58 protein-coding genes (2 of these 58 only partly in view) are annotated in these 56,378 nt (G+C 59.9%); 34 read left to right on the top strand and 24 right to left on the bottom strand.

Features of this window, described 5'->3' with window-relative positions:
* The 7 genes from K5E80_RS16005 to K5E80_RS15975 form a co-directional block, all read left to right on the top strand.
* A protein-coding gene (locus tag K5E80_RS16005; protein WP_220637094.1) for an FTR1 family iron permease crosses the window boundary here: on the top strand, window positions 1-739 show its 3' portion. The gene continues 71 nt to the left of window position 1, outside the view; only the last 739 of its 810 coding nucleotides appear in the window; its start codon lies beyond the left edge, outside the window; the stop codon is at window positions 737-739.
* A gap of 16 nt (window positions 740-755) precedes the next feature.
* Window positions 756-2,246: a 4Fe-4S binding protein gene (locus K5E80_RS16000; protein WP_246591020.1), complete on the top strand. Its 1,491-nt coding sequence runs from the start codon at window positions 756-758 to the stop codon at window positions 2,244-2,246.
* Between the two features lie 265 nt (window positions 2,247-2,511).
* On the top strand, window positions 2,512-2,904 hold the full coding sequence (locus K5E80_RS16865; RefSeq protein ID WP_246591019.1) for an energy transducer TonB: 393 nt from the start codon (window positions 2,512-2,514) through the stop codon (window positions 2,902-2,904).
* Window position 2,905: 1 nt separating this feature from the next.
* On the top strand, window positions 2,906-3,706 hold the full coding sequence (locus K5E80_RS15990; protein WP_220637092.1) for a MotA/TolQ/ExbB proton channel family protein: 801 nt from the start codon (window positions 2,906-2,908) through the stop codon (window positions 3,704-3,706).
* Window positions 3,707-3,717: 11 nt separating this feature from the next.
* A complete protein-coding gene (locus K5E80_RS15985) occupies window positions 3,718-4,137 on the top strand; it encodes an ExbD/TolR family protein (protein ID WP_220637091.1) in 420 nt (139 codons plus the stop codon).
* A 99-nt stretch (window positions 4,138-4,236) separates the two neighbouring features.
* Entirely contained in the window at window positions 4,237-6,345 is a 2,109-nt protein-coding gene (locus tag K5E80_RS15980; protein WP_220637090.1) for a TonB-dependent receptor family protein, read from the top strand.
* Between the two features lie 296 nt (window positions 6,346-6,641).
* Window positions 6,642-7,106, top strand: a complete 465-nt coding sequence (locus K5E80_RS15975; protein WP_281420354.1) for a Dps family protein — start codon at window positions 6,642-6,644, stop codon at window positions 7,104-7,106.
* Between the two features lie 30 nt (window positions 7,107-7,136).
* On the opposite strand, the gene K5E80_RS15970 is transcribed toward K5E80_RS15975, so the two are convergent.
* Complete coding sequence (locus K5E80_RS15970; RefSeq protein WP_246591018.1) at window positions 7,137-7,934, bottom strand: pseudouridine synthase; 798 nt, start codon at window positions 7,932-7,934, stop codon at window positions 7,137-7,139.
* 41 nt (window positions 7,935-7,975) lie between these two features.
* Between K5E80_RS15970 and K5E80_RS15965 the strand changes: the two genes are divergently transcribed.
* Window positions 7,976-8,824 (top strand): 23S rRNA (adenine(2030)-N(6))-methyltransferase RlmJ, encoded by an 849-nt coding sequence (locus tag K5E80_RS15965; protein ID WP_220637087.1) that lies wholly within the window; start codon window positions 7,976-7,978, stop codon window positions 8,822-8,824.
* A 94-nt stretch (window positions 8,825-8,918) separates the two neighbouring features.
* Here the strand turns inward: K5E80_RS15965 and dnaQ are convergent, their stop codons facing one another.
* From dnaQ to K5E80_RS15950, 3 genes are all read right to left on the bottom strand, one after another.
* Entirely contained in the window at window positions 8,919-9,626 is a 708-nt protein-coding gene (dnaQ, locus tag K5E80_RS15960) for a DNA polymerase III subunit epsilon (protein ID WP_220637086.1), read from the bottom strand.
* Complete coding sequence (gene rnhA / locus K5E80_RS15955) at window positions 9,623-10,084, bottom strand: ribonuclease HI (RefSeq protein WP_220637085.1); 462 nt, start codon at window positions 10,082-10,084, stop codon at window positions 9,623-9,625. The genes dnaQ and rnhA overlap by 4 nt, the downstream gene beginning before the upstream one ends.
* A gap of 124 nt (window positions 10,085-10,208) precedes the next feature.
* A complete protein-coding gene (locus tag K5E80_RS15950) occupies window positions 10,209-10,976 on the bottom strand; it encodes a class I SAM-dependent methyltransferase (protein ID WP_220637084.1) in 768 nt (255 codons plus the stop codon).
* A gap of 20 nt (window positions 10,977-10,996) precedes the next feature.
* On the opposite strand from K5E80_RS15950, the gene gloB reads away from it, so the two are divergent.
* Both gloB and K5E80_RS15940 read left to right on the top strand, forming a co-directional pair.
* A complete protein-coding gene (gene gloB / locus K5E80_RS15945) occupies window positions 10,997-11,770 on the top strand; it encodes a hydroxyacylglutathione hydrolase (RefSeq protein ID WP_220637083.1) in 774 nt (257 codons plus the stop codon).
* A gap of 7 nt (window positions 11,771-11,777) precedes the next feature.
* A complete protein-coding gene (locus tag K5E80_RS15940; protein ID WP_246591017.1) occupies window positions 11,778-13,184 on the top strand; it encodes a transglycosylase SLT domain-containing protein in 1,407 nt (468 codons plus the stop codon).
* A gap of 150 nt (window positions 13,185-13,334) precedes the next feature.
* On the opposite strand, the gene K5E80_RS15935 is transcribed toward K5E80_RS15940, so the two are convergent.
* The 6 genes from K5E80_RS15935 to K5E80_RS15910 form a co-directional block, all read right to left on the bottom strand.
* Window positions 13,335-15,317, bottom strand: a complete 1,983-nt coding sequence (locus K5E80_RS15935) for a dipeptide ABC transporter ATP-binding protein (RefSeq protein WP_220637082.1) — start codon at window positions 15,315-15,317, stop codon at window positions 13,335-13,337.
* 100 nt (window positions 15,318-15,417) lie between these two features.
* Entirely contained in the window at window positions 15,418-16,842 is a 1,425-nt protein-coding gene (locus K5E80_RS15930; RefSeq protein ID WP_246591016.1) for an ABC transporter permease, read from the bottom strand.
* A 148-nt stretch (window positions 16,843-16,990) separates the two neighbouring features.
* Window positions 16,991-17,968 carry an ABC transporter permease gene (locus K5E80_RS15925; RefSeq protein ID WP_220637081.1) on the bottom strand — a complete coding sequence of 326 codons (978 nt, stop codon included), beginning with the start codon at window positions 17,966-17,968 and terminating at the stop codon, window positions 16,991-16,993.
* 183 nt (window positions 17,969-18,151) lie between these two features.
* Window positions 18,152-18,358: a hypothetical protein gene (locus tag K5E80_RS15920; protein ID WP_220637080.1), complete on the bottom strand. Its 207-nt coding sequence runs from the start codon at window positions 18,356-18,358 to the stop codon at window positions 18,152-18,154.
* 228 nt (window positions 18,359-18,586) lie between these two features.
* Window positions 18,587-19,585 carry an integron integrase gene (locus tag K5E80_RS15915; protein WP_220637079.1) on the bottom strand — a complete coding sequence of 333 codons (999 nt, stop codon included), beginning with the start codon at window positions 19,583-19,585 and terminating at the stop codon, window positions 18,587-18,589.
* A 321-nt stretch (window positions 19,586-19,906) separates the two neighbouring features.
* The gene (locus tag K5E80_RS15910) at window positions 19,907-20,332 is read right to left on the bottom strand and encodes a hypothetical protein (RefSeq protein WP_220637078.1); all 426 of its coding nucleotides are present in this window, start codon (window positions 20,330-20,332) and stop codon (window positions 19,907-19,909) included.
* Window positions 20,333-20,432: 100 nt separating this feature from the next.
* Between K5E80_RS15910 and K5E80_RS15905 the strand changes: the two genes are divergently transcribed.
* The 7 genes from K5E80_RS15905 (at window position 20,433) to K5E80_RS15875 (ending at window position 25,307) form a co-directional block, all read left to right on the top strand.
* Entirely contained in the window at window positions 20,433-21,218 is a 786-nt protein-coding gene (locus tag K5E80_RS15905; protein WP_220637077.1) for a hypothetical protein, read from the top strand.
* 247 nt (window positions 21,219-21,465) lie between these two features.
* Window positions 21,466-21,810: a hypothetical protein gene (locus tag K5E80_RS15900; protein WP_246591015.1), complete on the top strand. Its 345-nt coding sequence runs from the start codon at window positions 21,466-21,468 to the stop codon at window positions 21,808-21,810.
* 284 nt (window positions 21,811-22,094) lie between these two features.
* Window positions 22,095-22,577, top strand: coding sequence for a GAF domain-containing protein (locus K5E80_RS15895; RefSeq protein WP_220637076.1), 483 nt, complete (start codon window positions 22,095-22,097; stop codon window positions 22,575-22,577).
* Between the two features lie 270 nt (window positions 22,578-22,847).
* Window positions 22,848-23,192: a hypothetical protein gene (locus K5E80_RS15890; RefSeq protein WP_246591014.1), complete on the top strand. Its 345-nt coding sequence runs from the start codon at window positions 22,848-22,850 to the stop codon at window positions 23,190-23,192.
* Window positions 23,193-23,293: 101 nt separating this feature from the next.
* Window positions 23,294-24,169 (top strand): substrate-binding domain-containing protein, encoded by an 876-nt coding sequence (locus K5E80_RS15885; protein ID WP_220637075.1) that lies wholly within the window; start codon window positions 23,294-23,296, stop codon window positions 24,167-24,169.
* 168 nt (window positions 24,170-24,337) lie between these two features.
* Window positions 24,338-24,889 (top strand): pyridoxamine 5'-phosphate oxidase family protein, encoded by a 552-nt coding sequence (locus K5E80_RS15880; RefSeq protein WP_220637074.1) that lies wholly within the window; start codon window positions 24,338-24,340, stop codon window positions 24,887-24,889.
* Between the two features lie 70 nt (window positions 24,890-24,959).
* Window positions 24,960-25,307 (top strand): DUF488 domain-containing protein, encoded by a 348-nt coding sequence (locus tag K5E80_RS15875; RefSeq protein WP_220637073.1) that lies wholly within the window; start codon window positions 24,960-24,962, stop codon window positions 25,305-25,307.
* A gap of 133 nt (window positions 25,308-25,440) precedes the next feature.
* Here K5E80_RS15875 and K5E80_RS16995 read toward each other — a convergent pair whose 3' ends face one another.
* On the bottom strand, window positions 25,441-25,569 hold the full coding sequence (locus K5E80_RS16995; RefSeq protein WP_281420322.1) for a hypothetical protein: 129 nt from the start codon (window positions 25,567-25,569) through the stop codon (window positions 25,441-25,443).
* 50 nt (window positions 25,570-25,619) lie between these two features.
* On the opposite strand from K5E80_RS16995, the gene K5E80_RS15870 reads away from it, so the two are divergent.
* From K5E80_RS15870 to K5E80_RS15860, 3 genes are all read left to right on the top strand, one after another.
* Window positions 25,620-25,772, top strand: coding sequence for a hypothetical protein (locus tag K5E80_RS15870; protein ID WP_246591013.1), 153 nt, complete (start codon window positions 25,620-25,622; stop codon window positions 25,770-25,772).
* A gap of 21 nt (window positions 25,773-25,793) precedes the next feature.
* The gene (locus K5E80_RS15865; protein ID WP_220637071.1) at window positions 25,794-26,180 is read left to right on the top strand and encodes a hypothetical protein; all 387 of its coding nucleotides are present in this window, start codon (window positions 25,794-25,796) and stop codon (window positions 26,178-26,180) included.
* Between the two features lie 142 nt (window positions 26,181-26,322).
* Window positions 26,323-27,012, top strand: a complete 690-nt coding sequence (locus K5E80_RS15860; RefSeq protein WP_220637070.1) for a VIT1/CCC1 transporter family protein — start codon at window positions 26,323-26,325, stop codon at window positions 27,010-27,012.
* A gap of 176 nt (window positions 27,013-27,188) precedes the next feature.
* Here the strand turns inward: K5E80_RS15860 and K5E80_RS15855 are convergent, their stop codons facing one another.
* The 6 genes from K5E80_RS15855 to K5E80_RS15830 form a co-directional block, all read right to left on the bottom strand.
* On the bottom strand, window positions 27,189-28,727 hold the full coding sequence (locus K5E80_RS15855; RefSeq protein ID WP_220637069.1) for a 2-isopropylmalate synthase: 1,539 nt from the start codon (window positions 28,725-28,727) through the stop codon (window positions 27,189-27,191).
* Between the two features lie 331 nt (window positions 28,728-29,058).
* Window positions 29,059-29,826 (bottom strand): CDP-diacylglycerol--serine O-phosphatidyltransferase, encoded by a 768-nt coding sequence (gene pssA / locus K5E80_RS15850; protein ID WP_220637068.1) that lies wholly within the window; start codon window positions 29,824-29,826, stop codon window positions 29,059-29,061.
* A 208-nt stretch (window positions 29,827-30,034) separates the two neighbouring features.
* Window positions 30,035-30,682 carry a phosphatidylserine decarboxylase gene (locus K5E80_RS15845; RefSeq protein WP_220637067.1) on the bottom strand — a complete coding sequence of 216 codons (648 nt, stop codon included), beginning with the start codon at window positions 30,680-30,682 and terminating at the stop codon, window positions 30,035-30,037.
* 212 nt (window positions 30,683-30,894) lie between these two features.
* Entirely contained in the window at window positions 30,895-31,911 is a 1,017-nt protein-coding gene (ilvC, locus tag K5E80_RS15840) for a ketol-acid reductoisomerase (RefSeq protein WP_220637066.1), read from the bottom strand.
* Window positions 31,912-31,928: 17 nt separating this feature from the next.
* On the bottom strand, window positions 31,929-32,420 hold the full coding sequence (gene ilvN, locus K5E80_RS15835; RefSeq protein ID WP_220637370.1) for an acetolactate synthase small subunit: 492 nt from the start codon (window positions 32,418-32,420) through the stop codon (window positions 31,929-31,931).
* Between the two features lie 3 nt (window positions 32,421-32,423).
* A complete protein-coding gene (locus K5E80_RS15830) occupies window positions 32,424-34,145 on the bottom strand; it encodes an acetolactate synthase 3 catalytic subunit (protein ID WP_220637065.1) in 1,722 nt (573 codons plus the stop codon).
* Between the two features lie 101 nt (window positions 34,146-34,246).
* On the opposite strand from K5E80_RS15830, the gene K5E80_RS15825 reads away from it, so the two are divergent.
* Genes K5E80_RS15825 through K5E80_RS15815 form a run of 4 tightly spaced genes read left to right on the top strand, consistent with a single transcriptional unit; the run spans window position 34,247 to window position 36,112 of the window.
* Entirely contained in the window at window positions 34,247-34,828 is a 582-nt protein-coding gene (locus tag K5E80_RS15825) for an RNA polymerase sigma factor (protein ID WP_246591012.1), read from the top strand.
* Window positions 34,825-35,217, top strand: a complete 393-nt coding sequence (locus tag K5E80_RS15820) for a DUF3619 family protein (RefSeq protein WP_220637064.1) — start codon at window positions 34,825-34,827, stop codon at window positions 35,215-35,217. Before K5E80_RS15825 ends, K5E80_RS15820 begins: the two co-directional genes overlap by 4 nt.
* Entirely contained in the window at window positions 35,181-35,708 is a 528-nt protein-coding gene (locus tag K5E80_RS16860; protein ID WP_246591011.1) for a DUF3106 domain-containing protein, read from the top strand. The genes K5E80_RS15820 and K5E80_RS16860 overlap by 37 nt, the downstream gene beginning before the upstream one ends.
* On the top strand, window positions 35,705-36,112 hold the full coding sequence (locus tag K5E80_RS15815; protein ID WP_246591010.1) for an RDD family protein: 408 nt from the start codon (window positions 35,705-35,707) through the stop codon (window positions 36,110-36,112). Before K5E80_RS16860 ends, K5E80_RS15815 begins: the two co-directional genes overlap by 4 nt.
* A 161-nt stretch (window positions 36,113-36,273) precedes the next feature.
* Here K5E80_RS15815 and lptG read toward each other — a convergent pair whose 3' ends face one another.
* Both lptG and lptF read right to left on the bottom strand, forming a co-directional pair.
* Window positions 36,274-37,359, bottom strand: coding sequence for an LPS export ABC transporter permease LptG (gene lptG, locus K5E80_RS15810; protein WP_343213255.1), 1,086 nt, complete (start codon window positions 37,357-37,359; stop codon window positions 36,274-36,276).
* Window positions 37,350-38,429: an LPS export ABC transporter permease LptF gene (lptF, locus tag K5E80_RS15805; protein ID WP_220637062.1), complete on the bottom strand. Its 1,080-nt coding sequence runs from the start codon at window positions 38,427-38,429 to the stop codon at window positions 37,350-37,352. Before lptF ends, lptG begins: the two co-directional genes overlap by 10 nt.
* Before the next feature lie 99 nt (window positions 38,430-38,528).
* Here lptF and K5E80_RS15800 point away from each other — a divergent pair, with 99 nt between their 5' ends.
* The 5 genes from K5E80_RS15800 to K5E80_RS15780 all read left to right on the top strand — a co-directional run bounded on the left by K5E80_RS15800 (window position 38,529) and on the right by K5E80_RS15780 (window position 44,400).
* Window positions 38,529-40,046: a leucyl aminopeptidase gene (locus K5E80_RS15800; RefSeq protein ID WP_220637061.1), complete on the top strand. Its 1,518-nt coding sequence runs from the start codon at window positions 38,529-38,531 to the stop codon at window positions 40,044-40,046.
* Window positions 40,043-40,486 (top strand): DNA polymerase III subunit chi, encoded by a 444-nt coding sequence (locus tag K5E80_RS15795; protein WP_220637060.1) that lies wholly within the window; start codon window positions 40,043-40,045, stop codon window positions 40,484-40,486. Before K5E80_RS15800 ends, K5E80_RS15795 begins: the two co-directional genes overlap by 4 nt.
* Window positions 40,483-40,884: a hypothetical protein gene (locus tag K5E80_RS15790; protein ID WP_220637059.1), complete on the top strand. Its 402-nt coding sequence runs from the start codon at window positions 40,483-40,485 to the stop codon at window positions 40,882-40,884. The genes K5E80_RS15795 and K5E80_RS15790 overlap by 4 nt, the downstream gene beginning before the upstream one ends.
* Before the next feature lie 48 nt (window positions 40,885-40,932).
* Window positions 40,933-43,761 (top strand): valine--tRNA ligase, encoded by a 2,829-nt coding sequence (locus K5E80_RS15785; protein ID WP_220637058.1) that lies wholly within the window; start codon window positions 40,933-40,935, stop codon window positions 43,759-43,761.
* A 96-nt stretch (window positions 43,762-43,857) separates the two neighbouring features.
* The gene (locus K5E80_RS15780; RefSeq protein ID WP_220637057.1) at window positions 43,858-44,400 is read left to right on the top strand and encodes a DUF924 family protein; all 543 of its coding nucleotides are present in this window, start codon (window positions 43,858-43,860) and stop codon (window positions 44,398-44,400) included.
* A gap of 26 nt (window positions 44,401-44,426) precedes the next feature.
* Here the strand turns inward: K5E80_RS15780 and K5E80_RS15775 are convergent, their stop codons facing one another.
* The 4 genes from K5E80_RS15775 to K5E80_RS15760 form a co-directional block, all read right to left on the bottom strand.
* Entirely contained in the window at window positions 44,427-46,214 is a 1,788-nt protein-coding gene (locus tag K5E80_RS15775) for a glycoside hydrolase family 15 protein (RefSeq protein WP_220637056.1), read from the bottom strand.
* Entirely contained in the window at window positions 46,201-46,971 is a 771-nt protein-coding gene (gene otsB / locus K5E80_RS15770; protein WP_220637055.1) for a trehalose-phosphatase, read from the bottom strand. The genes K5E80_RS15775 and otsB overlap by 14 nt, the downstream gene beginning before the upstream one ends.
* Window positions 46,968-49,229, bottom strand: a complete 2,262-nt coding sequence (locus tag K5E80_RS15765) for an alpha,alpha-trehalose-phosphate synthase (UDP-forming) (RefSeq protein ID WP_220637054.1) — start codon at window positions 49,227-49,229, stop codon at window positions 46,968-46,970. Before K5E80_RS15765 ends, otsB begins: the two co-directional genes overlap by 4 nt.
* Before the next feature lie 290 nt (window positions 49,230-49,519).
* Window positions 49,520-50,791 (bottom strand): EAL domain-containing protein, encoded by a 1,272-nt coding sequence (locus tag K5E80_RS15760; protein WP_220637053.1) that lies wholly within the window; start codon window positions 50,789-50,791, stop codon window positions 49,520-49,522.
* 150 nt (window positions 50,792-50,941) lie between these two features.
* Between K5E80_RS15760 and K5E80_RS15755 the strand changes: the two genes are divergently transcribed.
* The gene (locus K5E80_RS15755; RefSeq protein WP_220637052.1) at window positions 50,942-51,562 is read left to right on the top strand and encodes a DUF4202 domain-containing protein; all 621 of its coding nucleotides are present in this window, start codon (window positions 50,942-50,944) and stop codon (window positions 51,560-51,562) included.
* A 9-nt stretch (window positions 51,563-51,571) separates the two neighbouring features.
* On the opposite strand, the gene K5E80_RS15750 is transcribed toward K5E80_RS15755, so the two are convergent.
* Window positions 51,572-51,904 (bottom strand): hypothetical protein, encoded by a 333-nt coding sequence (locus K5E80_RS15750; RefSeq protein WP_220637051.1) that lies wholly within the window; start codon window positions 51,902-51,904, stop codon window positions 51,572-51,574.
* Between the two features lie 344 nt (window positions 51,905-52,248).
* Between K5E80_RS15750 and K5E80_RS15745 the strand changes: the two genes are divergently transcribed.
* The 4 genes from K5E80_RS15745 to K5E80_RS15730 form a co-directional block, all read left to right on the top strand.
* The gene (locus tag K5E80_RS15745; RefSeq protein WP_220637050.1) at window positions 52,249-53,841 is read left to right on the top strand and encodes a Re/Si-specific NAD(P)(+) transhydrogenase subunit alpha; all 1,593 of its coding nucleotides are present in this window, start codon (window positions 52,249-52,251) and stop codon (window positions 53,839-53,841) included.
* A gap of 18 nt (window positions 53,842-53,859) precedes the next feature.
* On the top strand, window positions 53,860-55,272 hold the full coding sequence (pntB, locus tag K5E80_RS15740; protein ID WP_220637049.1) for a Re/Si-specific NAD(P)(+) transhydrogenase subunit beta: 1,413 nt from the start codon (window positions 53,860-53,862) through the stop codon (window positions 55,270-55,272).
* A 115-nt stretch (window positions 55,273-55,387) separates the two neighbouring features.
* A complete protein-coding gene (locus K5E80_RS15735; RefSeq protein ID WP_220637048.1) occupies window positions 55,388-56,299 on the top strand; it encodes a hypothetical protein in 912 nt (303 codons plus the stop codon).
* Between the two features lie 71 nt (window positions 56,300-56,370).
* Window positions 56,371-56,378 carry the start of a sialidase family protein gene (locus K5E80_RS15730; RefSeq protein ID WP_220637047.1) on the top strand. Its footprint extends 1,168 nt past the window's final position, so the window shows 8 of its 1,176 coding nt (coding positions 1-8); the start codon lies at window positions 56,371-56,373; its stop codon lies off the right edge, out of view.

Genomic DNA, 56,378 nt, shown 5'->3' with positions numbered 1-56,378 from the left:
CTGGATTGCACGGCAGCCGGAACCCGTTCTCCTGAGACGCGGGCTGTGGGCAGGCGCGACCTGCGGCGTGGCGCTGGCGCTCGGCCTCGGCTTCGCCACCTTCGCCGTCCAGAGCCAGTTCGCCGGCGAGGCGCTGGAGCGTTTCCAACTGGCGATGGTGCTGGTCGCCGCCGGCCTGATCCTGCAGATGGTGCTGTGGATGCACCGTCACGGCCGCCACATGAAGCGCGAACTTGAAGAACAGGCCGCCGTCAGTTCCGGGGCCGTCGGCATCGCCGCCATCACCTCGCTGGCCGTGGCACGCGAGGGCGCCGAAACCGTGGTGTTCCTCTACGGCCTCGGCCTGGAAAACGCCGGCGGCACGCTGGCCGGATTGCTTGGCGCGGCCCTCGCCGGCTTCCTGCTGGCAGCGGCCACGAGTTGGCTGGTCGCCCGCGGCGCACGCTATCTCAACTTCCGCACCGTGTTCCGCGTCAGCGAAATCCTGCTGCTGCTGATCGCCAATGCGCTGCTCGCCAACGGCATCGACCGCATGATCGCCATGGAATGGCTGCCGCCGCTGCTCGATCCGGTCTGGGATGCCTCGTCCCTGCTCGGCGACGGCCAGGGCCTGGGTCGCTTCCTCGCCGATTTCGTCGGCTACCGGGCACGACCGGCCGGCATGCTGCTGCTGGCCAGCCTGGCATTCTGGAGCTTTGCCCTGTGGCGCCTCGGCCGCAGTTCAACCGAGGCCCGCTGATTCAATGGAAAATGCCGTGGAAAATACACACAGTCTCAAATTCGTTCCCCCGATTCGTCACCATGGCCGCAATCGCCTGGCCCGGCTGGGTGACTGGATGGGGCACAATCGACGCATCCTCCTCGCCATCCAATGGGTGATCGTGATTTTCTACGTGGTGCTGGTGGCGCTGCCGGCTTCTCTACCGCTGCCCCAGCCGGAATCGCGACTGTTCTCAGGCGAGGTCGGCACCGCCGCTTCCATCGATCCGAGCCAGTCTCCGACTTCGGGCGCGCCGGTCCTGCAAGAGAAGGCGCCGACCCTGGTTCCATGGCACGACAAGCTCGTGCTCTTCGCCCAATTCGCCTTCTGGGGCATCTGGTGGCCCTTCGTCATCGCGTCGATGCTGCTCATGGGCCGCGTCTGGTGCGGCGTGCTATGCCCCGAGGGTGCGCTGACCGAGTTTGCCAGCAGGCATGGTCGCGGCGGACGTATTCCGCGCTGGGTGCGCTGGAGCGGCTGGCCCGTGGCCGCTTTCGCGATGACGACGGTCTATGGCCAGCTCGTCAGCGTCTATGAATATCCCAAAGCGGTACTGGTGATTCTCGGCGGCTCCACCGTGGCGGCGGTGGCCGTGGGCTATCTATATGGCCGCGGCAAGCGGGTCTGGTGCCGCTACCTGTGCCCCGTCTCCGGCGTCTTCGCGCTGCTGGCGCGTCTGGCACCCGTTCATTTTCGCGTCGATCGCGAGCGCTGGAACGCCCACCCGGCGCGTACTGCCGCCGTCGATTGCGCACCGCTGCTCGACGTCAAGCATCTCCAGGGCGCCTCCCAATGTCACGCCTGCGGCCGTTGCAGCGGCCATCACGACGCGGTTGCGCTGGAAGCACGCTCCCCCAACGCCGAAATTCTCGCCGCCAAGCCGGCCACGCCCGAGGCACTGTTGCTGATCTTCGGCACCCTTGGCGTGGCCATCGGCGCTTTCCAATGGACCGTCAGCCCCTGGTTCGTGCAACTCAAGCAGGCTGCCGCCGCGTGGCTGATCGAACGGGACATGCTCTGGCCCCTCGACGACAGCGCTCCGTGGTGGCTGTTGACTCATTACCCCGAGGCTGGCGATGTGTTTACCTGGCTCGACGGCACCGCCATCCTCGCTTACATCGGCGCGGTCACCCTGGCGCTGGGCGGTGGCATCTGGCTTCTGGTCGTGCTCGCAGCGTGGCTGGCGCGCCGCGACTGGCGCTCCCTTGCACTGGGCCTGACGCCGTTGGCTGGCATCGGCCTTTTCCTCGGCCTGTCGATGATGACCGTCACCCACCTGCGGGCAGAAGGTGTGCCGCTGGGCTGGGTGGGCATGACGCGGGACATGCTGCTGCTGGCGGGTGTCGCCTGGAGCGCGTGGCTCGGTGTTCGCCTCGCCGCTGCCGGCAAGACCGGCGCCACGCGTCGGGCGCTGGGGGCAGCAGTCTATCTAGCCGCCGTGGCCGCCATCGCCGCTACATGGATCCTGATTTTCCACGTCTGGTAAGGATGTGGCGATGCTGGCAACGCCTTCCCATTGGCATTCCCATTCCAACGCCGGACTCTTCTCCGTCGTCGCCCTGCATCTTTGCGCGCTCTGGCTGCTGGCACGCTCTGGCGTATTAGTGCCGTCGCAGCCGCACACCGTGCTCACCGTCAGCCTGCTCGCGAAATCGGCGGCAGTCGAGCCCGAATCCGAAAGGACGCCACCCCCGCCCCGGCCGGCTCAAAGACGCTCCCCGCCTGCACCGCAATCGGCTCCGCTGTCCTTCGTGACGGAAGTCCCCGCCGAGTCGGCACCAGTACCGGCAGCGACGGCACCTGCCCCAGCAGCGGCCTCTACAGCTACGGCCATGGCTCCTGACTCCGCACCGCCCGCGCCCAGCGCGCCGCGCTTCGACGCCGACTATCTGCAAAACCCGGCTCCTGCTTATCCATCCCTGTCGCGGCGCTTGGGCGAGGAGGGCAAGGTCGTACTGCGGGTGTTCGTCGATCCGAGCGGCCGCCCAAGCCAGGTCGAGATCAAGACCAGCAGCGCTTCAGAGCGCCTCGACCAGGCGGCGCAGGACGCCGTCCGGCGTTGGAAGTTCACCCCCGCCCGGCGCGGCGACGAAGCCGTCGCCGCCTGGGTATTGGTCCCCATTGTTTTTAATTTGCGAGGTTGATATGGATAACCCGATGGGCTTTGCCCACTTTTTGAGCAACGCCGACGGCGTCGCCCGCCTTGTCCTCGGACTGCTGCTGATCGCCTCGATCGGCACCTGGTACCTGATCGTCACGAAGGGAATCCAGGTCGTTCGCATGCATCGGAAGAGCGATGCCTTCCTCACCGCGTTCTGGGACGCGTCCGACCTCGAAGCGGTGGCCACGCGCATCCGCGAAAGCGGCACCACCGAACCTTTCTCGCACCTCCTGCACCACGGCTTCACCGCCATCGAGCAGCACAACCGGCAGAAGGACGGCACGGCGCGCCTGATCCATGCCGGCGCACCGGACGATCTGTTGACCCGCGCCCTCAAGCGCGCCATCGACGAAGATCGCAGCCATCTCGAATTCGGCCAGACCTTCCTCGCCACCGTCGCGTCGGCCGCGCCGTTCGTCGGCCTGTTCGGCACCGTGTGGGGCATCTACCACGCGCTGCTGGCCATTGGCCTGTCCGGCCAAGGCACACTCGACAAGGTCGCCGGTCCGGTCGGCGAAGCGCTGATCATGACCGCGATCGGCCTGGCCGTGGCCATCCCGGCCGCCGTCGCCTACAACGCCTTCGCCCGCGCCAACCGCAACACGCTGTCGCGGCTCAATTCGTTCGCCTACGACGTGCTCGTCTTCCTCGCCACCGGCATCAAGAGCTCACCGATGCTCACCGACGCGCGCGCCACCAGCGAACGGGTGATCGCCCTGGCGCGCGCGCAAGGGCTGGCCGCCGATGTTCCCGCGGGCGCCCACCCCGGCCTCACGCTGCGCTAAGGAGCACGAACATGGCCTTCGCCAGTCTCGACGCCGCGGACGACAACGAGCCGCTGGCCGATATCAACATGGTGCCGCTGATCGACGTGATGCTGGTGCTGCTCATCATCTTCATGGTCACGGCGCCGCTGCTGACGCATGCCGTGAAGATAGACCTGCCACAGGCCAGCAGCCAGCCCAACCAGACCAAACCCGACAAAATAGAACTGGCGATTGATGCGGCCGGCGTGCTGTTCTGGAATGGCGGCCCCCTCCCGCGCGCCGAGCTCAACGCCCGCCTGGCACAGGCTGCGCAACAACAGCCGAAGCCCGAACTGCATCTGCGTGCCGACAGGACCACGCAATACCAGACCATCGCCGAAGTCATGTCCGCCGCCGCACGAGTAGGCGTCACCAAGATCGGATTCGTCACCGAACCGGATACGCGATGACATTTCACCCATAGGACGCAGTTTGTCCATTCGCAACCCGCCAGCCAGTCGCACGCCTTGCGTCAAGCCAGCCAATTCATTCAACGCAAGGAGCATTTAATGAAACGCACCACCGGCAGCTTCCAGCAACATGGCAACACCAAGCGCATGACAAAAACAAAACTGGCCCTGGCTTTGGCGCTGGCGCTGGGTGCTTCGACTCAGGCAATCGCCACCGAGATCGAGTTACCCCGCATCGACGTGATCGGCGAAGGCGAGCAGTCCGTCGCCAGGCAACCTGGATCGGTCGCAATCATCGACAAGGAAGCGTTGGCGCTTGCGCAGCCGGTGTCGACCCAGGATGCGCTCAAATCGGTTCCCGGCATCGTGATCCGCGAGGAAGAGGGCTACGGCTTCATCCCCAACATCGGAATGCGCGGCTTGAATCCCAACCGCAGTCAAAAGGTGTTGGTGCTTGAAGACGGAGTGCCAATCGCGCCAGGGCTTTTCCTCGCCAACGAATCCTATTACAGCCCGCGCATCGAACGCATGCAGAGCATCGAGGTGCTCAAAGGCGCGGCCGGCTTGCGCTACGGACCGACGACGATCGGCGGCGTGATTAACTACAAGACCAAGAATCCCGAAGAAGGCGTCAAAGTGACCGCCAGGGCCGGCTCCCACGGCTATCAGTTGCTGGGCCTCGATGCGGGCGGCACCGCATTGTCGGGCGAGGCGATCGGCGGCATCAGCCTGGTGACCGCGCAGGGCGACGGCTTCCGCCACAACGGCTTCGACATGACCGATGCGGTAGTCAAAGGCGGCATGGCGCTGGGTGACAAGCAATGGCTCAGCGCCAAGTTCACCTACTACGACAACGAGGTCAATACTTCCTATGTCGGCTTGCGTCCCAATGAATTCCAGAACGACCCGACCAAGAACCCGGCCCCGAACGATTGGTTCCTGACCGACCGCACCTCGTTCGATCTCAACCATGAGCTCGAAATCGGCGACTCGATGAAACTCAATACCTTGCTGTACTGGAGCGAGTTGACGCGCGATTACTGGCGTCGGGAGGTGCAGTCTCGCAGCGCCGATGGCACGACCTTCGTTCCCTGTGACGGTGGCGCCTACTGCATGAACGGCAACAATCGCACCTTCGAGATGATGGGCCTGGACAGCCGCCTGCACATCGCCTACGACGGCTTTGGCATCAAGAACGAAGCGGAAATTGGTATTCGCCTGCACAGCGACAAGCTGGACAACACCAAGATTCGCTCGAAGACAGATCCCAACGCGCGCTCCGGCGACCTGACCAGCGACGATACCCAGAAGGCGAACGGCATCGCCTTTTACGGTCAAAACCGCTTCCTCGTCAACGAGCGCATCGCGATCACGCCCGGCCTGCGCATCGAAACCTACGACCAGGAGCGCAAGAGTGAGTTGACCGGACTAGACGGCAAATCGGACAACACGGAAGTGATGCCGGGCATCGGCGCGACCTGGCAGGTTGCACCGCAGGCGCAACTCTTCGCCGGTATGTTCAAGGGCTTCTCGCCGGCGATGGTCGCCACCGCGATCAGCGCTGCCGGCGTCGACGAGAATCTGGATGCCGAGCGCTCGACCAACTTCGAAATCGGGGTGCGCGGCGCGGTTGATCGCCTGAGCTACGAGGCCACCGCCTTCCACATGGATTTCGACAATCAGATCATTCCGCAATCCGAATCGGGCGGCGTCGGCGCAACCGTCACCAACGCCGGCAAAACCCTGAACCAGGGCCTCGAAGGCGCGATCGGCTACGACCTCGGCGCGGGCTGGGGGGTGGATACCAATGCCACCTGGGTGCCGACCGCCAAATTCAACAGCACCAAAATGGTCGCCGGCATCGACCGCAATGGCAATCGCCTGCCCTACGCGCCGAAACTCACCTCGAATCTGGCGCTGAAGCATACGGCCGGCGGACTCAAGAGCAGTCTGGGCATCTATCACGTCTCCAGCCAGTTCGTCGACCCGGAAAACACCGAAGCCGAAAGCGCCGACGGACGTCGCGGCAAAATTCCGGCTTACACGACCGTGAACCTGAACGCGCATTACGCAGTGAACAAGCAGTTAAGCGTTTTCGGCACCGTGCGCAATCTGCTGGACAAGAAATGCATCGCCAGCCGCAACCCGGATGGCATTTTCCCCGGCGCCGAGCGCAACTTCGAGGCGGGCATGAGCTACAAGTTCTGACTTTTGTATCGCCATTGGCGCGAGCAGGACGTTTGCCGGCATGTTGTGCTTGCCTGCGATCACCTGATCCGCGGTTCGGCGCCTGAATAATGTGCGGCGTTGGCGAAAAATATGGAAATGGTGTAAGCAGGCACAACCCGCCGGCAGTCGTCCGACTTTGACATTTGTCATGGAAGGCGTAGCCGGCGGGAGTATCCTTGAAACGCAAATCCGCACCGCAACGCATTCGCGATCGAAAACACTTCACTCGCCAGGAGCTCACCATGACAAGCAAGAAGCAAAACAAAGTCGCAAAAATCGACATCGGCCTATCCGAAAATGACCGCCTGAAAATCGCGCAAGGGCTATCGGGACTGTTGGCCGACAGCTATACGCTGTATCTGATGACCCACAATTTTCATTGGAATGTTACGGGACCCATGTTCAACACCCTGCACCTGATGTTCATGGATCAATACACCGAGCAGTGGAATGCACTCGACCTGATCGCCGAGCGTATCCGCGCGCTAGGCCACCCGGCCCCGGGTACTTACAAGGAATTCGTCAAGCTGGCGAGCGTCAAGGAAATCGAGGGCGTACCCAGCGCGCTGGACATGGTGCGCCTCCTTGTCGCCGCGCAGGAGGCCACGGCACGCACGGCGCGCAAACTTTTCCCGCTGGTGGACAAGGCAAGCGACCAGCCCACTGCCGACCTGCTGACGCAACGCATCGAGGTGCATGAAAAGACCGCCTGGATGTTGCGCAGCCTGCTGGAAGACTGATCTTGCTGACAAGGGAATGACAGTGACGGGCTAGAACTTCTCGTTCTCGCGCAATAGCCGCCACTGCCCCACCGGCAGATCCCCGAGCGGAATGCGGCCGATGCGCACGCGCTTCAAGCCATTCACGCGCAGGCCAACCAGTTCGCACATGCGGCGGATCTGGCGCTTCTTGCCTTCGCGCAGCACGAAACGCAATTGATCCTCGTTGGCCCAGGACACCTTGGCCGGGCGCAATGGCTTGCCGTCAAGACTGAGGCCGTGGTTGAGCAGCTTCAGGCCCTGCGCGCTGAGCGTCCCTGCAACGCGCACCAGATATTCCTTTTCGATCTCCGATTCGTCGCCGATCAACAGGCGCGCGATGCGCCCGTCCTGCGTCAGCACCAGCAGGCCGGTGGAGTCGATATCCAAACGTCCTGCAGGCGCCAGGCCGCGCATGAAGGCAGGATGAAAGCGCTGCTTGTCATCCGGCACCTGCGAGGTAGCCGAAATCAGGGCCGCAGCCGGTGTGTAGCCGTCCTCCGCCTGTCCCGACACGTAGCCCATCGGCTTGTGCAGCAAAATGGTCACCCGCTTCGCCTGCTGCGCGCGCGCTCCAGTGTCCAGCGTGATCACCGCATCCGGTGCGGCACGCGTACCGAGCGTGGTGATCCGTTCGCCATCGACGAAGACCAGACCTTGCTCGATATAGCCGTCGGCTTCGCGCCGCGAGCACAGGCCGCGCTCGGCCATGAGCTTGGAAACTCGTACGCCCTCAGGTGGGGCGGCGGCTGTTGTGCCTGCGGCGGCCGGTTTTCCTGCGGCGGCAGGAACGCGTCGAAATTTGCTCATGTGGCATTTTACGGCAGCGTGGGGCATGTTACTGTTGTCGCATGCTCAGCTACCGCCACTCCTTTCACGCCGGCAACCACGCCGACCTGCTCAAGCACTTCGTACTGGTCCAGCTTCTGCGTTACTTCAACCAGAAGGACAAGCCCTACTGGTACATCGATACGCATGCCGGCGCCGGCTGCTATCAACTCGATTCGGTGCACGCCAAAAAGAACGCCGAGTTCGAGACGGGCATCACGCGGCTCTGGCCGAACAACGATCAGCAGTGCAATCTGTCGCCAGAGATCGCCGATTATGTCAAACAGGTGCGCACGTTCAACAGCAACAATAAATTGCGCCTCTACCCCGGTTCACCGCTGATTGCCTTGCAATTGATGCGGCCGGACGACCGCTTGCGGCTGTTCGAACTGCACAGCACCGATTACCGTTTGTTGTGCGGCAACTTCAAGGAGGCCGGCCGCCGCGCCGCGATCACGCATGGCGACGGCTTCGCCGAGATCAAGTCGGTGCTGCCGCCGCCGCCGCGGCGCGGCCTGATGCTAATCGACCCCTCGTATGAAGACAAGCGCGATTATCTGCGCGTCGTGGCGACAATGAAGGAAGCATTAAGCCGCTTCCCTGGCGGAACCTATGCCATCTGGTATCCGCTGCTGCAACGCGGCGATGCGCGCCAGTTGCCGGAAAAGTTGAAAAAACTCGCGCCGGACTGGCTCAACGTCTCACTCATGGTTCGCGCCCCGCAGGCTGATGGCTTCGGCATGCACGGCAGCGGCCTGTTCATCGTCAATCCGCCGTGGACACTGAAAAAAATTCTGCAAAGTACGATGCCGCTGCTGACGAAAGCACTGGCGCAGGACGACAGTGCTGCGTTCAAACTCGAAACTTCCTGATACGTCATTACCGCGCAGGCAGGAACCCAGAGACGTTCGTCGATAGCCAAAGACACTGGATCCCCGCCTGCGCGGGAATGACGTTGCCAGTGTTCTACGTACTCTGCTCCAGCGCCGCCCACAGGCACTTGCCCTTCGATTCCTTGTCGATCTCCTGCAGCACCCGCGCGTGATCGGCCAGTTCCTCGGCTGAAGCGCGCAGCACCTGCATGGGCGGGCGATCCTGCCCCGCAGCACCGAACGTGCCGCTCTCCGGCAACTCCAGTTCCATCATCAGGCTGTCCTGACCGCGCGTCATTGCCAGATACACCTCGGCCAGCAGTTCCGCATCGAGCAGGGCGCCATGCAACTGACGACCGGAGTTGTCGACGCCGAACTCGTTGCACAGCGCATCGAGCGAATTCTTCTTGCCCGGCCGCAGATCGCGCGCCATGCGCAAGGTGTCGATAATTTCCGCGCACAGCTCCTTAACCGGCTCGCGATCGAGCAGGCTGAACTCGTGGTTGAGAAAGCCGACATCGAATGACGCGTTATGGATGATCAATTCCGCGCCTTCAATGAAATCGCACAGCTCGTCGGCAATGTCGGCGAACAGGGGTTTGTCGGCGAGGAACTCGCTGGTCAGGCCGTGCACCGCCTGGGCGCCGGCTTCGATATCGCGTTGCGGATTGATGTAGCGGTGGAAGTGCCGGCCGGTCAGCCTGCGACCGCGCATTTCAACGCAGGCCACTTCGATGATGCGGTCGCCGAGTTGGTGTTCGAGGCCGGTGGTTTCCGTGTCGAGAAAAATCTTTCTGGTCATCCTTTGCCTCTTGCCTGTTCCACGCCACGCCTTGCCAGTGCATCGACACGCTCGTTTTCGACATGCCCGGCATGTCCCCTGACCCAATGCCATTCGATTACGTGACGTGCGGCCTCAGAGTCAAGGGCCTGCCACAGATCGACATTTTTCACTGGCTGTTTGGCGGCGGTTTTCCAGCCGCGCCGCTTCCAGCCGTGAATCCATTCGCTGATACCCTTCTGCACATACTGCGAATCGGTGTGCACGCGCGCCGCCACCGGCCGTTTCAGGGCACGCAAGGCCTCGATCACCGCCGTGAGTTCCATGCGATTGTTGGTGGTGTTGGGCGCCCCGCCGAAGAGTTCCTTCTCCGTCGCGCCCATGCGCAAAATCGCGCCCCAGCCACCGGGGCCGGGATTGCCGCTGCATGCGCCATCGGTAAAAATTTCCACTGTTTCCGCTGCCTGGTTTTCTGCCACTTATTGTTTTCCTGTCTTCAACGTGAAAAAGCGGAAACAGCGTTCATAGTGATATCGAGCGTAGCGAGCTGGCTGATAACCCCGCCCTGGGGCGGGGATGGGGTGGGGGGCGTTCAATTTGCCTTTACGCATTTTCATCCTCCGACGTGGTGCTGGCGAACATGCGCGTTTGCGTTATCTGTTGCGTCACGGCCGCCGTCGCCTTGGCGCGCGCACGGCGGTCGGCCCACGTCGGCATGATCAGGCGCATGCCTTGCACGCGCTTGATGGCCTGGATCACATACACGGCGCCGGTGAATGGCCACCAGCGGTCACCGGCATATTCGATGAATTCCCAGCGCCGCAACCATTTTTCGTGGCGCAAGGGTGGCGCATAGCAGCCGAAAACGCCGGCCCGCGTCTCGAACCCAAGCAGCGCGAACCAGTCGCGCAAACGCGGCACGCTGATGTAGCGGCCATTCCACGGCATGGCATTCCGCGCCGCGCCGAAATGGCGGCGCATGCCCCACAGGCTGTAGGGGTTGAAGCCGGTGATGACCACCTGGCCTTCGGGCACCAGGACGCGTTCGACTTCGCGCAATATCTGGTGCGGATTGCTGTCAAATTCCAATATATGCGGCAGCAGGATCAGGTCGACGCTTTGCGCCGAAAATGGAAGATGGTGGATATCGGTGTAGACTTCGCAGGGCGGTTCCGGTTCGATAATACTGTCGCAGCGGAAGCGAAAAGGCATGCGGTTGTTGCGCAGATAATCGTGGCGCAGCATGCCGATCTGCACCGCGTTGAAGCCGAACACATCGGCCAGCAGCATATCGTGTTTGACCATCTCCCAATTGAGGACATATTGTCCCTGCGGAGTGGCCAGCCAGTCTTCAAATATCGTCGTGGTCATGACGACAAGGATAAGGCGTTATGGAAATACTCGGGCTGCGCGCCTTTGCCGACAACTACATCTGGCTGCTGCGCCACAAGGGCAATGCCGTTGCGGTCGATCCCGGTGATGCCGCGCCGGTGCTTGAACATCTGCGTGTCAGCGGCGACCGGCTGTGCGCCGTCCTGATCACACACCATCATCGCGATCACATTGGCGGCTTGAGCGAACTCGCCGAACGCTTCAACATACCCGCGTTCGGCCCCGGAAACGAAGACATTCCCGGCCTCACCCGCATCGTGCAAGGCGGTGAAACTATCGAGGTTCCGGGAATCGGCGTGCATTTTGATGTGCTGGATGTCGGCGGCCATACGCGGGGGCACATTGCCTATTATCGCCCAAAGGTTTTGTTCTGCGGCGACGCACTCTTCGTGCTCGGCTGCGGGCGTCTGTTCGAGGGCACGCCGGTGCAAATGTCACAATCGCTCACACGCATTGCGGCATTGCCGCGCGAGACGCAGGTATATTGCGCCCATGAATATGCGAAGAACAACCTGCCCTTTGCGCTCGCCGTCGAACCCGGCAGTGCCACGCTGCAGAACCGCGCCGAGTTGCTGCGGCGATCGATTGCCGCCGGCGAGCCTACCGTGCCCATGCTGCTCGGCGACGAACTCGATACCAATCCATTCCTGCGCTGCGAAATCCCCGAAGTGAAAGAAGCCGCGCGAAACTTTTGCGGCCATGCGCTGAACCATGAGATCAATACGCCGGTTGAGGTCTTTGCCGCGCTGCGCGAGTGGCGTAACCAACTGTGAAACCAAATTGACGCTCACTACGCCTTTCACTACCATCGCGGCCATGCACGGCAGACTTCCCCGGTTATTTGCGCACCTCGGCGCCGCCTTCCTGATTTCCATTGTCATTACCGCAACAGCGGGTGCCCAGACGCTGGTCGAAGATCCGCTGAAACTAAATCCGCAGATCACCACAGCGATCACCCCCGCAAATAGCGACGTCAAGCAGATCGAAGACGATGCGCCGAAGATCGCCACCATCGACCTCACCGTTCCCGCCGACGACCTGTGGCAACGCATGCGTAACGGCTTTTCCATGCCCAACCTCAACAGCCCGCTGGTGGCTGACCGCCAGGCCTGGTATCTGAACCGACCCGACATGTTGAAGACGATGCTGCAACGCAGCCGGCGTTATCTCTACTTCATCGTCGGCGAACTCGAAAAGCGCGGCATGCCCACCGAACTGGCGCTGTTGCCGATGGTGGAGAGCTCCTACAATCCGCGCGCCTACTCGTCGGCACGTGCGCTCGGCATCTGGCAATTCATTCCCTCGACCGGAAAAAACTACGGCCTTGAACAGAACTGGTATTTCGACGAGCGACGCGACATCATCGCCTCCACCAACGCCGCGCTCGACTACCTGCAATACATCTACGAATTGCATGGCGACTGGCATCTGGCGCTGGCCTCGTACAACTGGGGTGAAGGCGCCGTCGGACGCGCGGTGGCGAAGAACAAGGCACGCGGGCTGCCCACCGATTACGTCAATCTGGCCATGCCCGGCGAGACGCGCTATTACGTACCAAAGCTGCAGGCGTTGAAAAATATCATCGCCGACCCGAAACTGTTCGGCATCAGTATCGACCCGATTTCGAACCAGCCCTACTTCGGCACGGTGGTCAAACCCGCGACCATGGATGTCGCCACGGCAGCGCAGCTCGCCGAAATCCCGCTCACCGAGTTCATTGCGCTCAACCCGGCCTACAGCCACCCCATCATGCCCGGCAGCAATGACTCGCCGCTGGTACTGCCGGTAGACAAGGTCGCGGTATTCCAGGCCAACCTGGAACAGCATGAAAGCGAAGACAAACCGCTCTCCCTGTGGAAAACCTACAAGCTCAAGAAAGGTGAAAAACTCGACAAGGTGGCGGCAAGGAGCGGCATCACTCTGGCGCGTCTCAAACAACTGAATGGCATTACCCGCCGCACCAGGGTGGGGGCCGGCTTCAACATCCTGATTCCGAATTCCAGCGCTGTCGGCAGCAGCAGCATTGCCCATCTGCTCGCCAGCCTGCCGCAGACGCCGGCCGATCCGCCAAGGGCGGCAAAGAAGCGCGGCAAGCACAAAGCCGCAACCGCGAAAGCGCGCAAACCTGTCAGCGGCAAACGGCCGGTGAAGCCGATTCCAAGAAAGAAAAAAATCAAAGGCAAATAGCCAAAGAGGACACAGAGTTCACAGAGAAAGACAAGGAAAAAGCCTTCAAAGTCCAGTGCCGAATGTTAAAAGCAGCCGAGTCACAATTTCCTGGATATTTTTGTATTTTTGGTCCTCTCTGTGTCCTCTGTGACTAAAAAACTTTTGGGTTTACCCGTACAAATGACAATGCACGACGCGCGTCGGCGAGAGCGTCGTCGCTGCCGGATATGCTGATCTGCATACCTCCATCGCCTGCGGGCAGCGCGGATGGAAATGACAGCCGGATGGCGGCTTGGCCGGCGAGGGAATATCGCCCGGCGCTACAGGCACCTGCTTGTCGCCTTCACGCTCCATCGTAATGCGCGGCACGGCGACGATCAGCGCCTGCGTATAGGGGTGCTTCGGCGCGCGCAGCACCTCGTCGGTGGTGCCGCGTTCGACAATCCGGCCGAGATACATCACCGCCACTTCCTGCGCCAGATAATCGACCACTGCAATGTTGTGCGTGATGAACAAATACGCCAGCCCCAGCGTCGCCTGCAATTCCTTCAACAGATTGAGTATCTGCGCCTGCACCGAAACGTCGAGCGCGCTGGTCGGTTCGTCGCAAATCAGCAGTTGCGGATTCACCGCGAGGGCGCGCGCAATCGCGATACGCTGGCGCTGTCCGCCGGAAAATTCGTGCGGATAGCGATCCGCCATCTCGGGCGCGAGTCCCACCTGTTGCAGCAGTTCGCCGACACGCTGCTCATGGTTGTCCTGTTTCTGCAACGCCCGCATGCCCTCGGCGACAATGGCGCCGACGCGCATGCGCGGATTGAGCGAGGCAAACGGATCCTGAAATACCATTTGCATTGCGGCGCGTAGTGGCCGCAACTGCCTTGCTGTCAACTGCGTCAACTCCGTACCGGACAACTTCACCGAACCTTCGTCCGCCTTGATGAGCTGGAGAATGGCCTTGCCGGCGGTGGTCTTGCCGCAACCGGACTCGCCCACCAGCGCCAGCGTTTTGCCCGGTGCCAGGCGCAGCGACACACCATCGACGGCGCGCACATGGCCCGCCACGCGTTGCAGCACGCCCTTTCGAATCGGGAAATGCACCTTGAGGCCGGTAACATCGAGCAATGCCTCCTGCGCATCGACAAGCTCAGCACGAACGGCTGAAACATCCTGCGTGGCATGCTCCCGCAGTTCGCCCCGCACCGGAAAATAGCAGCGCACGTAGCGGCCTTCGCCCAGCGGCGCGAGCGGCGGTTCCCGGCCGCGGCACAGTTCCTTCACATAATCGCAGCGATCGGCGAAACGGCAGCCGCTGAAAACGGATTCCAATGGCGGCACGCGGCCGGGAATCGTCGCCAGCGGCCCGCCGCGCGCATTGGCATCCGGCACCGCCGCGAACAGCGCGCGCGAATAGGGATGCGCAGGACTGGAAAAGAATTTCTCACGACTCGCCACTTCCACCAGCTGGCCGGCATACATCACGCCGATGCGATCGGCCACGCGCGAAACGACACCGAGGTCGTGGGTGATCAGCAGCAGGCCCATGCCGCCGCTGTTGCCGCTGCGGCGCTGCAACGAAGCCAGCAGGTCCAGTACCTGCGCCTGGATGGTGACATCGAGCGCCGTGGTCGGCTCGTCGGCGATCAACAGGCGCGGCTCTCCGGCCAATACCATCGCAATCATGGCGCGCTGCTTCATGCCGCCGGAGAGCTGGAACGGATATTCATCATGGCGCCGCGCCGCGTCGGGTATTCCTACCGCATCGAGCAGCTCGATGGCGCGTTTCTTCGCGGCGGCGCCGCGCAAATCGCGATGCACGGCGAGCGACTCGCCGATCTGGTAGCCGATGGTCAGAACCGGGTTGAGGCTGGTCCCCGGCTCCTGGAAGATCATGCCCATAGCGCCGCCGCGCAGGCGGCGCATAGCGGTCTCATCAAGCCGGGTGAGTTCCCTGCCCTCGAATTCGATACTGCCGCGTTCGATGCTCGCCACGTTGGGCAGCAGGCCCATCAGGGCCAGTGCGGTCATCGACTTGCCGCAGCCCGATTCACCAAGCAGCGCAAAGGTCTCGCCGGCCGCGATATCGAAAGAAACGCCATCGACCGGACGGCCTCGTCCCAGTTTTACCGAGAGATTGCGTACTGAAAGCATGGATTCAGGTTTCAAGGTTCAAGGGGGCAAGGGGCAAGGGGCAAGGGGCAAGGGGCAAGGGGCAAGGTTAACTTGTATCTTGCAACTTGCACCTTGAACCTCAGATATTTTTAGGATCGAACGCATCGCGCACCGCATCCGCAAACAGATTCGCCGCCAGCACCAGCGCAAACATGAAAGAGAAGGCTGCGGCCAGCGACCACCACACCATCGGTTCGCGCGCCAGTTCCATGCGCGCGGCATCGATCATGGTGCCGAAGCTGATGGTGGAGGGATCGACGCCGACGCCGACATAGGACAGCACCGCCTCGGCCAGCACCAGGCGCGAGAAATCCATCACCATGGTGATGAGCACGATATGCGCCAGGTTGGGCAGGATGTGGCGCAGCATCACGGTCAGGCGCGATATCCCAAACGCCTGCGCAGCCTGGACGTATTCCAGCTCGCGCAGCTTCAATGTCTCGCCGCGCAGCAGGCGACACAGCCCGGTCCAGCTGGTGACGCCCATGATGATGCAGAGCGCCAGCAGGCGCGCATCGGCGCGTTCCGCCGCCGAGGAAAACCAGCCCGGATGCGTATCGATGAAAACCTGCATCATCAATATCGCGGCCGCAATGAGCAGCACATCGGGAATCGAATTCAACGTGGTGTAGAGATACTGGATCGCATCGTCGACCCAGCCGCCGACGTAACCGGCGAGGATGCCGAGCAGCACCGCCGCCGGCAGCATGATGAGCGTGGTCAGCGTACCGAGCAGGAGGCCGGTGCGAATGCTCTTCAGCGAAAGGTAAAGCACGTCCTGCCCCACCTTGTCGGTACCGAGCACGTGATAGCCGCCTGCCAGTTCGGCCACGATGCCGCCGCAGAGCGCCACTGCCAGCAGCACGCCAAGCACGGGTCGCAGACGGCCCATCACTGCCGCACGATCATTTACCACGGGCACTTCCTTTGGTCGCCTGCGCCACAACCAGATCGCGGCCCAGATCGCGAACCAGGCCCCACCCCCCAGCGTGGCCCCCTTCAACACGCGCTGCGCAACATCCAGGCCATGGCTGATGTGACTCGTTGCGAGGCCGGCGCCGCCATGCTTGAGACGCGGGAAGACGCGCGTCATGCCGTCCTCGCTGACGTCCATTGAAAAGAGGTTCGTCGCCAGCGGCGCGGAATAGGTTTTCTCGGTATTGGTTCGCAGCGGCATCAGCACGGCATCGAGCGCGGAGAGCACCTCAACCGAATATTGGGCTTCGACAGGCCCTTCGGCTTTGCTCAGGACAGGCTCAGCCCGAACGGAGGCGTTAACGGTGGGTAATACAGGCCGGTAATGCAGCGAATCGAGCAGGCCGACCACGACGAACAGCGCCAGCAGCGTGGCCGACGCCATGCCGGTGCGGTTGCCGCCGACACGCCGCCATGCCGCGCGCAAGGGCTCGCTGTGCCAGGTGGACCATGCCAGCGCAACGCTGCCGAGCAGCAGCACCAGCAGCAGCGCGTCGGAAGCCAGCAGGACGGGTTTTATGCCGAGCACGCGCGCCCCTTTTCCTCGTCGTCCCCGCGCAGGCGGGGACCCAGCGACTTCCTCCACTGAAAGACACTGGATTCCCGCCTACGCGGGAATGACTGAAAGGAACCACCGCTTCGGGTGGCTTCGTCCCCGTGGAATGATGAACATTTGCTCATTTCAGCCGCACCCTGGGATCGACCAGCGTATATGACACATCGGTCAAGAGCAGGCCGAGGATGTAGAGCACCGTGCCGATGAACACCATGGCCCGCACCACGGCGAAATCCTGCGCCTGGATCGCCTCGATGGTGTAGCTGCCGAGGCCGGGAATGCCGAAGAAGGATTCGACCAGCAGGCTGCCCATGAACAACGCCGGGATCACCACCACGACGCCGGTCAGGATCGGCACCATGCCGTTCTTCAACACATGGCGGAACAGCACCGCGTTCTCGGTCAGGCCCTTGGCGCGCGCCGTGCGCACGTAGTCGCGGCCGATCTCTTCGAGGAAAATGGTGCGGTACCAGCGCGATCCGGCGCCGATGCCTCCGATCACGCTGATAACCACTGGCAGCAGCAGGAACTTGACGCCGTCGAACCCCGGCGCATAACCCGAAATCGGCACCCAATGCCAAACCTTGCTCACGATCCATTGCCCGCCGATGATGTAGAACAGGCCTGACACCGACATTAGCGCCACGCACAGCACCGTGCCGTAGATATCCAGCGCCGTACCGCGAAAGAACACCAGCAGCAAGGCGAACGACACCGTTACGAACAGGCTCAGCACAAAGGTCGGCACGGCAATCGCGAGCGACGGCCACATGCGATGGCGAATCTCGCGCGCGATGTCGCGGCCGTCGTCGGCGCGGCCGAAATCGAAGGCGAACATGCGCACCGATTTGGCATAAAAGATCGTGTCGGTGACGCGCGCCGCGCCCTGCCCCGCCGCATTCCACAGCAGCGGCTTGTCGTAGCCGCGCTCCGCCTTCCACTTCTGGATCGCCTCCGGCGTTACGCGCTTCACGCCCAGTTGCAGCCGCGCCATGTCATCCGGCGTATTGACCACGAAGAACAGCGCAAAGGTGATGAGATTCACCCCGATCAAAATCGGGATCGCATACAGCAGGCGGCGGACGAGATAGGCAAGCATCGGCTCGAACCGGGATCGATACCCGTTAATCCAGAAAAGTCATCACGAGGATATTCTTGTTTGTCATTCCCGCGAAAGCGGGAATCCAGGGTCTTGAAAAATCGCTGGATTCCGGCTCACCGCAAACCCGGTGTCCGGAATGACAGCGTAAATACCCTGCACCCGAAACATCGCGGGGCAGCCTCATGCGGCGATCACTTCCTCGTGCGTGAAATGCAGGCGGATCACGGCCGGTATATTGTCTTTGTCGAAATGGCAATGCACGGCATCACGGACGTTGGTATGCAAGGTGGCAATATCGTCCGCTTCGGTAAAAATGTCATCGTTGACGGCCTTGGCGATGTACCCGCCTTCGTCCGCCTCTTCCACGACAAAATGAATTTCAGACATGTCGGTCTCCAATCCAGCGCCCATCCGCTCTGGCGCCATTCTACCGGACTCGCCACACTAGGCCCGGCCCTCGCATTACACTTGCTCGGGCGCTCGTCCTCCCACGGGGATCCCACAGGGATTTCCGCTGGTCATTTCCTTCGGTCATTGCGAAGCCCCGAAGTCACCTCCCTCGCTCGGCGAGGGAGGCCGGGAGGGAGTGCCTCTCATTCGCCCAAAGGGCCGGGCTCAAGCCCGGCCCAATCTATCGATTGGGCTGACCACTCCTCGCCCACCTTTGTTCAGCACATGGGTATAGATCATGGTCGTGCTCACATCCGAATGGCCGAGCAATTCCTGCACCGTGCGGATGTCATAGCCGCCTTCGAGCAGATGCGTGGCAAAGGAATGGCGCAGCGTGTGCGGCGTCGCCGGCTTCGCCAGACCGGCATCGCGCACCGCCTGTTTCAAGGCCCGTTGCACCGCCTGATCCTGCAAATGATGCCGCCGCACGGTCCCCGAGCGCGGATCGACCGACAGCGACGCCGAAGGAAACACATACTGCCATCCCCACTCGCGAGTGGCGTTGGGGTATTTGCGCTCCAGCGCATAGGGCAGATATACCTCGCCTCCTCCCGCTTCCAGATCGCGCTCATGCAATCTGCGAACCTTGAGCAAATGCTCCTGCAAGGGCTGCTTGAGTACCAGAGGCAACACGGTGACGCGATCCTTGGCGCCCTTGCCATCCCTGACGAGAATTTCGTTGCGCTGAAAGTCAATGTCCTTGACCCGCAGCCGCAACGCCTCCATCACGCGCATGCCGGTACCGTAGAGCAAGTTGGCGATCAGCCAATGCGTACCCTCCAGTCTTGAAAGCAGGGACTGCACTTCATTCATGGTCAATACCACCGGCAAGCGTTTGGGAGCCTTGGCCTTTTCAACATTGTCCAGCCAGGGCAGCTCAAGCTCGAGTACCTCGCGATACAAAAACAGCAATGCGCTCTTGGCCTGATTTTGCGTCGAGGCCGCCACCTTGCCCTCCACTGCCAGATGAGTCAGGAATATCTCAACCTCGGCCGCCCCCAGATTTTTTGGATGACGCTTGCCAAAATGCCGGATGTATCGTTTAATCCAATCCAGATAAGATTGCTCGGTACGCAAGCTGTAATGTTTGAGGCGGATCTTGCCCCGCACCTGATCCAGTAGCCTGGGTTCCTGAGCCGCATTGCGCGCCGGTAGTCTTTCCATTTTTAGGCTCTACTAAAAAATGATGACTTTTTGATTCTAAAGCAAAAATGCATTTTTCAAAAATTTTATCCGGCGCCTTGATGGAAAGTTTTCCGTCTTTTAGGCAGCCGACTTTACGTTAGAGCGCATCATCAGTGCGCCCACTCTTTCACCTTCTCCGGCTCCGTCGAGGCATACACCGCTTGCCACTTCACTTCGCCGTTCGGGTTGCAAACGCAGTTTTGGCCCGCGCCGCAGCATGTTCGCCCGTCCGCTTGTTCCCATTGGGTGCCGCAGTTCTCGCACACCCAGCCGGTTCCGCCGCAGAGTTCGCAGGCCATATCAAGCCACCATCACGCTGAGGTCAATGTGGCCGGCGCTCGGGCGGTTGTCTGCCGTCCAGCAAATCGGGATCGAAACGGCAACTCGGCCGGCTGGCTTCACAGTCCAGTCGTAGTTTCCTTCCCGAGAAATGCCGCAGGCCACATAGGCAATAGCGTGCGCCAACTGGTCTTTGGTTGCGTGGCCTTCGACCCACGGCACCGCGATTAAGTCTAGGTCGCGTGTCATCGACCCGTGCAGCCCAATCGCATAGCCGAGTTCTCTTGCGGCTTCGCGAATCGCCGGAAGCACGCTACGGTAGAACTCTTTAAGTTCGTCTGTGGTGTGCACCTTCTTCCAGCGCACAGGAGGTTCATCTACCGCATCTCGTGCGTTGCACTCTATTTCTTCCATCGTTGCGTCGTTGCTGTGTGCTAGTTTGCTCATGTCGCCTCCGGTTTGCCTGCGCTCTAACAGTTCATTCCACCGGACCGCTGCGCGGCCGGGTGAATTCCGGCGTTAGGCATCTCTATATGGTGTCGTCACAATGATTAGCGAAAAAGCACAGTTTGAACTGAGGCATGTTCTGTACTGCGACCTCCTCGGTTTTTCCAAGTATGCAAAAAGTGAGTTCTTTGAAGCAGACAGGTGCTTCAGGCTTTTCAAGCAACTTGATGAATTGATCGCAGATGCTTCAAGGCACATAGGGGAAGATGATCCAGATGAGGTATCTGGCCGCAAGCCGGACTACATAGTAAGACCTGAAGTTATTTACTGTTCAGACAGCATAGTTATTTCAACGCCTGCAACAAACATCGATGCAATATGGCTCTTTGAGGCTGCAGCACGGATCCAAAATGGCATATGTGCCCACGGATTCCTTCTCAGGGGCTCAATTGTTACCGGAAATTTGTATCATTCTGGAAACACGATATTTGGCCCTGCCATTGTCGATGCTGTTGCAAAAGACAAATCAGGTGGCGCGCCCATCATCGTGATTGATGAAAATTCCCTTAAGCATTTTTGCTTGGCAAGCTCCGACGAAGATCGGGAGATCGTGAAAATCAGAAAGCATCAGCTTGTGGCAGAGGATGACCATGACGCCCCATACATTGACCCATTCTGGATGTTTAAAATTCATGCCAACCAAGAAAACATCCACGTCAATACACGCATCAACCTAGATTGTTGGAGATCTCTAATTGAGACCGGGCTGAAAAATAAAAACACCAGCATTCTTGGAAAATACACATGGATGGCAAATAGATTTAACAAAGTCATTTGCAACAAGGCAAGCAACATCAAGCCAATCGTTCTTCCAGCGCCAATCTAATACCAAAAATGCCTAACATGGCGCTCAACCTCGCTCCTTTCAGTCGCTGGACGCTGCGCGATAAAGCCGCGCAGCGCCGGTTAGCTCTACGTTAGGTCTACAACCCTCACTAGAAATGAAAAATATGAATTCTTGCAAAAGTAGCTGGTTGTTGGTCGCGGTACTGTCGTTCGTTGTGGCTGTGTTTTCATACAAATTTACCGTAGGGGAAGTTAAACCCTCTACTGATGGCAGATTGGCGGTCCAGTTGAGCAAAGACGAGCGCAACGCTTTGTTGCTGGAAATGCGAACTTGGCTACAAAACTCTCAGGGTATATTAGCCGCAGTATCCATAAATGACTTTGCAACTGCGACCAAAATCGCAAAATCTTCAGGAATGACAGCAGAAGCTGACGTACCTGGCACATTGTTTAGAAAAATCCCTCTTGAAATGAAAAAACTGGGGTTTGATACACGGCAAAAATTCGATGAAATTGCCATTGATGCTGAAAGGCTGAAAGATAGTCAACACACCATCAAACAGCTAAGCACTGCTATGAATAACTGTATTGCCTGTCATGCAACTTATCGTTTTGCTGATACAGAAAAATGAATGCAACCAACGCCTAACCCTTCCATCAAGCGGGACGCGCTAAAGCACGCCCCTTATGTCAAACGTTGGGCGGCACGGGATGGCGGCCCCTCTCAGCAGGGAACAGAGTAAACTGAGTCGTAGGTAGTCTTAGGCCATAAGGAATCGGCTATCAGGCTGATCCACGGGTTCACACTGGGGCCGCAGGGCCTCTCCTTTCGGTACGCCTGTACCACTCTGCAAGCAGTTGGAGCTCGCGACGCCCATGCTCGCGAGTATCGATCATCAGCAAAAGGGGAACAGCAATGAAGCCCGCACCTATTCCCAGCGACGAGTCAGATCGGCTTTCTGAGCTAAGGGCGCTCAATATCCTGGACACACCCCGCGAACTGCGGTTCGATAGGATCACCGAATTGGTGGCCGATGTCTTCGGCGTGCCCATGGTCTTTCTCACCTTGGTGGACGGTGACCGACAGTGGTTCAAGTCCACCCACGGCATCAACGTCGAAGCCACCCCACGCGATGTCGGCTTCTGCGCGCACGCTATGCTCGAACCTGAGGAAATGGTCGTACCGAATGCCACCAAAGATGTCAGGTTTGCGGACAACCCGTTTGTCACTGGGGAGTTTCATCTGCGTTTTTATGCGGGCGTACCGCTCCACGGTCCGAACGGGAAAGGCATCGGTGCTCTGTCTCTCGTTGACACCGAGCCTCGCGAGTTCTCTCCTAAGCAAATAGAGCAGCTGAAGAAGTTTGCGGCGATCGTCGAAGGCGAAATCGCTCATTAGGATCAGGTTCGCTCGAACGAGCTACAGGGTTGCTCAGTGGCCGCCCAACCATGCAATGCACCGGAGCGGCAACAGCCGGCTTCGCCGCCTCTTGCCGCCCGGTGATTGCAGACGTTAGGTCTACAACCCTCACTAGAAATGAAAAATATGAATTCTTGCAAAAGTAGCTGGTTGTTGGTCGCGGTACTGTCGTTCGTTGTGGCTGTGTTTTCATACAAATTTACCGTAGGGGAAGTTAAACCCTCTACTGATGGCAGATTGGCGGTCCAGTTGAGCAAAGACGAGCGCAACGCTTTGTTGCTGGAAATGCGAACTTGGCTACAAAACTCTCAGGGTATATTAGCCGCAGTATCCATAAATGACTTTGCAACTGCGACCAAAATCGCAAAATCTTCAGGAATGGCAGCAGAAGCTGACGTACCTGGCACATTGTTTAGAAAAATCCCTCTTGAAATGAAAAAACTGGGGTTTGATACACGGCAAAAATTCGATGAAATTGCCATTGATGCTGAAAGGCTGAAAGATAGTCAACACACCATCAAACAGCTAAGCACTGCTATGAATAACTGTATTGCCTGTCATGCAACTTATCGTTTTGCTGATACAGAAAAATGAATGCAACCAACGCCTAACCCTTCCATCAAGCGGGACGCGCTAAAGCGCGCCCCTTATGTCAAACGTTAGGCTTCTAATTTGACTTTAGGAGGACTCGAAAAATGGCAGGAGCACTTCGATTCATCATTGTCCCGAAAGTCGCACATCCCTGGTTCGACGAGGTAAACAAAGGTGCGCAGGCTCAGGCCGAAATCCTAAGCCGTGAGCTTGGTGTCGAGATTGTGGTTGACTATATACCACCATCAATTGTCGACGTCGTCGAGCAGAACGCGATCCTGGAAAAGGCCGCCAGGAGTCGCCCGAGTGGCATCGCTATAGATCCGGTTGAGGCAGTAGGCCATATGACGGCGGTCAACCGCATCAGGGATCAGGGTATTCCGGTGGTTCTCTTCGACTCACCATCGCCAGATGCCAGCATCACCAGCGTTGGCAACAACTTTTCTCAGCAGGGGATCATTGCGTCCGAGCGTCTCGTCAAGCTGATTGGGTACGCTGGCAAAGTAGCTGTGATGCAGGGATATCCCACGGCACCAAACCATAAAGAACGATACGAAGCCCAGATGGCTGTATTGAGGAAATATCCTAGTATAACTATTGTAGACGGTGGCATTGACAATGACGACATTGAGACTGCCCGCCAACAAGCTTCGGCTGTTCTCAAATCGCATCCCGATCTAAGTGGTTACTTGTGCTGCGATGCTTCCGGTCCGATAGGCATCGCAACCGCCATCAAAAAGGCTGGGAAGGCCGGCAAAGTTAAAGTAGTCAGCATGGATGGAATCAAGCCGATACTCGATGCCATTAAAGAAGGCGTGATCGAGTCATCCTCAGCAACCATTCCAAAAATGCAAGGCTCGATGTCAGTCCTGATGTTGTGGCAAGCATCGCTGGGCGTTCAGATGCCTCAGGCTATTGATACAGGCATTGACGTGATTACGCAAGAGAACGTGGATAGATATCTAGCTGATGCACTCTAAAGACCCGATAGCGCTTGGCTGCCCCTCAACACCAATTGGCAATTGAGTGTAAATAGTTCATGCCTAACAACTCCATCAACTCGGACGTGCAAAAGCGCCGCTCCACTCTGCTTTTGCACGCCGGTTATGGCGAACGTTAGCCCGACTTCTTTCCTCCCCGGAGTATTCATGGGTAAGCAACATCAAGAACTTTCGCAAGAGCATATTGCCTTTATCAAGGCACAGAAAATATATTTTGTCGGCACCGCGACTGAGGCTGGACGGGTTAGCGTTTCACCCAAAGGCATGGATTCGCTCGTAGTTCTCGGGAGCAACCGCATTGCTTGGCTCAATGCGACCGGTAGCGGAAACGAGACATCAACGCATATTCAGTCCAATCCGCGCATGACCGTTATGTTCTGCGCTTTTGAGGGAAAGCCTCTGGTTTTAAGACTCTACGGCAAGGCAAAGGTGCTCCATCGATCCGACCGAGAGTGGAATGAACTTATCTCAGTGTTCAAACCTCTGCCTGGCACGCGTCAGATCTTCGACGTGGCAGTGGACCTCGTGCAAAGCTCCTGCGGCATGTCCATTCCCTACTTCGATTACGCAGGCGAACGAGAGCTGTTGAATGATTGGGCGACAAAAAAAGGGGAAGAAGGTATCCGCCAATACTGGGCTGACAAGAACCAGGTGAGCATCGATGGTCACGCTACCAATATCGTTGCAAAGTCGGGCTAACCCATCATTTGGGACGGACGCCTATCGGCGCCGCTCAACTCCACGCTAGATGCCGCATGTGAGGGACCTCATGGACGTCATGTTGAAGCGAGCTTATGAACATCCAGCCAAAACCGACGGTAAGCGGATTCTTGTAGATCGGCTCTGGCCGCGTGGATTGGCCAAGGTCAAAGCTAAGATCGACCTCTGGCTAAAAGACGTGGCACCATCCACCGAGCTTCGCCAATGGTTTGGGCATGACCCAGAGAAATGGCCGGAGTTCAAAATGCGATATCGCGCTGAGCTGAAAAATAATCCCGCATTGTCAGAGCTACAAACTCTTTCGCGTCAAGGAAACATCACCCTTATTTACGCAGCCAGGGATCAGTTGCACAATGAGGCGGTGGTGCTCAAGCAGATCCTGGATCGCAGCACCTAACAATTCATATATGGACTCCCCCGAAAATCAAGACTGACCGATAGGTTTGGCTTTGGGGTAGCGTATGGGTAATAGGGGACGGTAATAGGGGACAGACCACGTTTTTCTGCTATTCCTTGGCCATCGCTTTCCTCTAGTTGTTGTTATGCCCCGTCGAGCCCGCCTTGGCATTCCCGGCATTCCCTGGCACATCATCCAGCGCGGCAATAACCGCGCCGCCTGCTTTTACGCCGAAGCGGATTACCTGTTCTACCTTGAGCATCTCGAGCGCTGGCGCGACGCTTCGGCTGCGCGGTCCATGCTTATGTGCTTATGACGAACCATGTTCATCTGCTGCTGACTCCGCAACGGGCGGACAGCGCCAGCCTGTCGATGAAGCATCCGGGACAGCGTTATGTGCAGTACGTCAATCGCAGCTACCGGCGCTCAGGCACCCTTTGGGAAGGCCGCTTCCGCCCCTGCTAGACCCAGAGCGAAGATTATGTGTTGGCCTGTTATCGTTATATCGAATTGAACCCGAAACGGGCGGGCATGGTTCGCCACCCGCGCGACTATCGCTGGTCAAGCTATCAGTCAAATGCTCTGGGCAAGGTCAATAACTTGCTTACACCGCATGAGCAGTATCTGCGGCTGGGAAACGACGAAGCTGAACGGCGAAAGAACTATCGGGAACTGTTCAAGGCGCACATTGATCCGGAAACGCTGGATCAAATCCACTCGGCGACGAATGGAAATTATGTATTGGGGGAAGCGCGGTTCCAGCAGGAGATCGAAAAGATCCTTGGCCGGCGCACGACGCGCGGTCAGGCGGGCAGGCCAAAAAATGAAACCACTCTTGCATCAGAACGGGGACTTGCTCTGAGGGCAGGATAATCGTAGTGTGTCCCCCATTCCGCTATTCCGATATGTCCCCTATTCCGTTCGTCCCCTATTCCGCCCTACTAAATGATGATCAGCAGGCCGGTCAACTTAACGCTAATCGTCGCGATCAACTTCTCAATTCACGGTAGCCGCCATGAGACACAGTGAAAGACACAGAACGCACCGAACCGGCTGGCTCCGTGCCGCGGTTCTCGGCGCGAACGACGGTATCGTTTCCACTGCCAGCCTTGTCCTGGGCGTCGCGGCAGCAGACGCAGGCGCTCAGGGCATCCTGGTTGCAGGAGTTGCCGGCCTTGTCGCCGGCGCCATGTCAATGGCTGCCGGCGAATATGTCTCAGTCAGTTCGCAAGCCGATACCGAACGCGCCGATCTGGAGCGCGAGAGCAAAGAGTTGGTTGCGAACCCCAAGCAGGAACACGCAGAACTGATGTCCATTTACGTTAAGCGCGGACTCGATGAGACACTGGCCTCAACCGTTGCCAGCCAACTCATGCAGCATGACGCACTGGGCGCACATGCACGAGACGAACTGGGCATATCCGACACCTTGGCCGCGCGGCCGGTGCAGGCTGCTCTGGCCTCGGCGGCTACGTTCGCGGTGGGGGCTGCCCTGCCGCTACTGATGGTTCTCTTGTTCCCGGTTGCCGCACTTATGTGGGGCGTCGCCGGCAGTTCGCTCCTCTTTCTAGCGTTATTGGGCTTCCTGGCTGCACGTGCAGGGGGCGCACCCGTGATTGCGTCTGTCGCGCGTGTTACTTTTTGGGGGACGTTGGCAATGGCATTGACCGCTGGAGTCGGTGCCCTTTTTGGGGTGGCCGCCTGAGATTCCTGGTGTCGGGGAACTGATGTGGCAGAGGCCGACCCGCTTTGCGAAAAGGGGGCGACTGCCGGGGCGAGCCCCGGCCATCGGACGTTGATAAGTCACTGGATTCCCGCTCTCCGACTAAAGCATTCGGGGACAGGCTTCGCGGGAAGTCCCTGCGGGATGACTGCCCGTCCCTACAACTGCGGATTAAGCCGTTCCGCTACCGAGCGTAATTTGTTCAGCGCATTGATGTAGGCGCGTGCCGAAGCGACGATGATGTCCGTATCGGCGCCGAGGCCATTCACGATGCGGCTGCCCTTGGCCAGACGCACGGTCACTTCGCCCTGCGCATCGGTGCCGGTAGTGATTGCGTTGACCGAATAGAGCTGCAGGTCGGCGTCGCTCCTGGCCACGCTCTCGATGGCCTTGAAGGCGGCATCCACCGGGCCGCTGCCTTGCGCCTCGGCACGATGCTCGGCGCCGCCGGCGGACAGCGTGATCATGGCATGGGGCGTTTCGCCGGTCTCGGAATGGAAGGCGGATGCCACGAGCTTGTAGTACTCGTCTTCCGGCGTGACGACATCTTCCGACATGAGGGCATGCAAGTCTTCATCGAAGATCTCGTGCTTTTTGTCGGCGAGTTCCTTGAAGCGAGTGAAAGCCGTGTTCAGCACCTGTTCCGAATCGACCTCGATGCCGAGTTCCTTGAGGCGCGCGCGGAAGGCCGTGCGCCCGGAATGCTTGCCGAGCACGAGCTTGTTGGTATTCCAGCCGACGTCTTCGGCACGCATGATTTCGTAGGTCTCGCGATGCTTGAGCACGCCGTCCTGATGAATGCCGGATTCGTGGGCGAAGGCGTTGGCGCCGACGATAGCCTTGTTGGGCTGGACCGGAAAGCCGGTGACGCTGGAAACCAGCTTCGAGGCTGGCACGATATGGGTGGCGTCAATGCGGGTGTCGCAGGGGAAGATGTCCTGCCGCGTGCGCACCGCCATGACGACTTCTTCCAGCGCCGCGTTGCCGGCACGCTCACCGAGGCCGTTGATGGTGCATTCGACCTGGCGCGCGCCGGCGATGACCGCAGCGAGCGAGTTGGCGACGGCGAGGCCGAGGTCGTTGTGGCAATGCACCGACCAGATCACCTTGTCCGAATTCGGCACGCGCTCGCGCAACTGACAGATACGATCGGCATACTGCCGGGGCACGTTGTAGCCGACGGTATCGGGAATGTTGATGGTCGTCGCGCCTTCCTTGATCACCGTCTCGACGATGCGGCACAGGAAATCCATCTCGGAACGCCCAGCGTCCTCGCAGGAGAATTCCACATCATCGATGCCGTTGCGGGCGAAGCGCACGGCGTTCTTCGCCGCGATGATGACGTCCTCGGGCGCCATGCGCAATTTCTTTTCCATATGCAGCGGACTGGTCGCGATGAAGGTATGGATGCGCCCGGCGCGCGCCGGCTTCAGCGCTTCGAGTGCGCGCGAAATATCCTGGTCCGAGGTGCGGCACAAGGCGGCGATGCGGCTGTCCTTGATGGCCTCGGCCACCGACCGGACCGCCTCGAAGTCGCCGTTCGACGCGGCCGGGAAGCCGGCTTCGATGATATCGACGTGCATTTTTTCCAGTTGTCGCGCAATGCGCAATTTTTCTTCGCGCGTCATCGAGGCGCCGGGGCTTTGTTCGCCGTCGCGCAAGGTGGTATCGAAAATGATCAATTGTTCTTTTGCCATGATTCTCTCCAGCGAAACCAAAATAAGCGGTGCCGGCGGACTGTTTCACCGGCCATGCAGATACTCGAATTGTGGGGGATGTTTTTAGCGCGCGCGGCGCAGCAGCGGCAGCAGTTTGGCACGCAACGGCTGGCGCGCCAGCAGGGCGCCGGCAAGAAGCAGGAACAACGCAGCGAAGAGGAGATTCGCAAACATGGTTCGACTATAAACGCTTTATTTCGGCCCTGCAACCGTTAATATAAAGAGAAGAGCCGCGGAGCGGCTCACGGCGTTCCCCTCGCCCGCGTAGCGGGAGAGAGGTTAAGGATGAGGGAAACGGACATGACTCTGGTCATGTCCGTTTGTGCCGGCTCAGCCAGCTCCAGGCCGAGAATACATAACCGGACAGGGCGTAACCGAGGAACAGCGCGAACAGCACGCCGGGGGGGTAGCTCGATACCAAGGCAAAGAACAAGGCGATGCCGGCAATGAAGATGAAAGGCACGCTGCGCCGCAGATTGATGTCTTTCCCCGCGTAATAGCGGATGTTGCTGACCATGGTGAGGCCGGCGAATATGGTCAGGATGCAAACGTACCAGCGCGCTTCGTCGCCGCGCCAGCCATAGTCGATCATGACCCAGACCAGGCCGGCGATCAGCGCGGCGGCGGCCGGGCTCGGCATGCCCTGGAAGAAGCGTTTGTCATGGAGCTTGCCGCCCTCCTCGATCTGGGTATTGAAGCGCGCCAGGCGCAACGCCGCCCCGGCGCAGTAGATGAAGGCCGCGATCCAGCCCAGCTTGCCCATACCCTTCAACGCCCATTCGTAGGCGACGAGCGCGGGCGCCACGCCAAACGACACCATGTCGGACAGTGAGTCGTATTCGGCGCCAAAAGCGCTTTGCGTGTGCGTGAGGCGGGCAACCCGGCCATCGATGCCGTCGAGCACCATGGCAATGAAGATGGCAACGGCGGCAATCTCGAACCGGCCGTTCATGGCCTGCACGATGGCGAAAAAACCGCCAAACAGTGCCGCCGTTGTAAACAGGTTGGGCAGTATGTAGATGCCGCGGCGGCGAAGTACGGGGTTTGCCAATACCTTGTTGCGGGGAATCACCGGCATGAATATTCGACCACGAGTTGAATGCCGCTATTGTAATCGGCTATGTTGGCGGGTGTTGGATGTGATAGACGCGGTACGAAGTGATTCATTCTTAACGAGCGCAGCGAGCAAGTAGTCACCTCCCCCGCGAGGGGGAGGATGGGAGGGGGCGGGGCTTCATGCCTTTGCGCTCTTTAATGCTCAGGGGTAGTGCTGGCGACCATGCGCGCTATGGCAATTCGGCCAGTACCGTGCTGGTCGCCCTGACTTTCTCGCCAATGACGACCTTGACACGCGAATCGGGCGGCAGGTACACATCGACGCGCGAACCGAAGCGGATGAAGCCGTAGCGCTGGCCCCGGGCCAGTCTGGCGCCTGCATCCACGTAGCAGAGGATGCGGCGCGCGATCAGGCCAGCCACCTGCACACAGGTGACGTCCTGTCCCTTCGCATTACGCAAATGCAGCGCATTGCGTTCGTTCTCGACCGAGGCCTTGTCCAGCGCCGCATTGACGAAGGCGCCGGGGTGATACCAGCGCTGGATCACCACGCCGTCGATGGGGCTGCGATTCGAATGCACATTGAATACGTTCATGAACACGCTGAGCTTGAGCGTATCGCGCTGCAGCCAGGGGTCGCGCGCCGGTACGATGGCGACGATGCGGCCGTCGGCGGGCGACAGTACATCCTTCTCGCCGGTCGGCACCTGGCGCGGCGGATCGCGGAAGAACTGCAATACGAACAGGGAAATGATCCACAGCGGAATTGACCAGCACCAGCCGTTCATTACCGTCACCAGTATCGACGCGGCCACCGCGGCGCCGAGAAACGGCCAGCCTTCGCGGGCGATCAGCGGGTGAGGATATTGAGGTTTCATGCCTTGCGCTTGGTGTAAAAAGAAACGGCGCCCACTGTAATATCGAGAGCAGCGAGCTGATCAGTAGCCCCGCCCCCCAGGTACGGGGGTGGGGGGCGATCAATTTTGCCTTTGCGCATTTACATCCTCGGTGGTAACACTAGCAATCTTGCGCGCTAGACGACAAGGGCACAGCGACGCTGTGCCCTGTTTGAATAAACGTCAAGCAACAATCAGTTCTTGCTCTGATCGACCAGTTTGTTCTTCCTGATCCAGGGCATCATCTCGCGCAGCTTGGCCCCAACCTGTTCGATCGGATGCGCGGCGGTGAGGCGGCGGCGCGCCGTCATCTCGGGGTAGTTGGTGCGGCCTTCGAGGATGAAACGCTTGGCATAATCGCCGCTCTGGATGTTGGCCAGGGCCTCCTTCATGGCGGCGCGCGCCTCACCCGCGATCACCTTGGGTCCGGTCACATACTCGCCGTATTCGGCATTGTTCGAGATCGAGTAGTTCATGTTGGCGATGCCGCCTTCGTAGATCAGGTCGACGATCAGCTTCACTTCATGCAGGCATTCGAAATAGGCCATCTCGGGCGCATAGCCGGCTTCGGTCAGGGTTTCGTAGCCGGCCTTGATCAGCTCGACCACGCCGCCGCACAGCACCGCCTGCTCGCCGAACAGATCGGTCTCGGTCTCTTCGCGGAAGTTGGTTTCGATCACGCCGCCCTTGGTGCCGCCGTTGGCAGCAGCATAGGACAGGGCCAGATCCTTGGCCTTGCCCGACTGGTCCTGATATACCGCGATCAGCGACGGCACGCCGCCGCCCTTGAGGTATTCGGAACGCACGGTATGGCCGGGGCCCTTGGGCGCGATCATGATGACATCCAGATCGGCACGCGGCACCACCTGGTTGTAATGGACGTTGAAGCCGTGGGCAAAAGCCAGCACGCCGCCTTGCTTGATGTTGGGCTCGACATCCTGGTAATACACCTGCGGAATGTTTTCATCGGGCAGCAGGATCATCACCACATCGGCAGCCTTGACCGCCTTGGCGACTTCTTCCACCTTGTGTCCGGCCTTGCTGGCCTTGTCCCAGGAAGCACCGTCCTTGCGCAGGCCAACCGTCACCTTGACGCCGGAATCCTTCAGGTTTTGCGCGTGGGCGTGGCCCTGCGAACCATAGCCGACGATAGTGACCTTCTTGCCCTTGATCAGGGAAAGGTCGGCATCCTTGTCGTAATAAACTTTCATGTACTGCCCTTTCAGCTTCAGACTTTGAGAATTCGGTCGCCGCGGCCGATGCCACAAACGCCGGTACGAACGGTTTCGAGAATCAGTGCGCGATCGATGGCTTCGATGAAGGCATCGAGCTTGGCGCTGTTACCGGTCAGTTCTATGGCATAGGTTGAATCGGTCACGTCAATGATGCGGCCGCGGAAGATATCAGAAATCCGCTTCAATTCCTCGCGATCCTTGCCCATGGCGCGTACCTTGACCAGCATCAATTCGCGTTCGATGTGCGCGGCCTCGGACAAATCCACCACCTTGACCACATCGATCAGCTTGTTGAGCTGCTTGGTGATCTGTTCGATCACATCGTCGGAACCGATGCTGACGATGGTCATGCGTGACATGGAGGGATCTTCGGTCGGCGCCACGGTCAGCGATTCGATGTTGTAGGCGCGTGCCGAGAACAGTCCGGAGACGCGCGACAGCGCCCCGGCTTCGTTTTCGAGAAGAATGGAAATAATGTGTCTCATCATTTACAGGTCCTCGGCCAGAATCATTTCCGACAAACCCCTGCCGGCCGCGATCATCGGAAACACATTGGCTTCCTGGTCAGTGATGAAATCCATGAATACCAGTTCGTCCTTGTGAGTGGTAAATGCCTCGCGCAATGCAGACTCGACATCCTGTGGCCGCTCGATGCGCATACCGACATGACCATAAGCCTCGGCCAGCTTGACGAAGTCGGGCAAGGCGTCGACATAGGATTCGGAATAGCGGTTGCCGTGGAACATCTGCTGCCACTGGCGCACCATGCCGAGATAGCGGTTGTTGAGGTTGATGATCTTGATCGGCAGGCGGTACTGCTTCGCCGTGGACAATTCCTGGATGCACATCTGGATCGAACCTTCGCCGGTGATGCAGGCGACTGTCGCTCCGGGGTTGGCGAGGGTGACACCCATCGCAAAGGGCAGGCCGACTCCCATGGTGCCAAGACCGCCCGAGTTGATCCAGCGCCGCGGCTTGTCGAAACCGTAGAACTGGGCGGCGAACATCTGGTGCTGGCCCACGTCCGACGTGATAAAGGCATTGCCCTTGGTCACTTCGAAAAGTTTTTGCACCACGTACTGCGGCATGATCAGGTCCTTGCCCTGCTTGAATTTCAGGCATTGCCGGGCACGCCACTCCTCGATCTGCTTCCACCACGCCGAAATGCCTTGCGCGGCCCGACTTAGACCAATGGCATCGATCTGGACCAGCATGTCCTCCAGCACATCCCCCACATTGCCGACAATGGGCACATCCACTTTCACGCGCTTGGAAATCGACGAGGGATCGATGTCGATGTGGATGATCTTGCGCTTGACCTGGCCGAAATGATCCGGGCTGCCGATCACACGGTCATCGAAGCGGGCGCCGACGGCAATCAGAACGTCGCAATTCTGCATCGCCAGGTTGGCTTCAACAGTGCCGTGCATGCCCAGCATGCCAAGAAATTGCGGGTCGCTGGCCGGATAGGCGCCGAGGCCCATCAAGGTATTGGTGATCGGGTAGCCTAGCTTGCGTGTGAAACGGGTCAGCACATCCGAGGCGTTTGACAAAATAACCCCGCCGCCGGTATAGATCATCGGCCGCTTTGCGCTCTGCAGCAGTTGCACCGCCTTTTTGATCTGGCCGCCGTGGCCCTTGATGACTGGGTTGTAGGAACGCATCGAGATCGTTTCCGGATACTCGAAAACGCAGGTTTGCGCCGTCACGTCCTTCGGAATATCGATCAGCACCGGACCGGGACGGCCGGTATTTGCCAGGTAGAAGGCCTTTTTCATCGTAATGGCAAGGTCCTTCACATTCTTGACCAGGAAATTGTGCTTCACGCAAGGGCGGGTAATGCCCACCGCGTCGCATTCCTGAAAGGCATCCAGGCCGATCGCCGCGGTCGGCACTTGGCCGCTGATCACCACCAGCGGAATCGAGTCCATGTAGGCCGTGGCAATGCCGGTCACGGCATTGGTAACGCCGGGGCCGGACGTCACCATGCAGACACCGACCTTGTTCGACGAACGCGAATAGGCATCGGCGGCATGTACCGCCGCCTGTTCATGCCGTACCAGGATATGTTTAACCTTGTTCTGTTTGAACAGTTCGTCGTAGAGGTAAAGTACAGAACCGCCCGGATAGCCAAAAATATGCTTGACCTTTTCTTCCTGGAGGCACCTGATTACGATTTCCGCACCCGTAAGCAACTTGTCATTTGCCATATACTGTTGCGCCCGCAAAATACGCTAGAAAGCCCATAACCTTAGCGGCTCGCCTGCTCTAGGTCAAGGTTTTTCAAGTAATTACCAACCCTGCATGGTGAATGGTCTTCCAGGTTGTGGCTACCCGTAACGAACTTTCCGAATTTCTTGCCGCGGTCGAGCGGCGCGCTTTCAAGCAGGCGCAGTTTGCCGTACGCAACGAAGAAACCGCGCTCGACATCGTGCAGGATGCCATGCTGAAGCTGGCCGAGCGCTATGGAGATCGTCCCGCGAATGAACTGCCGCCGCTGTTTCAGCGCATTCTGCAGAACACCATCAAGGACCATTATCGCCGCCAGAAAGTACGTTCGATGTGGACGACGCTGCTCTCCAGCCTGGGCGGGGGCGACGGCGACGAAGAATCCCATCCGCTGGATACTCTTCTCGTCGAGGATGGGGCAAATGCCGGCGAAACGCCCCACGGCCGGCTGTTGCAGACGCAAGTCCTTGCTATCATTGAGCAGGAAATCGCCCAATTGCCCTTGCGTCAACGCCAAGCCTTCCTCATGCGTTACTGGGAAGAGATGGATATTGCTGAAACTGCTGTCGCCATGGGATGTTCGGAAGGAAGTGTCAAAACCCACTGTTCGCGCGCTACCCAGACACTGGCTTCGGCGCTCAAGGCACGGGGCGTGGAATTATGAAGATTAATTTGGAAGGCATGCAAAAAATCAGGCAGGCGCTGGATTCCGGCGCCGCCAGCCTTGACTCGTCCATCGCAACGCGCCTGGCCAAGGTGCGCTATAACGCGCTGGATCATCAAAAGAAGGTGGCCGCTACAAGTCTTAGCCTGGCCGGCATTGGCTCTGGCATGGGGAATATTCTGCTGCCCCGCTTCCCCCGCATGCTGGTGGCGATTGCCGCCCTGACTTTGGGCATTGCCGGCACCTACTACTTGAACGCATTCGATCAAGCTGACGAAAACGCTGATGTCGATAGCGCCCTGCTCGCCGATGATCTTCCCATCGACGCTTATACGGATCACGGTTTCCAGACATGGCTAGAGCATTCGTCGCAATCCTCGCCGCAATAACGCTGTCGTTTGCGTTGCCGGGACTGGCGGCTGTCACGATCGGGCCGCTGACACAACCCAGATGGTCAGAACTTACGCCCCAACAGCAACAAATATTAGCCCCGCTGGCTAAGGACTGGGATGGATTTGGCACCACCCGGCGCAAGAAGTGGCTGAACATCGCCAGTCGCTATCCCGCGATGACGCCTGAACAGCAGCAAAGAGTCCAGACCCAGATGAAGCCGTGGGCCAGCCTGACACCGGCAGAGCGCGACGCGGCGCGCGCCAACTTCAAGAAGAAAAAAAAGGAAGCGCCAGAACAACGCGAAGCCCGGCGCAAAAAATGGGAACAGTACCAAGCCCTGCCCGAATCCGAAAAAAAGAAATTCAGGGAAAAGGCCGTCAGGAAAAACCTGCCCCGGCAAACCGGCAACCCGCCTGTCGCCAAACCGTCAAAACATCCAGCACCACTGGGGGTTCCGGCGCTTTCTGGCACTGTGCCGGCGCAGTGACGCCGAGCCTTGGCCGGCGTCTGGCGAGCGCGGCCTACGACTCTCTTCTATTGCTGGGCGTGGTTGCCGTGGCATTGGTACTGCCGCACACGCTGATTGGCCTGCTTTTCCATGTCATTGCGCCCGGCCCGGTGCTGGTTGCGCACCTGATTATTGTGCTCGCCTGCTACTTCCTCTGGCACTGGCGTCACGGCGGCCAGACCCTGGCCATGCAAACCTGGAAAATCCGCCTGACTTCTGTCACCGGCGCAGCACCGTCCTGGCGACAACTGATACTGCGTTTCCTGCTGATCTGGCCGAGCATCGGCTGTTACGGCGCGGGGCTGGTATGGGCCCTGTTCGATCGCGACCGGCAATTCCTGCATGATCGTCTGGCAGGAACGCGTATTGTCTTTAAACGATAATTCTTGAAAAACAATTAGCCACAGAGGTCACAGAGAAAAACCTTCAAACCCAGCCTCCCTACGCTCACCCGTTGGGTGAGTGACGCAACCGCAAAAATGCTCCGTTTTTTCTCTGTGACCTCCGTGTCCTCTGTGGCTTGCTTATGTCGCTCTTACAATAATCAGCGCCGCTCGACCCACCACAGCATGCCGCCTGCTCCGAGCAGGAATATCGCGCTCGGCGTCACCGCCGACAGCAGCGGCGCCCAGTCGTTGATGACGCCGAGGTTCGAAAACAGCCCATTCAGCATGTGAAAACCGATCCCGAGCATGATGCCGGTGAACACACGCATGCTGACCGTGCCGCCGCGCGTGGGCAGGAAGCTGAAAGGCAGCGCCAGGATCATCATCACCAACGAAGTCAGCGGATAGGCCAGTTTCTTCCATAGGGCAATAACATAACGCTCGGTCTTCTGATGGTTCTCGGCAAGATGGTTGATGTACTGGTAAAGACTGATCACCGACATTTTCTCGGGCTTCACCAGCAGCACGGAGAGGATGTCCGGATTGAGGGCCGACTTCCATAGCCGTTCGGGCGTCAGATCAACGCGCGAGCGTTTGCCGCTGGCATCGAATGAAGTGCGCGTGACATTGGTCAGCCGCCAATGATCCGGCGCCACGAACACGCCGCTGGCTGCATCACTGATCGAGGTAAGGTGGTAATCGGGATCGAATTCATAGATGCGCACATCGCGCAAACTGGTATCAGGTCGGACATTGCGCACATTCACGAAGGAGCGCTCGTCCTTGACCCAGAGGCCGGAACGGAATTCCTGCCCTACCATGGAACTCATTGCTCTCAGCCGCAACTGCTGTGCAGCCCGTTCGGCCGGCGGCGCGATGAACTCGCCTATCGCCAATGTCAGTACCACGAACACCAGGCCGATACGCAGCAGGGTCTTGATGAAACCGGCGGTCGACAGGCCCGAGGTGCGCAGCACCGTGATCTCTGAATTGCGCGCCAGCGCGGTCATCGCGTAAACCGTGCCGATCAATACCGCAATCGGCGACAACTCGTAGATGCGTCCCGGCAAGGTCAGCACCACAAAGGCAATGATGCTTTCGAGTTGGTAGCCGCCGCGCCCCAGGTTCTGCATCTCGCCGACCAGGTCGAAGAAGGCGAACAGCATAAGGAAGGCCGTCAGCACCAGTGCCGTGGAAATGTAGATCTGGCGCCCAAGGTAGCGCTCGAATACTTTCAGCGCCACAAATGCCACCATTTGACCAGCGTCAGCCGATGCCAGAACATTGCCAGCAACAACACGAACATCACGGCATGCACGCCCCAGATGCCAGCCTCGAAGCTTAACCTGCCCTGTCGCACCCAGGCCTGGCTGACGCTGATCAGGTTGTTGTAAATCATGTAGATCAGGATCGCGAATACCAGATTGGTGGCCCGTCCGGCACGCGGGTTGACAAAGGAAAGCGGGATTGCCAGCAGGGCCAGCATCAACGCCGCCACAGGGATGCCCGTGCGCCAGACGATCTCGCCGAGATTTGCTGTCGTGCGCTGGCGCAACAATTCGGGGAAGGGCATGTTACCCGGCGTCCGCGCGATGCCGCGCGCCTCCACCGGTTCGATGCGTACCGCATAACGGCCGAATTCCATCACGCGATATTCGGGATTGCCCGGCGTGCCTTCGTAGCGGCGGCCATGCTCCATCACCAGAAAACGGTCGCCATTGGCGGCGACTTCGGTATGTCCCTGCGCCGCAGCCATCACCCCGACCCGGCCGTTCTGGGTCGAACTGACAAAAATATTCTTCACACGCCCCTCGACACCACTCATGCCTTCGACGAAAAAAACGCGCTCCGCACCGGCGGCTTCGTTGAATACGCCGGGCGAAATCTGCGACATGTCGTCGCGCTTGTCCATGCGCTGGCGAAACTCGGCGCTCTTGGTCAACGCCCAGGGCGACAGAAACAGCGAAAGCGCCGCAATGGCGAGAACCAGTGGCAGCGCGAAGCGCATCACCGGTCCGATCCATGCCGTAAGCGGCAGGCCGGATGAAAACCAGATGGTCATTTCCGAATCGTGGTACCAGCGCGACAGCGTGAGCAGCACCGCTATGAACACCGTCAACGACAGCACCACGGGCAGATAGTTGATGGCGCCGAAACCGAGCAGCGCGACGACCGCCTGCGAAGCCAGCATGCCGCCGGCCGCCTCGTTGAGCAGGCGGATCAGTTGTGTGGTCAGCAGAACCGCAAACAGCGCGACAAACACTGTCGCTGCCGTCTGCGTAAACTCGCGCAACAGAGCGCGGCGGAAGATCATTGGTTTTGACTAATAATTGTAATAGCGGGGATAATTGATCCAGGTTCGCGATCGCAGCGGCCTGATCCCAACAAAGTACGAGTTAACAAGGAGCAGCGTGTGGAATTTAGCATAAAGAGCGGAATCCCTGAAAAGCAGCGTGGCGCTACCGTGGTGGTTGGCATATTCGAATCGCGCACGCTGACGCCCGCGGCAGCGGCCATCGACAAGGCCTCGAAAAATCATTTGGGCAAACTGCTCAAGAGCGGCGATCTCGACGGCAAGGCCGGTTCGACGCTGCTGCTGCATGGCGTGCCAGGCGTCCTTGCCGAGCGAGTACTGCTGGTCGGCCTGGGCAAGGAAAAGGAGTTCGGCGACAAGGAATTCCGCAATGCCATCTCCAAAACGATTGCAACGCTCAACGAAATCGGCGGCAGCGACGCCACGATTCTCCTCACCGAACTCGCTGTCGGCACACGCGATGCGGCATGGCGAGCGCAGCAAGCCGTCATCACCGCCGGCGATGCGTTGTACCGCTTCGACCGGCTCAAATCGAAGAAAGACGATAAACGCAACGCGCTCAAAAAGCTCGGCTTCAGTTTTGCCGCCAAGGATGCCGCCGCAGCCGAAGTTGCCCTGGCACAGGGCGAGGCCATCGCCGCAGGGCAACAGCTGATGAAGGATCTCGCCAACCTGCCCGGCAATCATTGCACGCCCTCTTATCTCGCCGATCAGGCGCGCGCCCTGGCGCGCGAACACAAGCTGGGCATCGAGGTGCTGGAACGCGCCCAGATGAAGAAGCTCGGCATGAACACATTGCTTGCCGTGGCGCAGGGCTCGGCTGAACCGCCCAGGTTCATCGTGCTCAAGTACCACGGCGGCGCCAGGAACGAGAAGCCCATCGTCCTCGTCGGCAAGGGGATTACCTTTGATTCCGGTGGCATTTCGCTCAAACCAGGTCCGGAAATGGACGAGATGAAATACGACATGTCCGGCGCCGCCAGCGTGCTGGGTACGCTCAAGGCGGTGGCACGCATGAAGCTGCCGTTGAATGTGATCGGCGTCATCCCCAGCACCGAGAACATGCCGGGAGGCCGCGCCATCAAACCGGGCGACATCGTCACTTCGATGTCGGGCCAGACCATCGAGATCCTCAATACCGACGCCGAAGGCCGCCTCATCCTGTGCGACGCGCTGACCTACGTCGAGCGCTTCGATCCGGAATGCGTGGTGGATATCGCCACGCTTACCGGCGCCTGCGTCATCGCGCTGGGCAGCATCGCCAGCGGACTGATGTCGAACAACGACGCGCTGGCGCTGGAACTGCTCGCCAGCGGCCAGGAATCCGGCGATCGCGCCTGGCAATTGCCGCTGTGGGAAGACTATCAGGAACAGTTGAAGAGCAATTTCGCCGACATGGCCAACATCGGCGGACGCATGGCCGGCACCATCACCGCGGCCTGCTTTCTCGCCCGCTATACCAAGAAGTACCAGTGGGCGCATCTCGATATCGCCGGCACTGCCTGGCGCAGCGGCGAGAAGAAGGGCTCCACCGGGCGCCCGCTGCCCTTGCTGACGCAATTCCTCATCAATCGCGCAAGCAAGGCAAAAGGCGCCGCGCGCAAGAAGAAAGCGTGACCAGGGTTCACTTTTTCCATGGCGCCAACGACCGCATTGAAGCCGCGGTCGCTTGGCTGCATGGCGCCTGGGCCAGGCGCCAGGATACCTCCGCGCAGCTGGTCGTCGTTTTCGCGCCCGACGCCGCGCTGGCCGACCGCATCGACCGGCAACTCTGGCTGCAACCGGCGGGCGGCTTCGTGCCGCACTGCCTCGCCGGTTCGCCGCTGGCTGCGGAAACGCCGGTCATCATCAGCGACTCGCTGGCGGCGCTCGACGCGCATCGGCAATTGCTCAACCTGAGCGATCAGGTGCCATCCGAGTTTTCGCGCTTCGACGAAGTAGTGGAAATCGTCAGCCAGGCCGGGCCGGACAAGCTGCCCGCACGCGAACGTTTCAAGTTCTACCGCGAGCGCGGCTACGAGTTGAACAATCAGGATATTTCTGCGGGGTTCTCATGAGCGATTTCGAGAGCTTCGACGAAAACCAGGCCTTTGACGAGAAGCAGCCCGATGTGCTCGGCAAGGTTGACGAGTTCATGAAGCGGCGGCGCGCGCAGGCTGGCAGCATGGCAGTGGATATTCCGCTACACGCCGAGCCAGTGGATGACATCCCCATGCTTACCGAAGTCGTCGGCGAAACCGGTTTGCAGGCGAAACCACCGCATGACGACTTGAACCGCGATATCGCGCACGCACTCGATGCCTGGCTCGACAAGAACCTGCCGCAAGCCGTCGTGCGTGTCATGGACGGCATCACGGATAATTTGATTTTGCAAATCCAGCAAAGCGCGGATAAGGATCTTCTGCCGCGTCTCAAACAAGTGCTGTTGGGCAATGTAAAGAACAGCGAAGACTAAGCCCTCCGCTATAATTCGCTGCTTTCTGCGAACCGACAGCTTCTCCCCATGGAACTCGCCAAGAGCTTCGAACCGGCTGACATCGAGCGGCGCTGGTATCCCCTCTGGGAATCCCGCAATTATTTTGCCGCCGGACTGGATACTGCCAAGTCCGAGAATTTCTGCATCCTGCTGCCGCCGCCCAACGTCACCGGCACGCTGCACATGGGCCACGGCTTTAACCAGGCCATCATGGACGCGCTGACGCGCTATCACCGCATGCGCGGCGACAACACCCTGTGGCAGCCGGGCACCGACCACGCCGGCATCGCCACGCAAATCGTGGTCGAGCGCCAGCTCGATGCCCAGGGCATTTCGCGCCACGACCTCGGCCGCGAGAGGTTCCTCGAAAAAGTCTGGGAGTGGAAGGAGTTCTCGGGCAACACCATCACGCGCCAGATGCGCCGTCTCGGCACCTCGCCCGACTGGTCGCGCGAACGCTTCACCATGGATGCGGGGCTGTCGAAGATCGTCACCGAGACCTTCGTCCGGCTCTACAACGAAGGCCTGATCTACCGCGGCAAACGCCTGGTGAACTGGGATCCGAAACTGATGACCGCAGTCTCCGACCTCGAAGTGGTGCAGGCAGAAGAAGACGGCTTCATGTGGCATATCCGCTATCCGCTCGCCGATGGCAGCGGACATCTGACCGTGGCGACGACACGGCCGGAGACCATGCTCGGCGACGTCGCCGTCATGGTGCATCCGGAAGACGAGCGCTACCGGCATCTGATCGGCAAGCACGTCGTGCTGCCGCTGTGTGATCGCGAGATCCCGATCATCGCCGACGAATATGTGGACAAGGAATTCGGCACCGGCGTGGTGAAGGTCACGCCGGCGCACGACTTCAACGACTGGCAAGTCGGTCAGCGTCACGGCTTCGCGCCAATCAGCATCCTCACGCTGGATGCCCGCATCAACGAACTCGGCCCCGCGCAATATCGCGGCATGGATCGCTTCGCCGCACGCAAGCAGATCGTCGCCGATCTCGAAGCCGCCGGCCTGCTCGACAGCATCAAGCCGCACAAGCTGGTGGTACCGCGCGGCGACCGCACCCACGAAATCATCGAGCCGATGTTGACCGACCAGTGGTTCGTCGCCATGAGCAAGCCCGGCGCCGATGGCACAAGCATCGTGCAAAAGGCACTCGACTGCGTCGCCTCGGGCGAAATCGAGTTCGTGCCCGAGAACTGGGTGAACACCTACAACCAGTGGCTCAACAACATTCAGGACTGGTGCATTTCGCGCCAGCTCTGGTGGGGCCATCAGATCCCGGCCTGGTACGCGGACAACGGTCGCATCTATGTCGCTCACGATGAAGCCGAAGCAAAAGCGCTGGCCGCGAAGGATGGCTACACGGCTGGATTAAAGCGCGACGAAGACGTGCTCGATACCTGGTATTCCTCCGCCCTGTGGCCCTTCTCGACGCTGGACTGGACGCCCGAGTGGCCGGCAAAAAGCAATACCGCGCTCGATCTCTATCTACCCTCGACGGTACTGGTCACCGGCTTTGACATCATCTTCTTCTGGGTGGCGCGCATGGTGATGATGACCAAGCACATCACCGGCAGAATCCCCTTCAAGCACGTCTATGTTCACGGTCTGATTCGCGATGCGGAAGGCCAGAAGATGAGCAAGTCGAAGGGCAACGTGCTCGACCCGATCGACCTCATCGACGGCATCGGCGTGGACGATCTGGTGAAGAAGCGCATCACCGGCCTGATGAACCCGCGCGACGCGCAGAAGATCGAAAAGCGCACCCGCAAGGAATATCCAAACGGGATTCCCGGCTTCGGCACCGACGCGCTGCGCTTCACTTTCCTCTCGCTCGCCTCGCCCGGGCGCGACATCAAGTTCGACATGCAGCGCTGCGAGGGCTATCGCAATTTCTGCAACAAGCTGTGGAACGCGACGCGCTTTGTGCTGATGAATGTCGAGGGCCAGGACGCTGGCATCAAGCCGGAAGGCAGCTTCGCCTGCGGCGGCTCAGGGTCCCTTGAATTCTCGGCCGTTGACCGCTGGATCGTCAGCCGGCTGCAGCGCACCGAAGCCGAGGTGGCCAAGCACTTCGCGGACTACCGCTTCGACCTGCTCGCCAAGGCGATCTACGAGTTCGTCTGGGACGAGTACTGCGACTGGTATGTCGAACTCGCCAAGGTACAGATGCAGGTCGGCAACGCGGCCCAGCAACGCGCCACACGACGTACCCTGCTGCATGTGCTGGAGACCGTGCTGCGCCTGGCACACCCGTTGATGCCGTTCATCACCGAGGAACTGTGGCAAACGGTAGCACCGCTCGCCGGTAGGGCCAAGGGCGATGGTAGCGAGTCGATCATGACGCAAAGCTACCCCAGGGCCGACCTCAATCGTTGCAACGAAACAGCCGAAGCCTGGATGGCACGGCTCAAGGAAATGGTGACGGCCTGCCGCAGCCTGCGCGGTGAAATGAATCTTTCACCGGCGCAGAAGGTGCCGCTGATTGCCGCCGGCGATAGCAAGATCGTGGCGGCCTATGCGCCCTACCTCGCCGCGCTGGCCAAACTCTCCGACGTTGAGGCGAGCGGCGATGCGCTGCCCGAATCGGATGCGCCGGTACAGATCGTCGGCGAGTTCCGTTTGATGCTCAAGATCGAGATCGATGTCGCCGCCGAGAAGGTGCGCATCGCCAAGGAGATTGCACGCGTCAGCGGCGAGATGGAAAAAGCGGAGAAAAAACTGGCGACGTCGAATTTTGTCGACCGTGCGCCGGCGGCGGTAGTGGCGCAGGAAAGAGCGCGGCTGGCGGACTTTGCCGCGCTGCTGGAAAAGCTCAACACACAGCTCGCGCGCTTGAGTTAACCGGGGCATAAGCCGCCATGGCTTCCAACGCATCGTTCAAGTTCGCTCCCTTCGGCTGCAGGGCTCGCTAACAGCGCGTGTTCCTTACTTCCTGTTATGACCAACCCTGAATCGGTTCTGCACTTCTGGTTTGAAGAAATCCAGCCGGCGGCATGGTGGAAGAAAGATGCGGCGTTCGATGCGCTGATCGTGCAGCGTTTCGGCGCGGTGCTCGACAGTGCGCGCGCCGGGGAGTTGCATGCATGGCGCGAGAGTGCGGCGGGGGCGTTGGCGGAGATCATTGTGCTCGACCAGTTTTCACGCAACATTTTTCGCGATAGCGCCGCGGCGTTTGCGCAGGATACGCTGGCGCTGGTGCTGGCGCAGGAGGCGCTGCGGCGGGGACTGGACATGCAGTTAGCGGAGAAGCAGCGGCATTTTCTCTACATGCCTTATATGCACAGCGAGTCACGCGCGATCCATGCTGAGGCGGTGCAGCTGTTTACGGCACTGGGCGATGCGTCCGTGCTGGATTTCGAGATGCAGCACAAGGCGATCATCGACCGCTTCGGTCGCTATCCGCATCGCAATGCGGTTCTGGGGCGAGTGTCGACTGCCGAGGAAATCGCGTTTCTGGCGACGCCGGGTTCGTCCTTTTGAATTAAGACGGCAAGGAATTTACCGGTTCAGAATGCCTGATCCCAGCGAATCGAGAGACGGATGGCGGAGTTGATGAGTCCCACCATGCTGTAGGTCTGGACGTAGTTGCCCCACTGCTCGCCGCTCTTCGGGTTGATGTGCTCGGCGAGCAGGCCGTGCCGGTTGCGGAACGCCAGCAGCTTGTCGAACAGCGCGCGCCCTTCGTCCTTGCGGCCGAGCGCGACAAGGGCATTGGCGTACCAGAACGAGCAGACCAGGAAGGCGTTCTCCGGCGCGCCGAAGTCGTCCTTCTCGACATAGCGGAAAATGAAATCGCCATGCTTGAGCTCGCTCTCGATGGCTGCCACGGTGGCGACGTAGCGCGGGTCGTCTGCGCAGATGAAGCCGACTTCGGCCAACAGCAGCAGGCTGGCGTCGAGTTCGCTGCCGCCGAAGGTCGACACGAAACTGTTGCGCCGCTTGTTCCAGGCACGTTGCAGAATGTCGCGGTGGATGCGCTGGCCGCGGGCGCGCCAGCGTGCCGCCTTTTTCGCCAGGCCGAGCCGGTTGGCGATCAGGGCGAGGCGATCGCAGGCGGCCCAGCACATCACTGCGGAGAAGGTGTGCACGCGCGCCTGGCCGCGCAATTCCCACAGCCCGGCGTCCGGCTGCGCATAGAACTCCACCGCCTTGTCGCCGAGCGATTCGAGACGCTGGAACAGCGCGGTATCTCCCGGGCGTGCCAGACGCTGATCGAAGAACACGTGGGTCGCGGCCAGAATGGCGGAACCGTAGACATCATGTTGCGCCTGCGCAAAGGCCTGGTTGCCGATGCGGACCGGTCCCATGCCCCGATAGCCGGGCAGCGTCGGCACTTCGAGTTCATGGAGATTGGCGCGCCCATCGATACCGTATACGGGTTGCAGCCGCCCATTCGCGGCGCCGGCGGCGACATTGACGATGTAGCTCAGGTAGTGCTCCATGGTCCGGGTGGCGCCAAGCCGGTTGAGTGCATTGACCACGAAATAGCTGTCGCGCAGCCAGCAATAACGATAATCCCAGTTGCGCTCGCTGTTTGCCGCTTCGGGAATCGACGTGGTCATGGCCGCGATGATGGCGCCGGTGTCGTCGTAGGTATTGAGCTTCAGCGTGATCGCGGCGCGAATCACTTCGCCCTGCCACTCGAACGGGATACCGAGGTTGCGCGTCCACTCGCGCCAATAGTTGGTCGTCTCCTCGAGAAAATGCTGGGCAACTTTTCCTACCGCGCCCGGCACGGTTTCATCCGGCCCCAGCAGGAGCGTCAATTCGTTTTCGAGAAAAAAAGGAAGCTCCTGCAGGATCGCGGTAATCGAAGCATCGGTCGTCAAGCGCACGACGAGGTCCGGCGTGACGTAGCGGATATGGTTGCTGCCCCAGGTCATGATCGGCCGCTGCGCGCCATAGTTGCAGGCCGGCCGCAACCGGATACGAATGCGCGGACTGCCGCAGATGCGCCGGATTCGCCGCAGCAGGCTCAACGGACGGAAGATCCGTCCATGTTGATAGAAGCGGGGCATGAAGTCGGTAATCTCGATACAGCCCCCCTCTTTGTCGTGCAGCGTCGTTACCAGAATCGCCGTATTGCCGATGTAGCGCTGCTCGGAATCGGCGAGATCGACCAGGTCAATGACAAAGAAGCCGAAATCGTCTGTTCCATGCCCTTCCCGCAACAGCGAACAGAACAGCGGGTCGCCGTCCAGACGCGGAAAGCAGGACCACACCACTTCGGCATGCGGATCGACCAATGCGCCGATGGTGCCGTTGCCGATGATGCCAAGATCAAGTGACTGCAATATTGCTCTCCTTGTCGTGTGACTCGTTCGCGCTTGTGATCTGCCGCAGCCAGTCGAGCACCGCAGCCACGTGGGCCAGGCGATATGACGCCTGTGTTCGTCCGCGGCCGACCTTGATCGAAATCCCGCCCATCTGGTTGACCATGACAAACCCGTGCTCGTCGGTCTGGTCGTCGCCGATGAAGACCGGGGTTCTGCCAAAAAAGGGCGGCTGCGCCATGAAGTCCTTGATGGCGCTGCCCTTGTCGTGCCCCCTGGGTTTGATCTCGATCACGCGCTTGCCGGGCTGGACCTGCAGATCCTTGCCGGCGAGACGCACCAGATTGCGTACCCAGCGATGCAGGTAGCCGCCCAGTCGCGGCGCCTGACGGTAATGCAGCGCCAGCGTCGTGCCCTTGTCTTCGAAAATAAGTTGTTTGTAGCGGCGGCGCAGCGGCAGCAGTTGCTGTTCGATGGAACGAATGTCGCCGGCTGTTGCGTGGCGCTGCACGTTGCCGGCGGCGTTGCGCCATTCAAAGCCGTGCAACCCCGCCATCGGCAGCTGCGGCATGCCGAGCCGGTGATCGAGATCGGCCAGCGCGCGGCCACTGATCAGGGCCACTGCGCCATTGCAGAGTCGGTGCAGATCCTCGATCAGGCGCAGCAGCTCGCGATCGACCTGGATGTCGTCCGGTGTCGGCGCCAGGTCGATCAGTGTGCCGTCGACGTCGAGGAAATAGGCCCAGGCAGGCAAAGGAGGCGGTGGGGCGACAGTCATGACTGTGATTTTCGTTCCCGTTGCGTTTTCAAGGGTTCCGATTTTTCGACCAGGTGAAGCCTGCGCCGCATCGACGCCGCGTCGAGCAGCATGCGTCCGGCCCAGCGATAAACATTGAACTCGGACACCAGGCCGCGCATCAGCCGCATCCGGTCGCGTTGTTCTGTGAGCGGCATGACGAGAGCGAGTTGAAGGGCGGCGGCGCACTGGTCGGCATCGTAGGGATTGACGATCAACGCCTCGGGGAGCTCCCGTGCCGCACCGGTGAACTGGCTCAGTACCAGGATGCCGCGCTGGTCGTCGCGCGCCGCGATGAATTCCTTGGCGACCAGATTCATGCCGTCGTGCAGACTGCTGACGAAACACAGTTCGGCGGCCCGGTAATATTCGTACACCTGCCACGGTTCGTGGTGCTCGATCTTGAGAATGATCGGCGGCGCGCCACGACCGCCAAAGCGCTGATTGATTTGTGCCGCCGTCTCGATTACCAGCGTCTCGTGGGATTTGTATTCGAAGATGCTGGAGCGGCTGGGCGCGGCAATCTGGACAAAGGTGAAGCGTCCAATCCATTCCGGATTCAGTTCGAACAGCCGTTCCACGGCGCGAAAGCGTTCGATGATGCCCTTGGTGTAATCGAGACGATCGATACCGATGCCGATAGCATGGTTTGCCGGCAGATGGTTTTTTTGCCGGATTTCAGCGCGGCATTGCTCGACGGGCTTCGCCAGGAGTTCCTTTTCAGGCGGCCAGTCGATGGAAATCGGGTAACGCCGCACCAGGGTTTTTTTGCCGCCGAGTGTGACGCCGAGGGCCTCGCGATCGACGCGGGCCTCAATGAAGCGATCCACGGTATCGACAAAATTGTTGCAGTGGATTTGCGTATGAAAGCCGACGATGCTGCTGCCGAGCAGCCCCAAAACAATTTCTTCGCGCCAGGGACAGATCGCAAACGACTCCGGGTTGGGCCACGGGATGTGCCAGAAGGTGATGATGGTGGCGTCCGGCAATGCCTCGCGCAGCATGCGCGGCAACAGGGCAAAATGATAGTCTTGTACCAGCACGATCGGATCCTTGGTCTTGGCTTCCTTGACCACCGCATCGGCGAATTTCTGGTTGACAGCGACGTAATGCGCCCAGTCGCCGGAACGGAAGGTGGGGCGGACATGGGCGATATGGCACAGCGGCCAGAGTCCCTCGTTGGCGAAGCCGTAGTAGTAGCCGTTCACTTGCTCCTCGCTCAACCAGATCCGGCGCAACTGATAGGCCGGGTTTCCCGGCGGCACCGCAACGCGGTCGTTGCGATCCACGGTGTCGCGATCGGCCGTACCCCCGCCGTGGGCGATCCAGATGCCGGAGCAGGCGCGCATGATCGGCTCCAGCGCGGTGACCAGGCCGCTGGCCGGACGCTGCACCTCGATTTTGTCGCCGCTATGCTGATGGATATAGGGCTCGCGGTTGGACACCACGATCACGTCTTCGCCGCGCAATTCTCCATGCAGGATGGTGCGCAGACTCTCCGCGGTCCAGGAGATCTGACTTTCGTCGCGGGCCCGGTGTTCCGCTTCGAGGTCTTCGACCAGGCGTTGCAGGTCGCGCGCGATCGGCCGCAACTCCGGCACCTTCTGCGGCACCTTTATTGATACGCCTGGCTGGCGCAGCAGGCCCTCGCCACGCATCAACGAACGTATCCCCTGCATCCAGCCGCGCCAGCTCAACTGGGCGATCACTACCGTGAGCAGGGAAACGACGAAGGCGAGTCCGGCGAAGAAATAGAACAGATAGTCGCGGGTTTCCTCGCTGCGCCGCTCGATGAAACTCATGTCGTGGATGAGTACCAGCTTGCCTTCGGGATTGTCTGCCGTGTCCATCGGCCGCACGGCGACATGGAGCGATCCGTGTTTGCCGCGGAGGACACTGCCGCCGATAAGGCCATACGGCGTTAGCGTGTCGCAGCGTATATCCTCAGGCATGAGCGAAGTCGACACCATCTTCTCCGCGGGAGCGGCGCAATAGCCGAGGGCGTACATGCGTTCGTCCTCCGAGACGCGCTTGAACATTCCCAGCATCTTCCTGGGTGTCACCGGTTCGGTCTGTTCCAGCAGGGGTTCCTGGATGGTCTTGGCGATAAGCGATGCCCGCATATCGAGGTCGCGCACTGCCCAGCGCAACGTAAGGCGATCCACCAGCGGCACAACGGCATAAGCAATGGCGCCGATGACGATCAACAACGGTATGACGAAGCGCAAGGTAAGACGCATCGAATGCTCCTGTTCTAGAACCAATTACTCAGGCGGCACATCAGTTGCCGGGACCAACCGATTGCCGAAAAAAGACGGATATTTCGCCACGCCCATGTTGCAACTATAGGCTGGGAATGTTTTTTTTTCATTTCCGCCGTGATTCCATCCAATCCAACCTTCGAATTCCGCCATGCCCCGTGGCGCCTATTGCTTGTCGGCGGAGGGCTTTGCCGCATAATGTTGAGATGGCAACGCACAAAATTCCGGTAGCCGTGTTGGAACCGACAGTATCTTGAGCCTCGTGGAGGCTATTCCCAAACGATGTCGCCGCAAACGACCCGTATGTCATCGCCGAGACGGAAGCCAAACGATACGGTGATGCAGACGTGGGCGCTCGACGCGGAAAGGTAGGGGGTGGTTGCCTGCACCTTGCCGATGTTGTCGATGACGCTGCGAAAATAGGGGCGCCGCGCCCAGCGCGCCCCACCGATGTTGGAGATGGGGAAGAAGCGTGCGCCAAGCGGACCGGTCGGATAGTCCGGATGCCAGACACTGTTGCCGACCTGACGGCCGTCGCCGTCGAGCAGGTAGCAGAATTCGGCATCAGGCAACGCCAGAAATGCCGCGCAGGCATCGGCCAGCGGGGCGCCCGCGGCAATCCTCTCCGCTGCTTGCAGAATTGCCGTCTGGTAGGGCCTGAGACGGATTTCGGTCTGGCGCTGCTGCTCGACGATTTGGCTGTCATAGTTTTGCCAGAGCTCCGCCGCAGCATTGACCACCGAATGAATCTTGAGCGGTGCGGGTTGCGGCCGGCCAAAATAGTAACCTTGGGCAAAATCGATGTTGGCATCGAGAGCGATCATGGCTTGGGTCCGGTTTTCAATGCCTTCGAGTACGACGAAGACCCCGGCCTCGTGCAGCAGCGCGACGATGCGTGGCAGCAGGCGCCGGATGCGGGAATCGTTTTCCACACCCAGCGCGAAAACGCGATCGAGCTTGACGATTTCGGGCGAGATTTTCCAGACGCGATCGAAATTGGATTGGCCGGCGCCAAAGTCGTCAAGCGCCACCAGGTAGCCATGCTCGCGCATATGAAGGACGGCATCGGCAAATTCGCTTTCGTCGCGCAGCGAATGTTCAAGTACTTCAATGACGACATGCCCGTGATCAATGCCGAACTCGTTGCAGGCCTTGGCCGAAAAACCACGCTGGTCTTCGTTGCGCTGGGTCGCAAAAACCCGTGGATGCATGTTGAGGAACAGCCAGCCCTGCTTCGCATCGCCGGCATTGGCCATATGCAGCAGCCGGCTCAATCGGTCCAGTTTCAGCAACTCTTCCGGCTTGGCCTCAGCTTGCAGCAGCAACTGGTGCGGGGCGACCGGATGCAGGCGCGAATCGACCGGACGCATCAGTCCTTCGTGACCGATCACGCGCGCGTGGGTGAGACTGATGACAGGCTCGAAGCAGCTGCTGAGCCGATAATCGCGATAGGTGGCGTGAAATGTTCCGTCATCACCGGCCTGCACACAGCTGCGCAGGGTTTCATACGACCATGACTTGAGTTCCTTTGGGGTAATCATGTTGCCTTTCGTACCCAGACCATGGAATGCTTCAGCTCCTGCACGCGGGAAACGCAAGCGGTGTCACGACAACAGCAAGTGGATTTAATCTCTGGCATGGGGTTATCCTTGCCGACATTCTAGCAATGCCGGGTAGCGGCACGGGTCACAATGACGAATGCGGGTTGCGGTAACGGCACGGCGGATCGATTGATCCGCGCTATCGAACTATTCGATGCGGCAAATGCTGCCGATCCCAACCTGTCGGTTGCAGACGGTAAATCCATTGCAAAGGAATTGTGCTACGCGCAACGCATGAGCGCCATGCTCGAACGCTATGCGCCGGAAGCTGATGAAGTGGTTCGTCTTGCCGTGCGCGCCCAGCACATCGAGCGCTGGGAGATTCCGCGCAGCAGATATCCGCTGACCCGCGCCGGTTACCACAAGTGGCGTACCACCTTGTACGGTTTTCATGCCGATCGCGCTGCCGCGTTGATGCGCGAGGCCGGTTACGACGAAGACATGATCACGCGCGTCGCCGCGATGCTGAAGAAGGAAAGCCTCGCCGATCCGGCGACGCAAATGATGGAGGATGTCGCCGCGCTGGTGTTCATCGAATCGTACCTGGCGGATTTCGCTGCCCAGCATCCCGAATACGACGAGGCAAAGTGGTGCGGCATCATCGCCAGGACCTGGCGCAAGATGTCGCCGCGCGGTCAGGCTTTCGCCCTCACGGACATTGCGTTGCCGCAGGCGTTATTGCCCTTGATCAAAAAGGCAGTCGGCCTGTAAACGCCGGCATCAGCGGCAATCCGCCGCCGCCTGCCGGATCTTCTCCAGCGTTTCTTCTGGTTGCCCCGGGCCCGCGCCGGGCAGGCGCGCTTCATGACCGCTGCCCAGGTTGCCACCACCGTAATAAATTCTCAATTCATTGCGGACGAATTCCAGGTATTGGACCATGCCCAGGTTGATCCAGCGGCGCTTGCCATCCTCGTCCGGCGGCAGTTCGTAGAGGCAGAATGCGGTTGAACCCTTCGTTGCGGTTATTGGCGCCATATGCTCTTGTGCTTGTACCGGGCAGGCTTTCAGCAGCAGCGCTGCATAAAGCATCCCTATGGCTAGTGCGCGAATCATGGCGTTTCTCCGTTGGGGGCCGAGGTGAATTATGGCAGCAGCTATTCCGGTAATGTTGTGCATTGCTGCGGGCTGGGCGCATCTGACATAGATCAACCAAGAACGGTTCTTGCATGAGATAATTAAAAAGTTTGGTAGGTCAGCTGGAAATGTGGATAGCTTGAAAGCTGGCCCGTGTTTCATCGGGGAATAATGGCCCGGATGTTTGCGCTTGTGGGGTGTTTTTCCCCAAGTTCAGCATAGTTTGCGGCAAAGATGGATGCCCCTTCTTTTCCCTTATTTCCATTGGTGCGCCAAGCATTCTTCCTTAAACTGTTCTTCCTTATCATGTGTCAGGGGGGTTGATGTCTCTATTAATCGGAGTACCACGAGAGGTCTTTCCAAACGAGAAGCGCGTCGCGACCGTTCCCGAGGTTGTCGAAAAGCTGATCAAGCTGGGTTTTTCGGTTGCGGTCGAATCGGGCGCCGGAGATGCGGCGAATTTCAGTGATGAGACCTACCGCGCCGCTGGTGCCGAAATCATCACGGGGGCTGCCCAGCTTTGGGCCAAATCCGACATCGTCTTCAAGGTGCGTGGGCCGAGCCAGGAAGAAGTCGGCTTGATGCGTGAAGGCGGCACGCTGATCAGCTTTATCTGGCCGGCGCAGAACCCCGAACTGATGCAGCAGCTCGCGGCGAAGAAGGCCACGGTGCTGGCCATCGACTCGCTGCCGCGCACGCTCTCCCGCGCCCAGAAGATGGACGCGTTGACCTCCCAGGCCGGCGTTGCCGGCTACCGTGCCGTCATCGAGGCCGCGAACGCCTTCGGCCGCTTCTTTAACGGTCAGATCACGGCCGCGGGCAAGGTACCGCCAGCCAAGGTCTTCATCGCCGGTGCCGGCGTCGCCGGCCTGGCCGCAATCGGCACCGCTGCCGGTCTGGGCGCCATCGTACGCGCCAACGACACGCGTGCCGAAGTGGCTGACCAGGTCGTGTCCCTGGGCGGCGAATTCGTCAAGGTCGATTATGAGGAAGAAGGTTCCGGCGGCGGCGGCTATGCCAAAGTGATGAGCGAGGGCTTCCAGCACGCCCAGCGCGAGATGTACGCCAGGCAGGCCAAGGAAGTGGACATCATCATCACCACCGCGCTGATCCCCGGCAAGCCCGCGCCAAAGCTGATCACCGCCGAGATGGTAAAGAGCATGAAGGCGGGCAGCGTCATCGTCGACATGGCGGCTGAGCAAGGCGGCAATTGCGAATTGACCGAACCCGGCCAGGCAGTGGTGAAGCACGGTGTGACCATCGTCGGCTACACCGATCTGGTCAGCCGCCTGGCCAAGCAATCGTCGACGCTCTACTCGAACAACCTGCTGCGCTTGACCGAGGAATTGTGCAAGACCAAGGACGGTGTCATCGACGTCAACATGGAAGACGACGCCATCCGCGGCCTGACGGTGATCAAGGAAGGCAACATCACCTGGCCGCCCCCGCCGCCCAAACCATCCGCAGCCCCGCCCGCTGCCGCGAAGCCGGCGGCCGCAGCGCCTGCCGCGAAGAAAGGCCACGGCCATGGCGGCAGCGGCGAACCGATGGCGGGCAACAAGCTGGCCATCATGTTCGGTGTCGCCGCGGCATTGTTCTGGTTCGTTGGCGCCAATGCCCCGACCGCCTTTCTCGCCCACTTCACGGTGTTCGTGCTGGCCTGCTTCGTCGGCTACATGGTGGTGTGGAACGTGACCCCGGCCTTGCACACGCCGCTGATGAGCGTGACCAATGCGATTTCCAGCATCATCGCCATCGGCGCGCTGATCCAGATCGCCCCGCCGCTGGCGGAAGGCATGGCGGCGCCGAATGAGTGGATACGCTGGCTGGCCGTGGGCGGCATCGTGCTCACCGCGGTCAATATGTTCGGTGGCTTCGCCGTCACCCAGCGCATGCTGTCCATGTTCCGCAAATAACCCGGGGAGACGCAAGACATGTCTGGAAATTTGGCAACCGTCTCCTATATCGGAGCAACAATTCTTTTCATCCTCAGCCTGGGCGGCCTTTCCAATCCGGAGACCTCGCGGCGCGGCAACCTCTACGGCATGATCGGCATGACCCTCGCCGTGCTGGCGACAGTGTTCGGCCCACGCGTCAGCATGGCCGGCATTCCCTGGATCGTCGCCGCCATGGTGGTCGGCGGCGGCATCGGCCTCTACGCCGCGCGTACCGTGCAGATGACGCAGATGCCGGAACTGGTGGCGCTGATGCATAGCCTGGTCGGCCTCGCTGCCTGCCTGGTCGGCTACGCCAGCTACGTTGATACATCGATCCAGTTCATCGGCGCCGAAAAAAGTATTCATGAGATCGAAATCTACGTCGGCATCCTGATCGGGGCCGTGACCTTCTCGGGCTCGCTGATCGCCTTCGGCAAGCTCAACGGCAAGATCAACGGCAAGCCATTGCTGCTGCCGGCACGCCACTGGATGAACCTGGCCGGCTTGCTGGTGGTGATCTGGTTCGGCGGGTCTTTCCTGCACGCCGAGTCGGTCAACGCCGGCATGACGCCGCTGATCGTGATGACCGTCATCGCGCTGCTGTTCGGCATCCACATGGTGATGGCCATCGGCGGCGCCGACATGCCCGTGGTGGTATCGATGCTCAACAGCTACTCGGGCTGGGCCGCGGCGGCGACCGGCTTCATGCTCTCCAACGACCTGCTCATCGTCGTCGGCGCGCTGGTGGGCTCAAGCGGTGCGATTCTGTCCTACATCATGTGCCGTGCCATGAACCGCAACTTCATCAGCGTCATCGCGGGCGGCTTCGGCACCGGCGGCGGCGCGCCGGCAGCCAAGGGCGACGCGGCGCAACCGGCCGGCGAAGTGGTTCCCATCAGCAGCGTCGAAACGGCGGAACTGCTGCGCGAGGCGAAGAGCGTGATCATCGTTCCCGGCTACGGCATGGCGGTGGCGCAGGCCCAGCACACGGTGTACGAAATCACCAAGTACCTGCGCGAGAAGGGCGTCAATATCCGCTTCGGCATCCACCCGGTGGCGGGGCGCATGCCCGGCCACATGAACGTGCTGCTGGCGGAAGCCAAGGTGCCCTACGACATCGTGATGGAAATGGATGAACTCAACGACGACTTCCCCGACACCGACGTCGCCATGGTGATCGGCGCCAATGACATCGTCAACCCGGCGGCGCAGGACGATCCGACCAGCCCCATCGCCGGCATGCCGGTGCTGGAAGTGTGGAAGGCCAAGACCTCGATCGTCATGAAGCGCAGCATGGCTTCCGGCTACGCCGGCGTGGACAACCCGCTCTTCTACAAGGAGAACAATCGCATGCTGTTCGGCGATGCCAGGAAGATGCTGGACGAAGTGCTGGTAGCGCTCAAGGCCTGAGTGCGTTCGATGCAAAAAAACGCCCGCGACAGCGGGCGTTTTTTTTTTGGCAGTCTTGCTTATTTGCCCGATCGAGCATCGGGGCGATGCTATACAGATAGCAAAGGAGGACTAAATGATCCGCAATGTCGCTGTCGTGTTGCTGGTCGCGTTCTGCGTGGGTTGCGCGACGAACAAGCCGGCCAAGCCGGAGCGCAATGCCGGTGCGACCAGCATGCGCGTGGATGGTGCCAGCGTCGGTCGCAAGGTGTTGGCTGAGGTACCCGCGGAGTCGGCCATGGAGCGTTTCGAAATGCTTGACCGAAAGGGGCGTGAAATCGACTATGTGGCGTTTACCGACACCGACTACGGTGGCCTGCTATTTCTCGATAACAAGATATACGGTACGCTGTCGAAGCGCGATGTACGGGCGTTTTACAGCTGCCGCGGCTATGCCACCGCTACGCATTACCACTGGGCCCGCGATGCGCTGGACTGGTTCGATTCGCTGCTTGCCGCTGCCACCCCAGCCGAGAGCGCAACACTCGACTTTTCCGGCAAATCGACCATGCAGAGCGTGAAAGAGGTGGTAAGCAATCCGGTACTTTCGGATGTGCGCTCGCTGGTCGGCATGGGAACCAATCCATTCAGTATTTTCAGCAAGTTGAGTTCGGCCCACAGCAATATGGTCGAGCGCGAAAATTATGAGAAAACGCAGCAGGCCTTGCGTGCCTTGGAACCGGGCGACAGCGAAGAGAAGGTGGCGCAGATCGTGCGGCCCGAAGATGTTTCCTTCACCACCGACGGCATGGTGATGGCCTACCCCAAATATTCGCTGGACTTCTATGTGAACGGGGGCGTCGTGAAGGTGTTGCAGCAGCCTTCGTTCGACCGGTTGTCGCGACTGCATGCGGCGATCTTCTATGTCCCCAATCTGCGCTGGGATCAATGCACACCGCACAACTGGCGCCAGGCGCTGCCGGTGGACTGGCAGCCGCCGCCTAACGAAGAAGGCACAGCAACAACAGGCGAGGGCAAGAATCAATAACCCCACTGCGGCAGGGATGGATGCAGCGGCGTAGTATGGTGAGCGTCGACGTTTTCATGGAGCAACCCGACATGAAATC

Source organism: Georgfuchsia toluolica (assembly GCF_907163265.1).
In the GTDB taxonomy this organism is placed as follows: Bacteria; Pseudomonadota; Gammaproteobacteria; order Burkholderiales; family Rhodocyclaceae; genus Georgfuchsia; species Georgfuchsia toluolica.
This window is presented reverse-complemented; position numbering and strand designations above follow the sequence as displayed.

Excerpts from the sequence above, each read along its gene's own strand:
- K5E80_RS15990 (WP_220637092.1), top strand. The coding sequence starts at position 2,906 with ATGGATAACCCGATGGGCTTTGCCCACTTTTTGAGCAACGCCGACGGC.
- K5E80_RS15985 (WP_220637091.1), top strand. The coding sequence starts at position 3,718 with ATGGCCTTCGCCAGTCTCGACGCCGCGGACGACAACGAGCCGCTGGCC.
- K5E80_RS15980 (WP_220637090.1), top strand. The coding sequence starts at position 4,237 with ATGAAACGCACCACCGGCAGCTTCCAGCAACATGGCAACACCAAGCGC.
- K5E80_RS15970 (WP_246591018.1), bottom strand. The coding sequence starts at position 7,934 with ATGAGCAAATTTCGACGCGTTCCTGCCGCCGCAGGAAAACCGGCCGCC.
- K5E80_RS15965 (WP_220637087.1), top strand. The coding sequence starts at position 7,976 with ATGCTCAGCTACCGCCACTCCTTTCACGCCGGCAACCACGCCGACCTG.
- dnaQ (WP_220637086.1), bottom strand. The coding sequence starts at position 9,626 with ATGACCAGAAAGATTTTTCTCGACACGGAAACCACCGGCCTCGAACAC.
- K5E80_RS15950 (WP_220637084.1), bottom strand. The coding sequence starts at position 10,976 with ATGACCACGACGATATTTGAAGACTGGCTGGCCACTCCGCAGGGACAA.
- gloB (WP_220637083.1), top strand. The coding sequence starts at position 10,997 with ATGGAAATACTCGGGCTGCGCGCCTTTGCCGACAACTACATCTGGCTG.
- K5E80_RS15935 (WP_220637082.1), bottom strand. The coding sequence starts at position 15,317 with ATGCTTTCAGTACGCAATCTCTCGGTAAAACTGGGACGAGGCCGTCCG.
- K5E80_RS15925 (WP_220637081.1), bottom strand. The coding sequence starts at position 17,968 with ATGCTTGCCTATCTCGTCCGCCGCCTGCTGTATGCGATCCCGATTTTG.
- K5E80_RS15920 (WP_220637080.1), bottom strand. The coding sequence starts at position 18,358 with ATGTCTGAAATTCATTTTGTCGTGGAAGAGGCGGACGAAGGCGGGTAC.
- K5E80_RS15915 (WP_220637079.1), bottom strand. The coding sequence starts at position 19,585 with ATGGAAAGACTACCGGCGCGCAATGCGGCTCAGGAACCCAGGCTACTG.
- K5E80_RS15910 (WP_220637078.1), bottom strand. The coding sequence starts at position 20,332 with ATGAGCAAACTAGCACACAGCAACGACGCAACGATGGAAGAAATAGAG.
- K5E80_RS15905 (WP_220637077.1), top strand. The coding sequence starts at position 20,433 with ATGATTAGCGAAAAAGCACAGTTTGAACTGAGGCATGTTCTGTACTGC.
- K5E80_RS15895 (WP_220637076.1), top strand. The coding sequence starts at position 22,095 with ATGAAGCCCGCACCTATTCCCAGCGACGAGTCAGATCGGCTTTCTGAG.
- K5E80_RS15885 (WP_220637075.1), top strand. The coding sequence starts at position 23,294 with ATGGCAGGAGCACTTCGATTCATCATTGTCCCGAAAGTCGCACATCCC.
- K5E80_RS15880 (WP_220637074.1), top strand. The coding sequence starts at position 24,338 with ATGGGTAAGCAACATCAAGAACTTTCGCAAGAGCATATTGCCTTTATC.
- K5E80_RS15875 (WP_220637073.1), top strand. The coding sequence starts at position 24,960 with ATGGACGTCATGTTGAAGCGAGCTTATGAACATCCAGCCAAAACCGAC.
- K5E80_RS16995 (WP_281420322.1), bottom strand. The coding sequence starts at position 25,569 with ATGCTCAAGGTAGAACAGGTAATCCGCTTCGGCGTAAAAGCAGGCGGC.
- K5E80_RS15870 (WP_246591013.1), top strand. The coding sequence starts at position 25,620 with ATGACGAACCATGTTCATCTGCTGCTGACTCCGCAACGGGCGGACAGC.
- K5E80_RS15860 (WP_220637070.1), top strand. The coding sequence starts at position 26,323 with ATGAGACACAGTGAAAGACACAGAACGCACCGAACCGGCTGGCTCCGT.
- K5E80_RS15855 (WP_220637069.1), bottom strand. The coding sequence starts at position 28,727 with ATGGCAAAAGAACAATTGATCATTTTCGATACCACCTTGCGCGACGGC.
- pssA (WP_220637068.1), bottom strand. The coding sequence starts at position 29,826 with ATGCCGGTGATTCCCCGCAACAAGGTATTGGCAAACCCCGTACTTCGC.
- K5E80_RS15845 (WP_220637067.1), bottom strand. The coding sequence starts at position 30,682 with ATGAAACCTCAATATCCTCACCCGCTGATCGCCCGCGAAGGCTGGCCG.
- ilvC (WP_220637066.1), bottom strand. The coding sequence starts at position 31,911 with ATGAAAGTTTATTACGACAAGGATGCCGACCTTTCCCTGATCAAGGGC.
- ilvN (WP_220637370.1), bottom strand. The coding sequence starts at position 32,420 with ATGAGACACATTATTTCCATTCTTCTCGAAAACGAAGCCGGGGCGCTG.
- K5E80_RS15830 (WP_220637065.1), bottom strand. The coding sequence starts at position 34,145 with ATGGCAAATGACAAGTTGCTTACGGGTGCGGAAATCGTAATCAGGTGC.
- K5E80_RS15825 (WP_246591012.1), top strand. The coding sequence starts at position 34,247 with ATGGTCTTCCAGGTTGTGGCTACCCGTAACGAACTTTCCGAATTTCTT.
- K5E80_RS15820 (WP_220637064.1), top strand. The coding sequence starts at position 34,825 with ATGAAGATTAATTTGGAAGGCATGCAAAAAATCAGGCAGGCGCTGGAT.
- K5E80_RS16860 (WP_246591011.1), top strand. The coding sequence starts at position 35,181 with ATGGCTAGAGCATTCGTCGCAATCCTCGCCGCAATAACGCTGTCGTTT.
- lptF (WP_220637062.1), bottom strand. The coding sequence starts at position 38,429 with ATGATCTTCCGCCGCGCTCTGTTGCGCGAGTTTACGCAGACGGCAGCG.
- K5E80_RS15790 (WP_220637059.1), top strand. The coding sequence starts at position 40,483 with ATGAGCGATTTCGAGAGCTTCGACGAAAACCAGGCCTTTGACGAGAAG.
- K5E80_RS15785 (WP_220637058.1), top strand. The coding sequence starts at position 40,933 with ATGGAACTCGCCAAGAGCTTCGAACCGGCTGACATCGAGCGGCGCTGG.
- K5E80_RS15780 (WP_220637057.1), top strand. The coding sequence starts at position 43,858 with ATGACCAACCCTGAATCGGTTCTGCACTTCTGGTTTGAAGAAATCCAG.
- otsB (WP_220637055.1), bottom strand. The coding sequence starts at position 46,971 with ATGACTGTCGCCCCACCGCCTCCTTTGCCTGCCTGGGCCTATTTCCTC.
- K5E80_RS15765 (WP_220637054.1), bottom strand. The coding sequence starts at position 49,229 with ATGCGTCTTACCTTGCGCTTCGTCATACCGTTGTTGATCGTCATCGGC.
- K5E80_RS15760 (WP_220637053.1), bottom strand. The coding sequence starts at position 50,791 with ATGATTACCCCAAAGGAACTCAAGTCATGGTCGTATGAAACCCTGCGC.
- K5E80_RS15755 (WP_220637052.1), top strand. The coding sequence starts at position 50,942 with ATGACGAATGCGGGTTGCGGTAACGGCACGGCGGATCGATTGATCCGC.
- K5E80_RS15750 (WP_220637051.1), bottom strand. The coding sequence starts at position 51,904 with ATGATTCGCGCACTAGCCATAGGGATGCTTTATGCAGCGCTGCTGCTG.
- K5E80_RS15745 (WP_220637050.1), top strand. The coding sequence starts at position 52,249 with ATGTCTCTATTAATCGGAGTACCACGAGAGGTCTTTCCAAACGAGAAG.
- pntB (WP_220637049.1), top strand. The coding sequence starts at position 53,860 with ATGTCTGGAAATTTGGCAACCGTCTCCTATATCGGAGCAACAATTCTT.
- K5E80_RS15735 (WP_220637048.1), top strand. The coding sequence starts at position 55,388 with ATGATCCGCAATGTCGCTGTCGTGTTGCTGGTCGCGTTCTGCGTGGGT.